At 50.7% G+C, this 45,371-nt stretch carries 42 protein-coding genes and 1 pseudogene (1 of these 43 only partly in view); 14 read left to right on the top strand and 29 right to left on the bottom strand.

The features are described 5' to 3' along the window. From NDI45_RS18105 to NDI45_RS18125, 5 genes are all read right to left on the bottom strand, one after another. Nucleotides 1–1,189, bottom strand: partial view of a glycosyltransferase gene (locus tag NDI45_RS18105; protein ID WP_348248175.1) — the 5' portion only. Its footprint begins 782 nt before the window's first position; only the first 1,189 of its 1,971 coding nucleotides appear in the window; its start codon is at nt 1,187–1,189; its stop codon lies beyond the left edge, outside the window. A gap of 201 nt (nt 1,190–1,390) precedes the next feature. Next, nucleotides 1,391–2,395, bottom strand: a complete 1,005-nt coding sequence (locus NDI45_RS18110) for a glycosyltransferase family 4 protein (protein ID WP_190793759.1) — start codon at nt 2,393–2,395, stop codon at nt 1,391–1,393. Nucleotides 2,396–2,444: 49 nt separating this feature from the next. Continuing rightward, on the bottom strand, nt 2,445–2,978 hold the full coding sequence (locus tag NDI45_RS18115) for a hypothetical protein (RefSeq protein WP_190793760.1): 534 nt from the start codon (nt 2,976–2,978) through the stop codon (nt 2,445–2,447). Next, nucleotides 2,968–4,032 carry a glycosyltransferase family 9 protein gene (locus tag NDI45_RS18120; protein ID WP_190793761.1) on the bottom strand — a complete coding sequence of 355 codons (1,065 nt, stop codon included), beginning with the start codon at nt 4,030–4,032 and terminating at the stop codon, nt 2,968–2,970. The genes NDI45_RS18115 and NDI45_RS18120 overlap by 11 nt, the downstream gene beginning before the upstream one ends. Before the next feature lie 894 nt (nt 4,033–4,926). After that, nucleotides 4,927–6,177, bottom strand: a complete 1,251-nt coding sequence (locus NDI45_RS18125) for a helix-turn-helix domain-containing protein (RefSeq protein WP_348248176.1) — start codon at nt 6,175–6,177, stop codon at nt 4,927–4,929. A 370-nt stretch (nt 6,178–6,547) separates the two neighbouring features. On the opposite strand from NDI45_RS18125, the gene NDI45_RS18130 reads away from it, so the two are divergent. The 8 genes from NDI45_RS18130 to NDI45_RS18165 all read left to right on the top strand — a co-directional run bounded on the left by NDI45_RS18130 (nt 6,548) and on the right by NDI45_RS18165 (nt 12,181). Beyond that, the gene (locus tag NDI45_RS18130) at nt 6,548–7,150 is read left to right on the top strand and encodes a hypothetical protein (RefSeq protein WP_190793763.1); all 603 of its coding nucleotides are present in this window, start codon (nt 6,548–6,550) and stop codon (nt 7,148–7,150) included. Nucleotides 7,151–7,439: 289 nt separating this feature from the next. Continuing rightward, entirely contained in the window at nt 7,440–7,769 is a 330-nt protein-coding gene (locus NDI45_RS18135; RefSeq protein WP_348248177.1) for a thioredoxin family protein, read from the top strand. A 96-nt stretch (nt 7,770–7,865) separates the two neighbouring features. Beyond that, nucleotides 7,866–8,111 carry a hypothetical protein gene (locus tag NDI45_RS18140; RefSeq protein ID WP_190793765.1) on the top strand — a complete coding sequence of 82 codons (246 nt, stop codon included), beginning with the start codon at nt 7,866–7,868 and terminating at the stop codon, nt 8,109–8,111. 85 nt (nt 8,112–8,196) lie between these two features. Further along, nucleotides 8,197–9,555 carry a hypothetical protein gene (locus tag NDI45_RS18145; protein WP_348248178.1) on the top strand — a complete coding sequence of 453 codons (1,359 nt, stop codon included), beginning with the start codon at nt 8,197–8,199 and terminating at the stop codon, nt 9,553–9,555. Continuing rightward, nucleotides 9,552–10,025 carry a tryptophan-rich sensory protein gene (locus NDI45_RS18150; protein ID WP_348248199.1) on the top strand — a complete coding sequence of 158 codons (474 nt, stop codon included), beginning with the start codon at nt 9,552–9,554 and terminating at the stop codon, nt 10,023–10,025. Before NDI45_RS18145 ends, NDI45_RS18150 begins: the two co-directional genes overlap by 4 nt. A gap of 120 nt (nt 10,026–10,145) precedes the next feature. Continuing rightward, a complete protein-coding gene (locus NDI45_RS18155; protein ID WP_348248179.1) occupies nt 10,146–10,727 on the top strand; it encodes a hypothetical protein in 582 nt (193 codons plus the stop codon). A 68-nt stretch (nt 10,728–10,795) separates the two neighbouring features. Further along, nucleotides 10,796–11,149: a hypothetical protein gene (locus NDI45_RS18160; protein ID WP_348248180.1), complete on the top strand. Its 354-nt coding sequence runs from the start codon at nt 10,796–10,798 to the stop codon at nt 11,147–11,149. Between the two features lie 276 nt (nt 11,150–11,425). After that, nucleotides 11,426–12,181 carry a PspA/IM30 family protein gene (locus NDI45_RS18165; RefSeq protein WP_348248181.1) on the top strand — a complete coding sequence of 252 codons (756 nt, stop codon included), beginning with the start codon at nt 11,426–11,428 and terminating at the stop codon, nt 12,179–12,181. Between the two features lie 241 nt (nt 12,182–12,422). On the opposite strand, the gene NDI45_RS18170 is transcribed toward NDI45_RS18165, so the two are convergent. After that, a complete protein-coding gene (locus tag NDI45_RS18170) occupies nt 12,423–13,487 on the bottom strand; it encodes an AI-2E family transporter (RefSeq protein ID WP_348248182.1) in 1,065 nt (354 codons plus the stop codon). On the opposite strand from NDI45_RS18170, the gene NDI45_RS18175 reads away from it, so the two are divergent. Both NDI45_RS18175 and NDI45_RS18180 read left to right on the top strand, forming a co-directional pair. Then, nucleotides 13,473–13,691 carry a hypothetical protein gene (locus tag NDI45_RS18175; protein WP_348248183.1) on the top strand — a complete coding sequence of 73 codons (219 nt, stop codon included), beginning with the start codon at nt 13,473–13,475 and terminating at the stop codon, nt 13,689–13,691. The genes NDI45_RS18170 and NDI45_RS18175 overlap by 15 nt on opposite strands. A gap of 314 nt (nt 13,692–14,005) precedes the next feature. After that, nucleotides 14,006–14,404, top strand: coding sequence for a BON domain-containing protein (locus tag NDI45_RS18180; protein WP_348248184.1), 399 nt, complete (start codon nt 14,006–14,008; stop codon nt 14,402–14,404). Here NDI45_RS18180 and NDI45_RS18185 read toward each other — a convergent pair. The 11 genes from NDI45_RS18185 to NDI45_RS18235 all read right to left on the bottom strand — a co-directional run bounded on the left by NDI45_RS18185 (nt 14,401) and on the right by NDI45_RS18235 (nt 27,424). Further along, on the bottom strand, nt 14,401–14,856 hold the full coding sequence (locus NDI45_RS18185) for a DUF2267 domain-containing protein (protein WP_348248185.1): 456 nt from the start codon (nt 14,854–14,856) through the stop codon (nt 14,401–14,403). The two genes, NDI45_RS18180 and NDI45_RS18185, sit on opposite strands and share 4 nt — an antisense overlap. Nucleotides 14,857–14,977: 121 nt before the next feature. After that, nucleotides 14,978–15,724, bottom strand: coding sequence for an SDR family oxidoreductase (locus NDI45_RS18190; RefSeq protein WP_190793772.1), 747 nt, complete (start codon nt 15,722–15,724; stop codon nt 14,978–14,980). Beyond that, nucleotides 15,724–16,836, bottom strand: coding sequence for a glycosyltransferase (locus NDI45_RS18195; protein WP_348248186.1), 1,113 nt, complete (start codon nt 16,834–16,836; stop codon nt 15,724–15,726). Before NDI45_RS18195 ends, NDI45_RS18190 begins: the two co-directional genes overlap by 1 nt. A gap of 494 nt (nt 16,837–17,330) precedes the next feature. Continuing rightward, nucleotides 17,331–19,097 (bottom strand): hypothetical protein, encoded by a 1,767-nt coding sequence (locus NDI45_RS18200; protein ID WP_199296752.1) that lies wholly within the window; start codon nt 19,095–19,097, stop codon nt 17,331–17,333. A 63-nt stretch (nt 19,098–19,160) separates the two neighbouring features. Then, on the bottom strand, nt 19,161–20,243 hold the full coding sequence (gene rfbB, locus NDI45_RS18205) for a dTDP-glucose 4,6-dehydratase (RefSeq protein WP_190793774.1): 1,083 nt from the start codon (nt 20,241–20,243) through the stop codon (nt 19,161–19,163). 198 nt (nt 20,244–20,441) lie between these two features. Further along, complete coding sequence (locus NDI45_RS18210; RefSeq protein ID WP_190793775.1) at nt 20,442–21,515, bottom strand: glucose-1-phosphate thymidylyltransferase; 1,074 nt, start codon at nt 21,513–21,515, stop codon at nt 20,442–20,444. Further along, nucleotides 21,487–22,428, bottom strand: a complete 942-nt coding sequence (rfbD, locus tag NDI45_RS18215) for a dTDP-4-dehydrorhamnose reductase (RefSeq protein WP_190793776.1) — start codon at nt 22,426–22,428, stop codon at nt 21,487–21,489. Before rfbD ends, NDI45_RS18210 begins: the two co-directional genes overlap by 29 nt. A 249-nt stretch (nt 22,429–22,677) precedes the next feature. After that, nucleotides 22,678–23,223: a dTDP-4-dehydrorhamnose 3,5-epimerase gene (rfbC, locus tag NDI45_RS18220; RefSeq protein ID WP_348248187.1), complete on the bottom strand. Its 546-nt coding sequence runs from the start codon at nt 23,221–23,223 to the stop codon at nt 22,678–22,680. 40 nt (nt 23,224–23,263) lie between these two features. Continuing rightward, on the bottom strand, nt 23,264–24,511 hold the full coding sequence (locus NDI45_RS18225; protein WP_190793791.1) for a glycosyltransferase: 1,248 nt from the start codon (nt 24,509–24,511) through the stop codon (nt 23,264–23,266). A 319-nt stretch (nt 24,512–24,830) separates the two neighbouring features. Further along, the gene (locus NDI45_RS18230; RefSeq protein ID WP_347277913.1) at nt 24,831–26,804 is read right to left on the bottom strand and encodes an FAD-dependent oxidoreductase; all 1,974 of its coding nucleotides are present in this window, start codon (nt 26,802–26,804) and stop codon (nt 24,831–24,833) included. A 245-nt stretch (nt 26,805–27,049) separates the two neighbouring features. After that, nucleotides 27,050–27,424, bottom strand: coding sequence for a hypothetical protein (locus NDI45_RS18235; protein WP_348248188.1), 375 nt, complete (start codon nt 27,422–27,424; stop codon nt 27,050–27,052). Between the two features lie 263 nt (nt 27,425–27,687). On the opposite strand from NDI45_RS18235, the gene NDI45_RS18240 reads away from it, so the two are divergent. Beyond that, nucleotides 27,688–28,377 carry a Uma2 family endonuclease gene (locus tag NDI45_RS18240; RefSeq protein WP_348248189.1) on the top strand — a complete coding sequence of 230 codons (690 nt, stop codon included), beginning with the start codon at nt 27,688–27,690 and terminating at the stop codon, nt 28,375–28,377. 217 nt (nt 28,378–28,594) lie between these two features. Here the strand turns inward: NDI45_RS18240 and NDI45_RS18245 are convergent. After that, nucleotides 28,595–28,958, bottom strand: a pseudogene (locus NDI45_RS18245) (DUF559 domain-containing protein). A gap of 69 nt (nt 28,959–29,027) precedes the next feature. Continuing rightward, nucleotides 29,028–29,339, bottom strand: a complete 312-nt coding sequence (locus NDI45_RS18250; protein WP_348248190.1) for a hypothetical protein — start codon at nt 29,337–29,339, stop codon at nt 29,028–29,030. Nucleotides 29,340–29,525: 186 nt separating this feature from the next. Between NDI45_RS18250 and NDI45_RS18255 the strand changes: the two genes are divergently transcribed. Beyond that, nucleotides 29,526–32,204, top strand: a complete 2,679-nt coding sequence (locus tag NDI45_RS18255) for a tetratricopeptide repeat protein (protein WP_348248191.1) — start codon at nt 29,526–29,528, stop codon at nt 32,202–32,204. A 102-nt stretch (nt 32,205–32,306) separates the two neighbouring features. Here NDI45_RS18255 and NDI45_RS18260 read toward each other — a convergent pair whose 3' ends face one another. Further along, complete coding sequence (locus NDI45_RS18260) at nt 32,307–32,927, bottom strand: hypothetical protein (protein ID WP_190793782.1); 621 nt, start codon at nt 32,925–32,927, stop codon at nt 32,307–32,309. A 690-nt stretch (nt 32,928–33,617) separates the two neighbouring features. Here NDI45_RS18260 and NDI45_RS18265 point away from each other — a divergent pair. Next, nucleotides 33,618–34,124 (top strand): dTDP-4-dehydrorhamnose 3,5-epimerase, encoded by a 507-nt coding sequence (locus tag NDI45_RS18265; protein ID WP_199296753.1) that lies wholly within the window; start codon nt 33,618–33,620, stop codon nt 34,122–34,124. Here NDI45_RS18265 and NDI45_RS18270 read toward each other — a convergent pair. Both NDI45_RS18270 and NDI45_RS18275 read right to left on the bottom strand, forming a co-directional pair. Then, nucleotides 34,082–36,286 (bottom strand): AAA family ATPase, encoded by a 2,205-nt coding sequence (locus NDI45_RS18270; protein ID WP_348248192.1) that lies wholly within the window; start codon nt 36,284–36,286, stop codon nt 34,082–34,084. The two genes, NDI45_RS18265 and NDI45_RS18270, sit on opposite strands and share 43 nt — an antisense overlap. Before the next feature lie 223 nt (nt 36,287–36,509). Continuing rightward, on the bottom strand, nt 36,510–37,031 hold the full coding sequence (locus NDI45_RS18275) for a hypothetical protein (protein ID WP_348248193.1): 522 nt from the start codon (nt 37,029–37,031) through the stop codon (nt 36,510–36,512). Nucleotides 37,032–37,087: 56 nt separating this feature from the next. On the opposite strand from NDI45_RS18275, the gene NDI45_RS18280 reads away from it, so the two are divergent. After that, entirely contained in the window at nt 37,088–37,915 is an 828-nt protein-coding gene (locus tag NDI45_RS18280; protein WP_348248194.1) for a PHP domain-containing protein, read from the top strand. Nucleotides 37,916–37,993: 78 nt separating this feature from the next. Here NDI45_RS18280 and NDI45_RS18285 read toward each other — a convergent pair whose 3' ends face one another. The 7 genes from NDI45_RS18285 to NDI45_RS18315 all read right to left on the bottom strand — a co-directional run bounded on the left by NDI45_RS18285 (nt 37,994) and on the right by NDI45_RS18315 (nt 44,855). Beyond that, nucleotides 37,994–38,650, bottom strand: a complete 657-nt coding sequence (locus tag NDI45_RS18285; RefSeq protein ID WP_190790373.1) for an acetoacetate decarboxylase family protein — start codon at nt 38,648–38,650, stop codon at nt 37,994–37,996. Nucleotides 38,651–38,912: 262 nt separating this feature from the next. Beyond that, the gene (locus NDI45_RS18290; protein WP_348248195.1) at nt 38,913–39,461 is read right to left on the bottom strand and encodes a hypothetical protein; all 549 of its coding nucleotides are present in this window, start codon (nt 39,459–39,461) and stop codon (nt 38,913–38,915) included. 272 nt (nt 39,462–39,733) lie between these two features. Further along, nucleotides 39,734–40,903 carry a zinc-dependent alcohol dehydrogenase gene (locus NDI45_RS18295; protein ID WP_190790375.1) on the bottom strand — a complete coding sequence of 390 codons (1,170 nt, stop codon included), beginning with the start codon at nt 40,901–40,903 and terminating at the stop codon, nt 39,734–39,736. 28 nt (nt 40,904–40,931) lie between these two features. Further along, a complete protein-coding gene (locus NDI45_RS18300) occupies nt 40,932–42,098 on the bottom strand; it encodes a zinc-dependent alcohol dehydrogenase (protein WP_190790376.1) in 1,167 nt (388 codons plus the stop codon). A 42-nt stretch (nt 42,099–42,140) separates the two neighbouring features. Next, nucleotides 42,141–42,860 carry an SRPBCC family protein gene (locus NDI45_RS18305; RefSeq protein WP_190790377.1) on the bottom strand — a complete coding sequence of 240 codons (720 nt, stop codon included), beginning with the start codon at nt 42,858–42,860 and terminating at the stop codon, nt 42,141–42,143. Between the two features lie 118 nt (nt 42,861–42,978). Next, entirely contained in the window at nt 42,979–44,010 is a 1,032-nt protein-coding gene (locus NDI45_RS18310) for an SDR family oxidoreductase (RefSeq protein ID WP_348248196.1), read from the bottom strand. Between the two features lie 470 nt (nt 44,011–44,480). Beyond that, nucleotides 44,481–44,855 carry a hypothetical protein gene (locus NDI45_RS18315; RefSeq protein ID WP_190790379.1) on the bottom strand — a complete coding sequence of 125 codons (375 nt, stop codon included), beginning with the start codon at nt 44,853–44,855 and terminating at the stop codon, nt 44,481–44,483. Nucleotides 44,856–45,371 lie beyond the last annotated feature (516 nt).

Raw genomic sequence — 45,371 nt, forward strand, 5'->3', positions numbered from 1 at the left:
TGCGGCGAATTGCTTGCCGTCCAAACAGGTTCCGAAGCTGCGGGTTGCCCAGAAGATGCTGAAGCCGATCGGCAAGGGCCTCAGGCTCATTGGGAGGAACGAGATAACCCGTTTCACCATCTTTCACCGTGAATTTAACGCCGCCCACATTTGCACCGATGACGGGTGTGCCGCAAGCCATTGCCTCGATCGGCGTAATGCCAAACGGCTCGTACCAGGGAGTAGTCACAAACACATCTGCTGCGCTGTAGTAATACTTCAGCACCTCCCGTCCCCGTCTGCCGACAAAGGAGATTCGCGTTGCCACACCCAATTCTTGAGCGATCGTGTTGAGTCGCCCAATCTCAGGTGTTAATTGCGGGTCAGGGGTTTCGGCTTCGCCGCCGACAATAATCAGTCGTGCTGCAACAGGCTGTTCCTGCTGCAATTGCGCTTTTTGCAACTGTTTCTTTTGTAGCTGTGCAAACGCCCGAATCACATTGTCCACGCCTTTTCGCGGAACCATTCGCCCCAACTGCAAAATCAATGCTTCATCCGGCGGCAGTCCCAGCGTTAACCGGGCGCGGGTTTTGTCGATCGCCCAAAATTCCAACGGGTCAAAGCCACAGGGAATAATGCCGATGCGGCTGGGGTGAGCGTGATAGAGATTGAGCAAATCTTCCCGATCCTGCGGACATTCGGCGATGATGTGATCTGCTTCCTGCACAACCCGATCTTCCACCGCAAAGCGATCGTCTGGAAACTGATCGGCATCACCCTGATACAGTCGCCGCACCCGTCCCAGCGCGTGAAACGTCACCACAAACGGAATCCCTAAAACCCGTTTCATGTCTGCCGCAACCAGCGCAGACATCCAAAAATTTGCGTGAACCAGATCGTAGGATGTCTGGGAGTGACACCAATCCACCATAAATGCGGTGAATTCGTTCATATACGGCAGCAGCTTTTCTTTAGGCATTGCCACCGCTGGACCTGCGGGAACATGAATGACACGCACGCCCTGTTGCCAATCCACGACTTCCGGCAAATGATCAGCATCACGACGCGTAAACACATCTACGTGATAGCCGATCGCCGCCAGATGCTTTGCCAACTGCCCCACATACACATTCTGTCCACCGCTATCAACACCGCCAAAGATGCCAAGTGGCGTTGCATGTTCGCTGATGAGTGCAATTCGTTTGGTCATAGGTGTCTTAAGAGAATAGGGTGAAGATTCAGAAACGGATTTCGGATTGATGACTGGGTTGAAATTGATGACTGGCTTAAATGATTGAGTGGAACCGAGCGATCGGGTGAAGCGGGTGAAGAAGTTTGAGAGATGCTTGAAGCGTGTGAGCGGTACGTTGCCTCCTAAATTTTCTAGTGCTGGGGAGCTTTGAAGCCCGGATTAGGCTCGGTTCCCCTCCAGAATCGACTTGCCAGAGCGGTGGCTCGAATTGAAACCTCCTTTCAAACTCATTGCCTGTTCAAACGCCGCATTCCAATTGCGGACAAATCGCTCGATCCCAAAGCGCGATCGTGCCTGTTCTTTGGCTCCCTGGCTCAGTCGATGGGCAGCTTCGGGGTTATCGATTAGCATTTGCATTCGATCGACTAAGGCATTCACGTTAGTATCCACAAATCCAGACACATCGTTTTCCACGACCGTTGCCAGTTCTGTTGTTGCCAGTCCCACGATCGGCATTCCCAGCATCATTGCTTCACAAACTGCTAATCCCAGGCTGGTATAGCGCACCGGATGAAAGAAAAAACGATATCGCGCTTCAAACGCAGGAAGCTGAAGATGCGTGACTTCACCAATGCCGCCCAGCGATTCTGCGTCCATGCCGACTAAATCGAGGGGGATCGATCGCTTCACCTGCTCAAAAATATCTGCGCCCAGCCGTCTACCGCGCTTCCGCAAACCGTTCGCTACCACGATCCCGCGCGGTAATTCTCCGGTGTAGGTAACCCGATCAGGAACAACGACACCATGCTCAACAACACAGGTTGGGGTGCGGTTGTTCTGCCACATCAGTTGATTGAAATGGGTGACGTGAACCAGCAGCGTTTCCGGGTCGTCTACCCAGTGGGCGGTATCGGTGGGCTGTTCGCGAGGTGGGTCATGTTCCAGATACAGGCGCGGCAAATCTCGCTGTGCTTCGGAAAGAATGTCGTACTGATCTTCCTGGTAATTGCGGCGCGACTGAAACAGAATACAGTCAAACTGCTGATGCTGCACTTCCTCGGCGGGAATATCATGCACATTCTCACCCCAGGGAAATCCGCCCAGCCGTCCGCCGTATCCTTCAGGTTTGCCCGGCTTGACAGGCAGATAGAAATCGTGGGGAGCCTGAGTCAGATAATACAAATAGCTGCCGTGAACGTGCCAGGTGAGAATTTTCAAACGCATAGTGAATCAATCGTGAATCAAATTTAACCAAAACCATCAGGAAAAACAGTTAAGCCATCGCTGTATCAGCCGGCTGCACCGGGAAAGAAGAAGACGAAATCAAATGAATCGTCTGAGCAGGAATCAAATTAACCGATCGCAGCAAATGAAGCTGATACTCCAGAGCATCAACCGGATCAAGCGGCGGCTTAACGCAGTGTGACAAAACCCCACCGCCAAACTCACAGGACTGGCCCACACGAATCGGAATGCCTGCAAGATAGCAACAGTATGCTATGAGATAAGGAGACTGTTGCGGCAGGGTGAATACGATCGCAGCATCAAACGATCGCGCTTTAAGACTCTGAATCAGACTGCTTGCGTGATCGGTCAGATCGAAAAAAGGAGAAGGAAAAGGAATCAGATCTAGCGTGGCAAGCTGTTGATCAAATAACGAATCTGGAAATGCGGCAAGAACAGAAATGCTAGTCTCCGGCAGGCTTTGCTGAAGCAGCGGCAAACTTTGAATCAATTCAGATTGACTGTCCTGATCCAAAAGACTCACCAAGAGAAGCCGCTTGACGCGCTGCCAATCAGGATGCATAAGACACCTCCTCGATGTGCAGCAAATTCAACGCTTCCCGCAAAACTTGCATCGGCGTTGCTGGCGGATACAGATGGGCATTTTCCAGCGACGGCATCACCACAATTTTGTGACGATCGCGATCGAGCGGTGCCCAGCGATGCGGTTCAGACTGCGAGAAAATTACCACACTTTTGACCTGAACTGCTGCCCCTAAATGCGAAACCCCAGTGTCGTTACAAATCAGCAAGCCTGCCTGCTGCAATAGCAACGCGAGTGCCCCCAAACTCGTTTTTCCTGCCAGGTCAATTGCTGGATACTGCATTGTCTCTGTCACTTTTTGAGTTAGCCCTTTTTCATCAGCCGTTCCCGTCAGCACAATCTGAAAATCCTGAGCCGCCAACGCATCCGCAACGACAGCAAAATGCTCGCAGTTCCAGCGGCGATCGGCGGTACTGGCTCCCGGATGGATGCAAATGTAGGACTTCGGGCGAAGCTGATAAGCTTTCAAAATAGTGTTGCACTCGTCGCGATCGGCAGCAGTGATAGGAAACTCCAGCGATTCTCCCTGCGTAGCAAGGCCCAAAAACTTCAGCAAATGGAGAGGTCGCTGCACTTCAGGCAAATGCTCTGGGTAGGGCAAAAACCAGTCGATATGGGGGCAGAACTGCCGCTGCGGAAAAAAGCCTGCCGTGCGTTTTGCACCCAGCAGCAGCGTAAAGCTATTCATTGCCGAACCGTTGCCGTGCATTTGTAGTGCCAGATCGAACGGCGCCTGCTGCACCTGCTGCATAAAAGCGATCGTCTGCTCTGCTACAAAAGGCACTTCGGGAATGCCAGGATAGCCGGGAAACTCCAGCCAGCGATCGAGATAGGCACTGAATCGCTGCACAAACGCCTTTGTCCAGGGCAGCCCAATCAACGTAATCTCTGCGGCAGGAAACACCGATCGCAAGGCACGAAAAGCAGGCACACTGCACAGCAAATCGCCTAATCCCGGCAGCGCACGTACGATCGCAATTCGCTGGGGGGCAGGGTCATCAAATTGAAGATGTCCACTGATCAAAGTCTCCATTGCCAGTCGGGGAAGGAATAAGTGAGAAATAAACTCAGTCCGCTTGTCCTTATTGGGCGCAACAAACGGCTGCGAAGAATTAACGCGGCATCAAAGAGCGGCATTAAAGATAAGCTTTCTACAATTCTGTGCAGTGACCTGAATTCACTGAATCTGCTTGTGTTGCTTAAGCCTGTGTTAGTGGGACATAAATTTGGCTTTGAAAGAATTGTCTTCGCTTCTCTAGAATCAATCTCAACTGAAGATTTTTACTAATCCAAAATTATGCCAGCAGCTTTGAGAAATCGTCTGGTAGGGGATAGGGTTATAGTAGTCAGTCGCAATTCTGGAAAGCATCAGGCGATTGCCCAAAGAACACCCGCACTTTTTTTAGGTAAGTTATGCAATTGCACAATTTTAGTTTAAGCTCACAAAAAAAAGATTACGAAAAGAAGTAATCCCGCTTAGACTTCATAGCCTTATTAGCCAAATTATACCTTTAGGTAGTAGATCAATTACTTCTCAAGCTGAATTTCTAGAGTGCTCTCTCTGCTGTCCTGAAAAGCTATCCTGAAAATACGGGCAAGTGAGCAGGCTTTAATCTCCCAATATTTGATTCCACTGTTGAATTACAGCGTTTTTCACTCCCGTAAGGTACGGGGGGTATGGGCTTTCTCGCCGTACAGGGCACACCCCTGCATCCCATTTTTTGTACTTCAATCGCCTGAACAAGGCTGTAATGAGAGAGGACGATCGTTTTTCGACCCTGCTAAACCTGCCCAACTCTCTATCAATCCTAAGAACAATCGATTCAAATCAAAATTTGAGAAGGAAGCAATGTTACCTCAACTGGCCCTCTCACCTCCCATCCACCAGGGATATCTCGCAGCAAAATAAACTGCTTTATCAACTGCTTTATCGGTAGCTATTTTGACTTTGAAGCGATCGAAGTAACAGACACAGCCGCATCTGCACCGCATCGTCAAACTTTCTTGGCTCCAATCCGGTTAGCGAAGCAATTTTATCAAGCCGATAGCTGAGTGTATTGCGGTGAATTGATAGCTGCTTTGCAGTTGTAGAAGGACAGCAGTTTTCAGCAAAGAAGGTGTTTAACGTAACCAATAATTCAGGCTCATGATCGAGCGGACTGAGTAGATATTTAGCGAGATCAATCTTCGTTTCTTCGTCTGCAACGCCCACAAAGGCAGCAATCCCCAACTCACCCAGGCAATGGACTTGATTATCGCCCTGCAATCGCTTTCCTAAAGACAGGGCGGCCCCTGCATCTTCATAAGAGCGTGCCAGTCCCCGCACGCCGGGATGATATCGACCAATGCCAACATTAATCGTCGCGCCCATGTCGTTTCTGAGCCGCAGCAACAGCGCATCCGCCGCCCGCTTGAGAGCCGCTAAATTTGCCCAGGAAGAACTCAATCCTTCAGCCACATCGTTACAGTCTGCCCACAGCCCCAGGTTTTTGCTGTTGCTGGCTTTTAAGACTGCTACTTCGCCTTCACCCAGATAAGCGCAAATCGTATCATTCGGCAGGTGAAAAAAGCTAACAATACTGCTAATCACGACCTGTGCCCGTCGCTGCTCAATCTCAACCGCTTCCATCCCCGAAGCATTCATTTGAGGCAAGATATAACAGGCAGCATCAATGAGAATCACAGCCCTGGGTGGAGACAAATCAATCCCCAATCGTTTTGCTCGATTCCAGATGATTGTTTCATCCTCAATGCGATCGTGTAGCAGATCGTCGATTAATTCATTCTTGAGTTCATGTTGACTTGGAAGATGATGCTGTGTGGATTGATTAATCACCAGTTCAACCAATGCTTGAGCAAGGCGAGGAGAAATCATTTCACGATCGGCAGGCTTGCCAACAATTACTTCTCCGGTTTCGGTGTCATGCTGTAGCGGAATTCTGAGGAAATGAGACAGTGCCTGTTTGCCGTCCCAGTTGCTTGCCTCGCAGTTTCCCAAAGGAGTAATCGATCGCCCAACTCGGTCAGGTTCGCTGCTCGTGACAACCACTCCTCGTTCATTCGTGACAAAAACAGGAGCATAAAGCAGTTCTGCAACGCGATCGGTGACAACGCTGGCAAGCTGCACAAAACGGCTAGAGGTTTGAATCATGAATGCGTTGTGGCTAGGAATTCCCATTGCAGAAAACAAAACGTGAATTAGATTTAGAAGTCGCTGATTACTCGGCAAGAAAACTGCTTGGCAGGGAGAATAGAGTACGCCGCAGAAATCAAAAACTAAATCTGAATCACGAAAAAATATTGAAGGAACCTTAGCAATTTCAAAAAAACAATACATCTTCCTCTAGAGACAGATCCGCTCCGCTTCGAATTCCCCTCTCAGGACAGATCCCAAAACTGCCATTCTACTAACTGCCTTCCTCTCCAAAACTAACCCTATGGAACAAATCTCCTCCTCTTTTACTCATGCTCCACAAGTACTCATGCTCTACCAGAGAAATCTAGCAATCACCTCTAGTAATCATCTCTAGCAATCACCCTCCCCACCCATGCCCCCCACCCTTCTCCAATGGCTCCTCCTCCACACCCTGGCAGGTCTAACGATCGGCGCACTCGAAGCGAGCCAATTCCAGTTCATGGCAACGCTGATTTTCTCAGGTCTATTGGTGGGTGTGGCTCAGTGGTTTGTGCTTCGGCACGTTCTTCGCAAGGCATTTCGCTGGATTTGGGTTAGCGCGATCGGCTGGCTGATAGGGGTGCAGCTCATGATCTGGCTCGGCGGCTGGCTTGATCTGATCGTGGCGCACCTGACTCAGCTTGGCGGCGGAGAAGTTTTCTGGCTGAATGTGGTCAAACAGCCGATCGCGCTCCTGGGAATGGGAACGGCTCAAAGTCTGCTACTGCCGTCGCTGTGGAGACGAACTGGCGAGAAAGCAAGATGCCGCTGGATTGTAGCAAGTGGGATCGCGGGGGCAATTCAAGGAGGAAGTAGTGCCCTGTTTTGTGCGACCTTTTGCCCTGCTTTTACAGGACAGCTTGGAACAATTTTAACTACGGCGATCGTTTATGGCGTGGGATGGTTTAGCTACAGTGCGATAGTTGCATTTCTGTTATATAAGTTACTCTTTTCGAGTGCTTCAGAACACTCATAGCAATACACGAAGCAACAAGTTCAACCATTAGATTGACGACGATTCTGAGACTTTGCTTTAAATTAATAATGTAAGGGTTATAGTGCTGTGGTATCAAAGGTTCAGCTTGAACCAAAAGCGTAAAGTGGAAAATTGAAACCGATCAATTGTGCGATTTCTTAATAACACGGATTGATTGCACAGTTTTAGTATTAATGCGCTTAACTATTAATGCGTTGAACTGCTTCTGACGATGAATTAATCTATCTCTTTTGCTTGATTCTCTTCATCTCAACCTCCATAACCCGATATGATAACTGCTCAATCTTTTAGCTTTAAAGATCTACTGGCAAGCTCGGACCTGCCGCTGCTCATCGTGTTTTTTAGCCCGCTCTGTGGACCGTCTCACTTGATGGACGCAGTTCTGCAAGAAGTGGCACAGCGCACGATCGATCGACTGCAAATCGTCAAAATTGACAGTGAAAGCTATCCTTCGCTGGCTTCTCAATACGAGATTCATGCCTTGCCCACACTGCTTTTGTTTCAGCATGGTGAACTGATTGCCCGTCTAGAGGATGAGCGCACCGAGAACCTAATGCCTGCCGATCGCCTGATGCACCTTCTCGAATTCCACCTTTAAGCTAGTTCTTAATCGGGTCATTAGCGGGAATCGACCTGCAATCGACCGCTTATTCGTAGACCCTCTAAAGAAAACAGAAAAAACGGAGTCATTCTCATGGCAGAGAACCCAACCGATCAGGGCAAAGAAATTATCGAAAACTTCGATCCGGCAGAGTCAGCGGGCGCAAAAGCAGCCCAAATCGCGGCTGATCCTACCGTTTCCTTAGAAGAAGCCAAAGCCGCAGCTGCCGGAGAAGCGGACAATGGCGCGGGCAGCGTTGCACCGAGTACCGTCGCCGAAAACACTGTCAGCCGTTCTGATCCTGAGGCAAGCGATATTCCCAGTTCGGACAATCACTAACGATCGCTCCCTGCAAATTTGCTTTCTATAAACATCGCTCCCTGCAAATCTGCTTTCTATAAACTTTCATTCCTTCCTTTCGCTTATGGACAGTAACTCGCAACCGACTCCTTCCAATTCTGCAAATAACTCTGCAAACCAGGGAACCGTTTCCGACAACCATTCGAGCTTTCCCTCGCTGCCTGTGCGTCCGCCGGAAATTCAACTGCCGAATTCAGAGCAGCTTTCCGGGCAAATTGCAGAGCAGGTTCACTTTGCGATGATGCTGGTTGAGCGATTGGGAGCCGGAATGACCGGCATCATCGAAGATACGGTTTATCGCATGGGGCAATCCACGATCGACACCGCTTCGGAAATGACCACAGAACTGGCAAAGACGATCGCCAGCTTCAGCACCAACGCGACCGAGATGGGCAAATCGACCTTTGATTGGGTAAATCAGGTCAGCGAAACGACGCTGCGACAGTCGCACAAAATGCTCGACCAAGCCTTACAGGGAACTGGACAGGCAGTGGATGCGGTGGCAAGATTGCCCCAGCTTCGCCAGTGGTTCAACTTCTTGAAGATTGACTGGCTGCTGAATTTGATCGATCGCGTCGATACTCAAAAGGCGACCGCAACGGTAAGAAAACTTCAGCAGCAGTATCCGGGAGAATCACCCAGCCAGATTGCACATCACCTCATGGTCGAAAAAGCAGTCTATGCAGGTGGGATGGGATTTGCCAGCAGTGTGGTTCCGGGCGAAGCGGCTGCGCTACTAGCGGTTGATCTGGCGGCGACGACCGCTCTCCAAACTGAAATGGTTTATCAGATTGCGGCGGCTTACGGTCTGGATCTGAATGCTCCGGCTCGAAAAGGAGAAGTGCTGGCAATTTTTGGTTTAGCGTTAGGCGGCAGTCAGGCAGTGCGGGCAGGACTCGGCTTGCTGCGAAACGTGCCGATGGCGGGCGCATTGATAGGGGCAAGTAGCAATGCCACGATGATGTATGCGCTGGGCTACGCTGCCTGCCGATTTTATGAAGCGAAACTCGACAGCGACAAATTGCCTACCGAAACGATCGATGCGCTGAAAGATCAAAGCGACCGCTACCTGACCAATATCGCGATCAATCAGCAGACCATTATGGATCAACTCCTGGTTCATATGATTGCTGCCAGCTACCCTAATCAGGACTGGGAAGCCATTCTGCCCAACCTGGCAGCCCTTCAGCTTAGTCCCGTATCTCTGGAAGCGATTGCTGCTCAGATTCATTCTCCCCAACCGCTGCAGGAACTGCTGGACCAGCTCAATCGGGATTTTGCAACGCCGCTGCTGGCACAGTGTTACCGGATTGCAATGGTGAATGGCAGCCAGTCTCCCGAAGAAGCACAGATTCTGAATGCGATCGCCTCGCGATTTAACCTGAACCTGGACGACGTGAAACGTATGGTGGAGAACGCATAATGCAACCCTGGATGATTATTGGCGGCGTGACATTTTTAGTGTCCTTTGGGGCTTTCCTAATTCGCCCCCGCGATATCAAGTGGGAAATGAAGCTTGATCGCCCAAGCTGGCTGGTGTTTGAACCTGCAATTCCCCTGATTTGGACAATTGTGTTTGTCACAGGAGCCGCTTCAGCTACGATCGTCTGGAACGCTGCCCCCGGAGCCTTTACCACTTGGCTGCTGATGGCAGTTTACCTGCTGCTTGAAATTGTCACCGTTGCTTACATTCCCGCGACGCTGAGATCCCATAGCCTTGCCGTTGGTACAACGCTGGGGGCGATCGGAGTTGCGCTCGGGATCGTGCTTGCCTTCTTTGTCTGGTTTATCTCGCCCTGGGCAACGCTGCTGCTGCTGCCTTACCTGGCATGGAGTCCGATTGGCACACTTACCACACGCCAGATGATCGACCTCAATCCCGAAGCGAAATAATTTCCTTACAAACCATCCTGTAAGATATTCGGCTCTGATCAAGAAAATTAAAAGCGATAAGCAAACCCTATCTAACTCTCAGGTAGGGTTTTCTGCTATTGAAAATTCTACGAACTGAGAATGCCTGCTACGTCTTGCTTTCAGCCACTATCCAAAACTCGATTGATCGGCTATTTCCCCACCAAAAACCTACCACCCCGCTCGCGCATCACGCTACAATGGGGAAGTAAGACAGATGTACTAGGTGCTGCCGTGAATCAAGCCGCATTACTCCAAATCTGGTGCCAGTCTCTTAACAGCCCTACTATAGATAGTAGCATTGATCGTAGCACGATCGTGGGCTGGTTCGATGGTTCGATCGATATCGCCAGTCGTATTGACAGTAGTACAGTTCAGTCCGCGCTTCAGCAAGCCGCAATCCAGCTTCAGACACACCTTGCTCATGAAGAAGGGAATCTCTATCGACTCGAAGATTTGCAGCAGGTCTTAGTCTGCTGGCTGGAGTCATCGATCGAGTGTCTGGTCGAAGACGCCTTGTTTCACACCCTTGAAGGCGATCGGGCGTTTGCCTTTAACCGTCGCGCCTTTGAGCGGCAGATGCAGCACCTTCAGCCTGTCCCTCCCGCAGAGGCGATTTCTGCTTCCCCCCATTCTGTTTCCCCGACCGTGGCTTCAACTGTAGCTCCGACGATCGCCGCCTAAAGCTTTCCTATCCTATGCATCTTCTTGATCCAAGCCATTCAAGCATTCCTTACCCTAAATCTGACGCTATGAAACTCATAGACTATCCTGCCGCGATTGCGGAAAAACAGCACCAGCTTCTTCGCGCTGAGCAGCACGTTCGCCGACAGCAAGAGATTCTGAACCGCCTCACCGCCGAGATCGACACGACGATCGCCTTTGATACGTCCCTCAAAAACGATGCCCAGCGTAAGGCACGACGAATCGAACTGATGGGATCTGCCAGCTATCGCACTGCCTATGCCAATCTGCAAATGGCACAAGACAAACGAGCTGAAATGGAGATCGACCTCAACCTGCTTCGCAACCAGTTCGGTGTCCTGAAGCTAGAGAAGCGCGAAACGATCGCCGCTCGCGAGATGCAGTTGCTTGATGCTGCCTAATAAGTTCACTGGAATATCTATAAATGGACAGATGTTTGCGTTCCAGTGCATTGTTACCTTAACAACTAAGCGACTCACAGCGAGTACAAACGTAGATGCACTCACTCCCCAGCTTCGGGTTCTTGGCTGGGGATTTTTATTATCCGATTTCCTACGATTTTCTATGATTTTTTCTATGAGTCTGGGCAGAGGGCAACAGGCAAGAATACGATAGGATTAAAATGCTTAATCGAATATTTAATGTATTTTAGCAATTGTCCTGCGGAGTGTGCGGATATGGGACTGCTCGGTCGCATTTGGAGATTGATTCGCGCCAATTTTAATAGCCTGGTGAATCAAGCCGAAGATCCAGAAAAGATTCTGGAACAGACGGTCATCGATATGCAAAATGACGTGATTCAGCTTCGGCAGGCGGTGGCGCAGGCGATCGCGACCCAGAAGCGCACCGAGCGTCAGGCAGCCCAGGCGCAGGCAAACGCAGATGAATGGTATCAGCGGGCACAGCTTGCCCTGCAGAAGGGTGAAGAAGGGCTGGCAAGAGAGGCCCTAACTCGGCGCAAATCGTTTCAAGATACCGCCAATGCCCTGACCGGGCAGCTCGACCAGCAAAGCGCGATCGTCAGTAAGCTCAAGCAAAATATGGTGGCACTTGAAGGCAAACTGTCAGAAGCCCGTACCAAAAAAGATATGTACATCGCCCGCGCGCGATCGGCACAAGCTTCGCAGCAGCTTAACGATATGCTGGGGCGCATGAATCCGAATGGAGCAATGGCAGCATTTGAACGTATGGAAGAACGAGTGCAGCAGATTGAGGCACAGGCAGAAGCCGTTGCAGAACTAAACGAAGGTGATGACATCGATCGGCGTTTCCGGGCACTCGAAAACGGTGGTGACGTAGACAGTGAACTGGCAGCCATGAAATCTCAACTGCTGCGCGGTGGCTCTACTGCCCCTCAGCTCCAGTCAAAGTCTGTTGATCCTGAAGTCGAGGCAGATCTAAAACAGTTGCGATCGCAGCTCGAAGAAATCTAGAAAGCTTCTGGTAAAGCTTTGGGCTTGGCTAAATCCAAGGATGAATCCATTGGGTTTACCTTAGTTGCGCCGCCTCCTAAATAAATAGGGTAAATGGGGCAATTCTGGGGGAGTTCTGAGTTAATTCTCCGGTTCAAAGTTCCTCCAATTTAAATTTAAAAAAGTTCCCCAAACTTAAAAGTGAGGGGATTTAAGAGACAATTCGGGTAGCAACCCTTACTTCTCAAATCTGCTTTAATGACTATCTTCGATCGCTTGTTACAACTGGAACCCGATCGGCTTGGCGCGGATGTTCTTCCCAGGGGTTGAGAATATCTTTGACCAGAATTTCTTGAATCCAGATTTGCGCCACAATCACGAGCGGAATTGCCAGAAATAGCCCCAAAAACCCGAAGAAGATCGCAAATATAACCTGAGCGATCAGCGTTACCGCAGGTAAAACTGATACCTGCTGCTGCATCACATAAGGCACGAGCAAATACTGTTCAAGCTGCTGAATGAGCAGGTACAGCACAATGACGGCAACTGCTTTCCACGGGGCATCGAGCAGGGCAACCGCAACCGGAGGAATCAGGCTGAGCGTGGGTCCAACATTGGGAACCGCTTCAAGCAGTCCGGCAATCGAGGCATTGGCAAACACCAGTGGCACTCCCAAAATTGATAAACCGATCGCAGAAACAATGGCGACCACAACCATGTTGATCAAAATACCGCGTGCCCATCCTCCTAGCGACACCTGGCATCGGGTCAGAATTTCATCGATTCTGCGCCGATAAAAGGCAGGAAACAGCGAGATGAATCCCTGTCGATACGGTTTGGGATTGATCAGCAGCATAATTGTCAGCACAAACACCAGCAAAATGCTGAGAACGATCGACAGCACATTGGAAAAGAGCGAAAAGAAATTGTTAAACGCCCATCTTGCAAACGGCTGAGCCTGCCGCGTCAGCACGTCAATATCCGGCAAAAGTGGCTGCCCTGGAAACCGTTCTTTCAGGCTATCTAACCAGTTGGAAAGCTGCCCAAACCCGATCGGCACAAGCTCGGCAAGCTGCTTAAACTGGCTGATAAAGGGCGGCACAATAATCACGGCAAAAAATAGCAGAATGCCTAACAGCACCACCACAGACATGATCGCTCCAAAGCCTCTGCCCACGCCCGATCGCCGCCATCGAATCACCATCCCGTTGAGAGCAGTTGAGAAAATTACGGCAGTAAAAATAAGCAGAACAACCTGCCTGATTTCCCAAAGAATATACAGCGAAATGAGTAAGGCAATTAAGCCAATCCATTGACCCAGCTTCACGTTTTTACCCAGGCGTATATTAACGATGAGCGCATCTTAAACAGCCAGTCATCGTTCCACATCCCTACAGTGGTGGATATCCCTGCTGCCAGCCTTGCAGGTACAGCAACGTTTTATCCCCTTTTCTGGGTTGTATTCCAGGTTGAATCGATCGACGACAGCGATCAATTTTGCTGGGAAAAATCGAGTGGAGTTGGCTATTGAATTAGAAGTTGAATTCAGTTTTAGAAGAACCCCTCTCAGGAAAGAAGACTCTTTTGTGAACTAGGAATATGATACTTACTCTCTTGAAGACCTACAGCTTTACTTCTGTTGCGATCGATAAACTCGTTTTCTTTTTTAGAAGCAACCCTTGAGTGAATGCTCAGGAACCAGAAAAAAATTGTCAAAGCGATTAGCCGTTCGGAATACCGCGAAACAAACGACTGCGAAACCTGAAAATTAGCTAAAAAATCAACCTGAGCAGCTTAAAAGGGTGTTGGTTAAAACCGTTGAAAATTGAATTCAGGAGCAGAACAATGAGTTGGTCTGAACGATTGTTTGGAATCTGCGATTTGCCTGTTGGCGATCGAAAAGTAAGAGCCAGTACAGCGGCAGGAGCAATGAGTCCGGGACTTACGGGAAATTACGACTGGGGACTGCGGGAAAAGGCGGGAGAGCATCAGCCGCCCCCACCGCCAGAATGTATGGGAATTGAAGGCGAATACGATCAGCAGGGACTTGCGAAACGGGTTGCGATTGCCTTCGATCGCGTTGCTGAACTCGCTGACATTGACACAGTGACGATCGTTCAAGACGGCAGTACGATTATCCTGGTTGGAACTGTGCTAGACCGTGCCGTGATCGATCGGCTCCATCAGGTTGCCAGCCAAGTGGATGGCACTAAGCAAGTCGATGTCACTCAGGTCAGCTATTAAGCTCGCACTGCCTCTGGAAACAGCTCTTTTACTTCCGCAGGCATCATGTGGGTGATATCCTGCATTTCTCCCGCTGGAATTCGATCGCTCATTACGCGGAAGACAGCGCGGGCAAGCTGCTCGATCTCAAAGCCCGGCTCGGCGTTTTGAATATACTGATGCAAGTGGGCCTTCAGCGTCTCTAGAAAAGCGGTTTTGGTGCGCTCTTTGGTTGGGGTCGATTCGGGCTTCCAGCCTTCGTAATAAAAGCCTGCAAGCAGGGTGGGCAGTTCTGCGCCCAGGTGAGCCGCTTCGCCCATTGGCATCCGGTTACGAACCGCGTGTAGCGTTGCCCGCAAACCCTGAAATGCTTTGTGCTTGTCTTCGATATTCAGTTCTTTTGCAACGTCGCTGACCCACTGCTCGGTAATTTGAACAGTCTTATCAAACACACTTAATCCGTTCATTGCCATATTGATTCCTCAGCCATCAGTTAGGGACTCAGTTCATGATTGCCTGTAATTCTTGAGGCACTGATTATGCTAACGATCGCCTTTCGGGTAAAAGGTCTGTCAAATTATGGAGATTTGTAAACTATCGCCCTCCGGTGACATCAACGATCGCCCCTGTACAGTAAGACGCTTCTTCAGACAATAGCCACAAAATTGCATTCGCGACTTCGATCGCCGTTCCACCCCGCTGCATTGGAATGGTAGACCTCACACGCTCCAATCGATTCGGCTCACCCATGGCGGCATGAATTTCGGTATGGGTAAATCCGGGTCGTACTGCATTCACGCGAATTCCGGCATCTGCCACTTCTTTGGCTAAGCCGATCGTCATGGTATCGATCGCCCCTTTTGAAGCCGCGTAATCCACATATTCATTCGGTGATCCGAGCCTTGCCGCGCCAGAAGAAACATTTACAATCGCTCCGCCGGGTCCGCCGCGCTCGATCGACATCCGCCGGATGGCTTCACGGGCACAGAGAAAGCTCCCAATCACGTTCGTGGCAAAGATCTGCTGAAGTCGATCTACATCGATCGCTTCAACTCGTCGGGCGGGGGCAGAAATTCCGGCATTATTCACCAGCGCATTCAGCGTTCCAGAGGTTTGATCGATTGCTTCAAACAGCCGGATCACATCGAGTTCGGAGCAAACGTCTGCTTGAACTGCGATTGCCCTTCCGCCTAAAGATTGGATTTGCTCGATGACGCGATCGGCGGCTACCTGGTTTCGTCGATAGCTGATGCAAACGGCATACCCTTTTTGGGCTGCCAAAATTGCGGTGGCTGCACCAATCCCGCGACTGCCTCCTGTGACGAGAATTGTTTTGTTCATCAGGCAGACATCTGAACACTAGCAAGCATTCCATACGCTGTGCAGCGCAACTGCTTGATCTGGTCTTCCAACTTCTCCGGCGTTTCCAGCCCCACCCTGTTCAACATTTCCCGAATCCGATACCGCCAGTCGTGCTGAAGCAAAGCTTCGCGGTAGTTGCGTTCTGCGTTTCGCTGAAGTGTGGCTTCGTCTGCCAGCACGTCTTCAATAAAAGGAATCCATTCTGTGGGGGCGTCGGGTAGCTCGATCGCGCTATTTTCCCACTGCATTAACTCTGCAACTCCGCGACCCGTGGGCTTTTTACCGACAACCGTACAGCCTGCCGCCCATGCCTCGAACCAGCGATACAAAATCGGCGAATAGCCCATAAACCGCGACTTGTCGCTTGCCTCAAAGCACAAGCTCACTTTTGCCCGATTCAGCAGATTTTTAAGCAGCGTGGCGTGTTCCTCCAGGTTGTACACATCCGGTTCGGAGAAGGTGGAATGGTAATAGAACCGATCGCTGCCTGGCTGGTTAAAGTGGGCATATAGCCGCTGATGAGCTTCGGGATTGCGTCGCCCGTAGCTGAGGAGATCGATCGATCGATGCTGCAAATTTAGCTCTGGCTCCAAGACGTTGGTTGCCAGCGGCAAAAAACTGGCGGAAACGCCCCGAAGCCGCTCTACATCCTCTGCCAGCTCACTTCCAATCACAAATAAGTGATCAAATTTGTCTGCTAGGGTGAAATCAAAATGCTGAGGATTGAAGCCATCCAGAATATAGCCCAGGCACAGGTCAAACTGTTTGAGTAAAGAACCCAGCGCATGAACGGACAGCATGAAGCGGGGACTCATACCCACCACTATCAAGACATTTACCCCGGGCGGCAGAGGGGGTAACTCTCCCACCTTGTACCAAGACTTGAATAAGCGATGCCGCCATCGCCACAGAAGATGACCGCTGCTGTCTGGCACTTTGGAGTGGTCGAACAAACGAACGCAGGTATTAAAAAAAGGATAGATAAACGTCGGATCGCAGACACTCCTCAGAGTGGATTCCAGGCTGTGAGCTACTGACCAGCCTACATGCTTACAAGCAGGATTGAGTTCTGAGAGAACAAACAGGTTCATAGGGGATTCAACCCTGGGACAACGAGAAGGTTCATCAAGAACTGAACTCTGAGAAGACTAAAAAGCTTTATCGGTTGAAGCTTATCTGCTGAATCAGACGGATGCAGTCCAACGGATCGCAAGGAAATAGCCACGATCGCAAATTAACGCTTGGCTTGAGCCTTCTTCCTAGAATAATTACCTGGAATAACTACCTAGAGTGGCTATCTAGAGTAACTAGCTGGAACAAGCACTGACGCAGCATGGCCAAGACGCAGCATGGCCAAGCTGAAGAATGAAACCTTAGTAAGGGCAATGGAAAATCCTAATTTTGAGCATACTTACTCTATTCTGACAAGCCAAAAATTCAAGATTCTTGAGGCAGACCTTCAAAATAGCCTGATTTTATAATAGTAGGCAAAAAAGAAAATCCTGGTATGCTCAGCTACAGACACTTGTACAAGCCCTTCGCGCAGGTTCAAACTCCTTGTCCAGGACAGGGGCAGCAAAACTTTTTACCGCAGCTGATTGCGATCGATAAAGTTCATCAGCGCGTCATACTTAGGCGATCGAGTCTCCGTGACCGATTCCAGCGCGCCCCACGCGCCCCATTTGCTCGGCTGCACAATGTCGGAAAAGTGCATAAACAGGGTTCCGCCTGCTCCCTTCCACTGATTTAGCAAGTCGGTATAGCATTCGCCCATCCTGGGATCACGGTTGAGCGCGGTGAAGAAATTGACCATCGCTTCGTTGTTTTCAACTCCACCTCGTCCGGTGATGTGCTGACCACCTTCGTAGGCAACGAGCATCAGCCCGTGGCGTTTGGCAACCTCTGCCTGATAGCGAAACCCGTTTGCCGTGTCTGCCACGCTGTCGCCCTGAGTGCCGTTCATGCCAAGCTGCTCAAAGGCTTTCGCCATGCCACCATCCTGCTCTCGCATCCAGGACTGCACCGTGCTCTGGCTTTCTGGACTGCCCAAATTGCCGCTAAAGTAGCCCGTAATCGCGTAGGTGGTGAAGCCGTGCTGATAGCAGGGACGGTTGCCCTCGGCTACCCAGTAGGAACACTTCAGGATGCTTTCTTCTAAGCCCTTCCATGCAGTTTGTGTCGCAATCACCGAAATCAGGCGGTCGTTCTGGTCGCCAAACTCTCGCTTCCAGAGGTCAGACATTTGCGCTGCCCGCATTCCATACCACTGAGCAAACGCATCGCCCTTATCTTGTCCCCAGCGCGCTTTTCCCTGCTCTAGGGCGTAGTGTGCCTGCTGAAACTGCCAGTTCCACACTTCGTTAGAAAATTCCACATACACGCGGAGGTTGGGATCAAGCCGCTCCTTAACTGTGCGAGCAAAGTTGGTCATGTACTCGTCGGTTGCCTGATGCGGCATATTAAACCAGGGGTTTGCCTTGAGTCGATTTGCCAGCTCGACCATGATTTCGATCGGTACCCCCTTAACCGCGTACGAGGCATCGTCCACCTGGGGACGGTTCGACCATTCTTTCTGACCAGAATTATTGGTTCCCATCCAGTCCATAAACCGGAGAGCACTAAATTTGCGGGTGCGCTCTAGAAAGTCTGGATTAAAAATCTGCTGCTGAAAGGTTTGTTCGTAGGCGATCGGTACGACGTGAATATTGCGAAGGTAATTGCCTGTGCGATTCGGATCGGTTGCCTTAATAACCAAAAGCAAACCCGACATGGAAGGCGTAACATTGATTACATCACGTCCGGGTCGAGAAGCTGCCTCATCCTTTTTGCCGTCAAACTGATAGTCGATCGTGCCTTCGCCGTCGTACAGCACCACATACTGCCCACCCGGATATTGTTTCAGATCGCGAAACAGCAACGTAGCAACCTGTGTGTACTTTGGTGGATCTGCGGGGGTGGGCAGTGATTTAACCCAGCCATGCTCGTCGAGAGCCAGCTTGTCAAATTCCTCAGTATCCCAGGTCGAATTGCAATCCGGCTGATCATCGCACTGGGTAATCCATCTTCTGGAAAACTTAAACGCATCGAGAAAAGGAATCTGGCTTGACCAGTCCGCAATTCCCGCCAGGTTGGTCCCCAGGGCAAGCTGACCCACCGTATTATCTGCCGAAGCCGCCCTCGCCGGGTGAACCGCATCCTGAGATGCCGTAAAATTCGACAGCGAGGTACAGCCCAAAACCAGAGAGAGGGCGATCGCAAACAGTCCTGCCAACCGCCCAACCCGGTAGCTAGGGCGAGCCAACCATTTTCGGAATAGGGTACTCCATCGATCGCCACTGATATTGCGAGTCATGGATGATTCCTCCTGAATTTGTGAACTGGCTATTGCTTGGCGACCCCGATGCCTACCCTGCCCCTATGCATACACTTTGCGATAGTACGCCTGATACTCGTCTGATAAGAGCGGCTGCCACCACTCCGAATGGTCAAGATACCACTGCACAGTGCGTCGTAGGCCTTCTTCGACCGTTACCGAAGGCGTCCAGCCCAGCTCGGTTTTGATTTTGGTGGCATCAATGGCATAGCGGCGATCGTGTCCCGGTCGGTCTTTGACAAAGGTAATCAGGTCTTGCGCCGGACGCACGGGCAGCTCAGGTGCGAGTTCGTTCATCAGGTCGCAGAGCATTTGCACCAGATCGAGGTTCTTCACTTCATTGTTGCCGCCAACGTTGTAGGTTTCGCCCGGTTTGCTGGACTGGATCACCGTATCGATCGCGCTGCAATGGTCTTCCACATACAGCCAGTCCCGAATGTTTTGTCCATCGCCATACACGGGCAGCGGCTTACCCAGCAAAATATTAATGCACATCAGCGGGATCAGCTTTTCCGGGAAGTGATAGGGACCGTAGTTGTTGGAACAGTTGGTCATCAGCGTCGGCAGACCATAGGTGTGGTAGTAGGCGCGTACCAGATGATCGCTGCCTGCCTTGGATGCCGAGTAGGGACTGTTGGGTGCGTAGGGTGTCGTTTCTGCAAAGGCGGGATCATCCGCTTCCAGGCTGCCGTACACCTCATCGGTCGAAACGTGGTGGAAGCGATAATGCTCTGGTTTGCCCTGCGCCTGCCAGTGCTGCCGGAATGCCTCTAGCAAAGTGAACGTGCCGACCACATTGGTTTGCACGAACGCGCCCGGACCCAAAATCGATCGATCCACATGGGACTCTGCCGCAAAATGAACCAGCGTATCGATGCCTTCTTCGCGCAGTAAATCGTCAATCAACGCCCGATCGCAGATATCACCTTTCACAAAGCGCAGATTAGCGTGTCCTTCCAGCCCAGCCAGGTTTGCCCGATTTCCGGCATAGGTGAGCGCATCCAGCACAACGACGCGATCGCCCGGATAGTGCTGACACCAGTAATGGACAAAGTTGGAGCCAATAAAGCCTGCGCCTCCGGTAATGATCAGCTTGCGCGGCAGGCGGGTCTGGTCGAGAGACATACTTTCTATTTCCTGTCTTGAAGATATTTGTTGCTGAATCGGGTTTTAGGGTGGTTGAGGAGTTGCAGAGGTTCTATATTGCCCCCTAAATCCCCTATTTGTTACTTGCTGCTCTAAAAGAGCGAGGAGGAACGTTGAAAGCCAGCATGATTGGCTCGGTTCCTTGCAAAATTAGGGACTAGGGGGATGGTTCGAGGCTTAGTTCAGTTCGATCTGGCAATCGTCGCCGATCATAAATCGCAGAGCCTTTGGGCGGCAGTCGGCTTCGCGAAGATGGGCACGTTGTCCGATAACGCTGTCCACAATGCGGTGATGAATGGTTTCGAGCTTCGCGCCCTGCAAAATGACGCTGTGTTCTAGATCGATTTCTAGCAGTTTGGCTTCGCTGGCGATGCTGCTGTAGGGACCGATAAAACAGTTCTCCAGATGGCAGTTTTCGCCAATCGTCACCGGACCCCGAATTGTGCTGTTGATAATCTTTGTGCCTTTGCCGACGTGAACCCGTCCGATAATACGGCTGCGATCGTCTACTTCGCCTTCAACGTTGCAATCCAGGCAGCTATCGAGAATCACCCGGTTGGCTTCCAGCAGGTCGTCTTTTTTCCCGGTGTCTAGCCACCAGCCGCGAATTTGCCGTGCCTCCACTGGGTTTTGCCAGTCGATCAAAGTCTGGATTGCATCGGTGATTTCGAGTTCGCCCCTGGCTGAAGGCTGAATTGAATCGATCGCCTTGTGAATTGTGTTGGTAAAGATATAAATTCCTACCAGTGCCAGGTTCGAGGGCGGATTTTTAGGCTTTTCAACCAGCTGAAGCAGTCGTCCGTTTTCATCGACTTTTGCCACCCCAAAGGCACTCGGATTTGGAACCGGACAAAGCAGCGTCAGCGCGTCAAGACTGTTGGCATGGAAGTGTTCTAGAAACAGATCCAGGTTGCTCTGTACCAGGTTGTCACCCAGATACATCACAAACGGCGAATCGCCTAAAAACGGCCGGGCAATCTTGACGGCGTGTGCCAGTCCTGCAGGCTTGTCCTGCAAGATGTATTCAATCTTTGCGCCAAATCGATCGCCGTTGCCCGTTTTTGCTTTCACCTCTTCACCCGTTTCGGGGCTGATGATGATGCCAATCTCGGTGATCCCTGCAGCGACGATCGACTCGATGCCGTACCAGAGGATCGGTTTATTGGCAACAGGCACAAGCTGTTTAGCTCCCGTATAGGTCAACGGGCGCAGACGAGTTCCCTTACCGCCGGACAGAATAATTGCTTTCATGGGCGTGGATGTATTCAGTGAGCATCTGACGAAGTGCCTGTCGCCATTGGGACGGCGGAGCAGGAAGCAGTTTACCAACCTTCTGGCAGGCTAAAACTGAGTAAGCAGGACGCTGGGCAGGGGTTGGATATTCCGGCGTGGTAATCGGAATAACCTGCTTGACCTTCAGAGGCAGGTTTAACGCCTGCGCCTCCTCAAAGATGGCAACCGCAAAGTCATACCAGCTTGCAGCTCCGCTATTCGTAAAGTGATAAATGCCGCTTAGCGACACCGGATCGCGACCATTGGCTTTGGCGAGAAACTGACCAGAGAGAACGGTAATCGCACGGGCAATGTCCGCTGACCAGGTCGGTGTGCCAATCTGATCGGCAACGACCCGGACTTCCTCGCGCTCTTTACCCAACCGCAGCATAGTTTTGACGAAATTGCCCTTGCCATAGGTTCCATAGACCCAGGCTGTTCGTAGAATTGTGTAGGGCGCAGAAGAATCTTCACAAACCTGCTGAATCCCGACTTCGCCTGCCCGCTTCGACTGACCGTAAACGCCGATCGGGTTGGTAGGGTCAGTTTCGGTGTAAGGCGTACTCTGAGAACCATCAAACACGTAGTCTGTGGAAATGTGAATCAGCGGAATTTTGAGCGATCGGGCTTCTTCCGCCATCACGGTGGGCGCAGTGCCATTGATTGCCTGTGCCAGATCTGCTTCGGTTTCGGCTTTGTCTACGGCGGTGTAGGCAGCCGCATTCACGATCAGATCGGGCTGAGCTTCGCGAATGGTCTGACGAATCTGCTCGAGTTCGGTCAGGTCGAGTTCGTCTCGCGCCACGCCGATGACCTTGCCTAAGGAACTGAGGGTCTGTTGCAGTTCGTGCCCGACCTGTCCTGCCTTGCCAATTAAAAGAATGCGCGTCATGAATTTCTCAATTGCTCTCTGGTTGCATCAGGAGGTTACGCTGAAACCTTGACTTCACTCGTTAGGGAATTTCACTCGCTAGGGCTATTCTGCCCTGAATTTCCGTAGAAACTGCTATCTCACCCAATCATCCCTCATGGGGAAGCGAGATTTTTCTGATCTTTGGGCGACATTACGAAATCTTTAGCGATCGATGAAGCCTCGATTACTGATGCCCAGAACCGCAGGCAGAAAGGGCAAATCAGGGTGCTAGTCAAATAAATCTGCCTGTTTGAGCGGAATGCCCGCCTGATCCTTTGCAGAAACGATCGGCTCTCCTAACAGGTTCCAGTGAATGCCCAGGTCTGGATCGTTCCACAAAATCGATCGTTCATGGGCGGGCGCGTAATAGTCAGTCGTTTTGTACAGCACTTCGGTTCCGTTTTCCAGTGCCACAAAGCCGTGGGCAAAGCCAGGGGGAATCCAGAGCTGCTGTTTGTTCGCCGCGCTTAGCTCGTAGCCAACCCACTGCCCAAACGTCGGCGAACCTTTGCGAATGTCTACTGCCACATCAAAGATTGCCCCTGCTACCACTCGCACCAGTTTCCCCTGCGCCTGCTGAATCTGGTAGTGCAATCCTCGCAGCACATTTTTTGCCGATCGCGAGTGATTGTCCTGCACAAACCGTAGACTGAGTCCAGTCTTATCCTGAAACACCTGCTCATTAAAGCTTTCAAAGAAAAACCCGCGATCGTCCCCGAATACGCGAGGTTCAATCAGCAGGACATCGGGAATTTCTGTTTGAGTAATGTTCATGCCTTTCCTGGAGATTGTGAGTCACTTCACAGCCAGGATCTTACACGACATCTCGTTCGGTTCTAACCCATGTTTTCTCACGATTTACCAAAAATGCACAATAGAGCGGGATCTTCCACAGTACATAAAGCGGAACCGTCAACAGCGTCGTCAGCGGCAGATCCGCTTTGCCGAATCCTGCCCAGGCAAGCCCGATCGCCAGCAGCAGCATGGCTCCACCCGCGCTGAATAGAATGGCAGGCAACACCGAGCCGCCCAGCCCCAACAAGACGATCGACAGGGTTAGCCCGCCCAGCCAGAGCATCACCAGCAGCGACAGGGGCGGAATGGCGAGATCGAGTGCCATTATCAGCAGATCAAACCGCTTTTGATGCAGCGATGCTTTCAGCAGGCGGGGAACCTGGGTCAGTAAGGTTTGCAGATGTCCGTGTTCCCAGCGAGTCCGTTGCTTTTTCGCAGCTTGCTCTTGTTGCGGTAAACGACCCATCACCAGCGTCTCTGGGCAGAGAGCGGGCGGATGTCCCTTGATCGCCAGATCGACCCCCAACTGCATATCTTCCACAATATTGCTGCTTGCCAGCTTTGCCGATTGAATCACTGCCCAGGGAAACGCCATGCCCGTTCCGGTAAGGGGACTCGGCAAACCCAGTCGCTCTAAGCCGCGCGGACGCACTAAATTTTTCACCAAAAAAGCCAGAGCAGACACTGCATCCTTGGGCTGGGGCTGAGCAGGTCGCTCCAGCAAATAGACTGCCTGCACCGGACGATGGGTAGCTAAAGCTTTGCGGCTGATTCGATCGATCGCCCCATCGGTCACTTCACAGTCTGCATCGACCATCACCACCACATCGGGCGGATTATTTGCAAGATAGCGCATGCCATAATCAAGGGCAAAGCCTTTGCCGCGGCGATCGGCATCCTGGCGTTCCAGTACCGTAGCACCCATCGATCGGGCAATATCTGCCGTGTCGTCGGTGCAGTTATCCGCAATGACAACTAATTGATGTGCTCCTTGATGCGTTCCATCGGTCGACAGAGCCGAGGATTTGAGCTGCGCGATTAAAATTTCCAGTACCGGGCGAATTCCCGCAGCCTCGTTGTGTGCCGGAACCAGGACTGCGATTTTTGCCTGCTTACCTGCCGGATAGGACGATTGCCCAATTCCTTTTCTAACGGGCAACAGAGCCGAAACACACTCAATCAGCAGCACGCCAATCGGGAGCAGGAGTATGAGGGCGATCGTGAGCAGCCCCCCATTGAAGACAAAAAACAGTGCAGACACGGAGATTCACCTCAGACTTGGATTTATGGCAGGATGTCTGACGGCTGTAATGTAGGAGACCTACACACCCGGAGATACCCCTGACTTCTTACCTAAAATGTACCATCGTCTTAATGCTCTTCTGTTAATCCAATGGAAGAAAATTAAGGGCAGAGAAAGCTCAAAAAATAAATAATTGTGTTGATTGCTTCGCCCCAGAAAGCCTGTTGCCAGTGCGATCGGTCTACAAAACTGGGCTTGCCTGCTTCAGCCCACCCGGCTGCTCAATGTTTTGGGACTTGTCGTGTCTTCCTTGCATTGGGAAGCGTTCGCCCATCTCAAAAACTTACCAATCCAGCGTAAACCCTCGATCGCGCAGTTTCTTTTGCAGCTCATCGACATAGTTCTTGCGAATCATCTCCGGCGGCAGCAGCCCAGACTGATTTTGTCGCTGATTGTAATTCACCAGCCATCCTGCCGTTGCGCCTGCGGCTCCGCCAATCACCCATTCGCCGTAGTGCAGCCGAGTTGAAGCATTCACAATATGGGTTGCAGCGATCGACTTGCCCCCAATCAGCAGATTATCCACTTTCTGCGGCACGATTGCTTCCAGCGGGATATAGATGGGCTTGATCATGCTTTCGTCTTGCAGGGGGGCACTGCTGGCTTCCCAGGTTTCTCGCGAGTTGCGGTAGCGGCAGCCGTGCATGTCGATCGCATAGTGGGTGAGGGCGATCGTCGTGGGGCGAAAATCTCTGCCGCCGCGCATATCGGTGCGAATGTCTGCCTCGCGCATCATAAACTCCACCTGTCCGTAGCCGTTGCGTCCGAGGATTCGCCGTCCTTCGCGGATATAGGGCATCATGCTCAGACCCGATGCCGTGCCCATTGGCATCTCAATCCCGTAGAGGTAAGTCATCGGCAGTTCGGGCGTCGAATGCTTTTCGATCAGCCACTCGGCAAACAGCAGGGCGTGTTCTTCAGCATGGCGTAGGGCACTAATCGAAACGCCTCCCATCCAGTTTTCGTGCTGTCCTGATTCGGTGATTTTCTTTTCGTTTAAGATCAGCGGCGGGTCCATATAAGTCCAGTCGTTGCCGCGATTCCAGTTGATCATCGAGATGTCGCCGGGATCTGGATCATCGCTGCGTGAGTCGTTTTGGCTAGTGCTGAGAATCCGGCGATAGTTAAACACGCTGGCACTACCAAACATCGGAAACCCTTCCAGGTCGAAGTACTGCCGATGTTCTGCTTTGGAATAGCCCGGTTTCACCTCAGACAGCAGCTTTTGACTGGCACGACCGTCATCCAGAATCGCTAAGCCAAATGGAAAGGTAAATGCCTGGGTGCAGTCTGGGTTGTCTTGCCGCGAGGCAAAATATTCGCTAGTCGTCGATCGCCCCTCAGAACCCAGGCGATAGGGAATGCCTGCCCAGCCCACCAGTTCGCCCGTGTCGGTGGCATCAATCACGATCATTTGTTTGCCGCTTGGGGGCTGAAGACGCATCGGCACTTTATTAAACTGATCATCTGACGACCACGAGTACCAGGCGGGCAACTCCTTGGAAGGGCGACCCAGCGGTACATAAGCCGGATTTTTAGGAATGCGCCGCACTGCATAAACGGCTGTGATTAAGCGTCCGGTTGGGTCAAACTCTGTGCCCTTAAAGGCAGTTGATGTCACCCAACGACTTTCCGGTGATTGAGCCGATGCCTGCTTGAGCCACTGTTCTGATGCCTGCATTCCCGCTCTGGGCAGAAAACAGAGGGTGGCAACCCAGCAGCTATTTAAATCTGAGGTTGACTGGGGCGAAGCCAGGTTGGTCCAGGGCGGTACTTCCACCTGCTGCTTTTTCACCAGACGCTTGAAGTCGAGCCAGTCGGACGACAGGTTATCCCTTTCATTCATCGTGACGGATTCATCTAGCGCAGAGACTCCCTGAGAGCTGATTTGTCCGCCCAACCAGGGAGACAGCTCGATCAGACAAGTCTTTGCGCCCGATCGCATGGACTGTGCCGCCGCTGAAACACCCCCCATCGAGCCGCCAACCACCACCACTTCGCACTCCCAAACTTCCTTCGGTTCGGGCAAGGGAGAGAGGGTGGGTCTGCCGTTCATTCGGTTCACCAGGCGATCGATGCCCTGAGAACCCATACTTTGAGCACTGGTATCGGGTGCAGAAGCCGCCGAAGAAAGGGGAGTGACGGCTCCGCCCCAGGAATAATACTGCAGTAGCCCCAGCAGTCCGGCTGAGCCAATGGGAATCAGAACGGCGAGAAGCGCGAGTTGACCGATTTGACGAAGGGGAGATTGGGTCACAGGAAGGCACTCTGAACTGCGAAAGCAAAAGCCGGGTTAACTGTAGATGGCGTATCTCCTCTAAGTAAAAAGACTTTGCCGCTACATCCAGCGTTATACCGTAGATATATAGCGTAATTCTACGCCGATCGCCAAAGTTTGTGGAAAGGCAGCAAAAAAAAGCCAGGAGAGATGACCCATCCTGGCTCTGATATTACACCCGACTTTAGCAAAACGCAGTTATCAAGGTTGAAGGTTCGCGAAGCTTAGCGATTGTTGCCCGGAAACTTCTCGGTGATTTTGCTCAGTGCGCGCTCAACCTGCGTTTCAGCATCTGTTGCTTGCTGGGAGTTCTCAGGACGATACATATCGTTTTTATCTGCTGCGCCCTGCACTTCGTTGATGCCCTTATTCGCTTCGTCCTTCACCTTCATAGTGAGGGTATCGTCGGACTTCAGTGCATCTTCTGATTTTTCAAAAATATCTTGCAGTCCGGGTTCTCCCTTTGCCGGATCAGTCGGCGGGCTGCTGATTGCCAGGGCAGGTGCAGCATTCATGAAAAGCACCAATGCACAGGTCACTGTCACGAGAAAGGTGCGAATCGGGCGTAATACTGCCGCCATCCGATGCCGAAAATTCATACTAAGTGCCTCCAAAAAATGTTTAAGTCGTTCTTGTTTCTTGAATCGGTTTCTTTCAATCCTTCTGCTCTCTTTTACCTGGAATCTGAAGGCGATCGAATCGTTCTAGGGGCTGAACTCTTGTCTAATTTTATTCAGAAAAAAATCTGTCACTCGGCAGAGAAATATTGAATTAATTGGGCATCAGGCAGGGTTAAGTCGTGGGGAGGCGATCGATATTCTGGATAGAATCAAGACAACGGAACCCCATCGCTGTCCATGCAATGACGATTTCTCTCCCCCGCTCTGCTGCCGAAAAAACAACCCCGCCCCTCTGGCATGCTGCAACCTGGCAGGATTATATCGCGTTGCGTGATGCCCTTCGTGATGATGCGAGCCAGGGACGAATGAGGCTGGACTTCGATCAGAATCGAATGAGGGTGAGTATGGGTGGTGAAGGCATTAATCACGCAAAATACAGCGATCTGTTTACAATGATGTTTGCATTTTGGGCAGCACAGCAGCAAGATCAGGTCTTTGATTCCATTGGACGCTGCCTGATCGAGCAGCCAGAAACCCAGGCTTGTGCCCCTGATTTGGTTTTGTATGTGGGAGCAGACTCGCCGCAATGGAAAGAGGGCGAACCCCGCAAGATTGATTTGGCTCGTTGTCGCGTTCCTGATCTGGTCGGCGAAATTTCAGATACAACGCTAGCAAGTGATTTAGATGAGCAAAAGCATTTGTACGAGGCGTTAGGTATTCCTGAATATTGGGTGGTTGATACGCAGGGAAAGCGAGTATTTGCGTTTCAATTGCAGGATGGAAAATATCATTTGATTGAGCAGTCTAATGTGCTAGCCGGACTGCCAATTTCGCTGTTGAATGAGGCGATCGATCGCATGGTCAAAGGAACAAATACGAGTGCGGCAGCGTGGTTTGCTGGAGCAATTCAGGAACTTTCAAATCCTTCATAACGATGCGAATGCATTGGAGATTCCGATCGAACAATTGCCGGATGAGTTTGGCTCAGTTCAAGTTTCGGATTAGGATGTTGATTCATTGAGAGGAGTTTGAGGTGCTGTATTACCCCCTAAATCCCCCATTCATGGGGGACTTCTGTGTTGCCCCCTAAATTCCCCAATTGTTTCTTGCCGCTCTTTTAGAGCGAGGGGAGACTTTGAAACGATGAGGCTAGCTTTCGATCGCATTGACGATCTGCTGGAGGACATGACTTAAGTTTGTCATTACTGCTTGATTGCGAAAGCGAATGACTTGATAACCAGACTGATTCAGTCTTTCAGTGCGGGCAGCATCATACTCCACCTGCTGGTTTTGAATGCTGCCATCGAGTTCGATAATCAATCGATGCTGAGGACAGTAGAAATCGACAATAAAAGACTCGACTGGATGCTGACAGCGAAACTTCAATTCGTTCAGTTGGCGATTTTTGAGAGCTTGCCACAAAGTTTTTTCCGCAGGAGTCTGATTTTGTCGAAGCTGTCGGGCAGCAGAAATAATCTCAGGCTGTTGTTCCCCGAATGCGTCGAGAAGTTATAAAGCTCAGGGAAAGTGACTTCTACAAGTTGCCCATTCTCGCCGGTTGACAATCTCTGCTCAAAGTCCCTCAAAATGGGGAATTTAGGAGGCTGCGAGATTTAGAGGCAACCCCCAGCAAGATTTCACAATTTGCATTCAAATTATCGAGCTTTGAGGAAAAACGATCGCCTTCTGCACTTGATACTTGATGATTTGCATAGAAGCGATCGTCATTAGCACTCGGTACATTGCCTTTGTAAGTCGATACATTGCTTCTTGCGCCTAAAACATTACTTCTGCGACGCAATACATTACCATTTGCACACGATACATTCACTGTGCTGCTCAAAACATTGCCTTTTGCACCTGGCACTATAGGAAATAATTCAGAAATAGACAATTTCCATGCCCGAGAATTCAATTGGTTGGGATGAGGATGTGCCCACTACCCAAATTGAGTTTGGCAAGAGGGAAAGACGAGGGAAACTAGGCGATATTACAGCCTGCTCTAGGGGGAGAGACTAGAATCTGTAGTAACCATCTGTCTCTGATGGCTTTCGCTGCCCCTCACACTCCTTCTATCGCAATGGCCGTTCCGTATATCTTGCGTCCTCAAGCTGAAGCGTTTTTGCAAGCTTTCGCCAATGCAGTCCAGCAACCTCAGCAATCCCCTGTTGTGTTTCATATCTGGGGAGTTGGAGGGGTTGGGAAAACGACATTAACCCGAAAATTGAAAGAGGCACACCGAGAAAAAGCTTTCACAGCAGAGGTGTCATTCGGACTGACGGAAGGAATTGACGATCCCATTGGACTGATGACCAGGTTATATGAGCAAATCGCGTCGCAGGATAGTTGGCATGATCCGTTTTGGGAGAAACATGAGCTTTATCAGGAAACGTTGCATCAGCTAAAGACGGAATCCCCTGACGGTAAGGGGAAGGTCGGAGAGGAACAAATTAAGTACATCAAGCAACTGACGAATTTGGGAGTTGATGTTGCCGGAGAACTGTTTCTGGGAGAGTCTGCGAAGAAGACTGCTAGCACGATCGCTGATAGAGGAATTGATGCAGCAGTTGCCGCTCTGTCACTGAAAGATGATCTGGTGCAGTTTCTCAAGCAGCATCGAGCAACCAAGCGTGACAAACAGCTTCAGGAACTCATGCTGGAGCCGCTGCCCAAACTAACAAAGGCATTTGCAGAAGGATTGAGCCAGAAAGCAAAGCAACAACCTGTCATCCTGGTACTGGACACCTACGAGAAAGTTCCTTCCCCGATCGATCTCTGGCTCTGGCGATCGTTAATTGGCAATACAGACATATCTCAACATCGGGTTCGACTGATTGTGTCTGGACGCCACTGCATTCTAAAAGGCGAAGGTTGGAGAAAGCTGTCACAGGATCGGTTTGCGGTGCAGCAGCAGGAGATCAAGCGGTTTACGACAGAGCAAACTCAAACCTACTTGGAGCAAATTGGCGTTGAAGATTTTGAGCAGATTCAGAATATTCATCGCGTAACGAAGGGACTGCCTTACTATCTGAACTGGATTCGAGAGCAGTATCTTAAGGGGCAGAAACTAGATTTTGCTCAGGGCAATCAAGAAATTGTGCGCTTGCTGCTTCAGGGATTAAACAATACACAAAAGCAAGTGGTTCAGATTGCAGCTTGTTGTCTATCGTTCGATCGCAAGTTAATCCAATACCTGATACAGCAGCAAAACCTGGATTTTGAAACGGCAGTAGATTCGCAACAAAACTGCTTTGAGTGGCTTGTCCAGAACACATTTGTTGTGCCAGTTCAACATGAGTTTCGGTTAGATGACGTTGCGCGGGATGTATTTCGTCTGTCACTCTGGCAGGAAGACCGCGATCGATTTGAATCAGTCCATAATGCATTGGCGCAGTATTTTGAGGCTTCTTCAGATCGCGAAGTTTCTCCAACCGCTCCGCCACCCGACAAATATGAGAATGCTGATTGGCTGATACCGAGATTTCAATTTCTTTACTATCTACTATTTACCCGTCGTCAGGACGTGCAGCCTCAATTGATTACTCATTTGCTAGAAGCTCGGTATTTCAACATAGACCGTTTTTTAGTACAAGCACCAGTTAACTTGACTGAGGCTGAGTATAAGCTCTCGGAGCATCCGTTGCTAAACCATGCCACCCGACAATTTCTGACTCGGATTCGACCCGCCATTAATTATGGCTGGGCAGTTTTGGAAGAATATCCAATCGACTACCCCTACAACCTCGAGAAATACGGACTATCTAAAGTAGATACAGACCGAGCAATTGAGCAATGTTTGACACAAGTAGATAGACTGGCAGGGCTAGCCAAATTCATGGCTTTATTCTGCAAATCGAGACGATGCCCCGCTTCTGAGTCATATGGCTGGCTAATGCAGGCTAAAGAAGAGGCTGAGCATGTGGTAACGCCAACACACGGGGAATTCAGCAGCAACTTATTCCTTTGGAAAATTGCTAACGCCTTGTTCGAGCTAGAACGCTACGAGGAAGCGATCGACTGCTACGAGAAAGCAATTGAATACAAACCGGACAAACACGCAGCTTGGAACAACCGAGGCATTGCCCTGGCGAATCTAGAACGCTACGAGGAAGCAATTGTCTCCTGGAACAAAGCCCTCGAACACAAACCGGATGCTCACCAAGCCTGGAACAACCGAGGCATTGCCCTGGCGAATCTAGGACAGTACAAGGAAGCAATTGTCTCCTGGGACAAAGCGATCGAATACAAACCGGATAAACACGCAGCCTGGAACAACCGAGGTTTTGCCCTGGCGAATCTAGGACAGTACAAGGAAGCGATCGGCTCCTGGGACAAAGCACTCGAACTCAAACCGGACGATGACGCAGCCTGGAACAACCGAGGTCTTGCCCTGGTGAATCTAGGACACTATGAGGAAGCAATTGGTTCCTACGAGAAAGCCCTCGAATACAAACCGGATGATTACGCAGCCTGGTACAACAAAGGCAATGCTTTGTTTAATCTAGAACGCTATGAGGAAGCAATTGATTCCTACGAGAAAGCCCTCGAATACAAACCGGACGATGACGAATCCTGGTACAACAAAGCCTATTGTTATTCCTTGTGGAATCACGTGGATGAAGCGATCGAGTCTTTACAACGAGCGATCGAACTCAACCCCGGATATCGAGAAAAGGCTAAAACAGACTCCGATCTTGACAATATTCGATCGGACGATCGATTCAAAGCATTAATTGAAGAAGATTCTGATTCAGCATGAGGCGATCGAATTTATGCAGGAGGGCTGGTAAAAAGAAGAAGGGGCCTGGAACACAGCTCCAGGCAAAAAGCACTACCCCTTCATCTCAAAACCATCTAAAAATTACACAAAAACAAAGTTACGAGCAGACAAATTCACAGACGTTGCGTTGACTCCTTCCAGGACAGCAATCAACTCGCTGCTTTGTGCGCCTGTGGTTGGATCAACCTTGCTCATATAAATGCCTGCCCCTGTTGCTGTTGCCCCAACCGTGTAGCTCGTAGGCAGTCCTGATAGCTGAATGCGATCGGCTTGCTTGAAGTCTTTGATCACAGCATAGTCTGCGTCTGCTGCTGACGTATAAAATGCCATTCCTGCCTGACCCAAAACGAAGGTGTCTTTGCCATTGCCGCCAATCAAAATATCCACTTCAGGCGCAGGCGTAGGGACAGTTGGGGTTGTTCCTGCTGGAGAAGGTGCAGCCGGAATTGCAGTCATGCCAACCAGAATGTCATTACCATTTCCACCCGTTAACTCATCATTACCCGCTTCACCGTAGAGCGTATCTTTGCCATTGCGACCGCTAATTTTGTCATTCCCCAACCCACCCTTGATCACTTCAGACTTATTGCCACCCAGCAAAATGTCATCTGCATCGGTTGGAATCAACATATCTTTAGATTTGCCGTTCTTTCCCTTGATGTTTTTGTGTTTGCCGTTTTCTTTCTTGTTTTGATTCTTCATCGAAACGTTCTCCTCAAATCTCTATCACGTTTGTTGTTGGCTAGGGCAAATCTAGCCTACTTGATTGTTGATAAGCTTCAATAAAGACACAGAACTATTATTTTTTGTTTTTATGAACTTGACAGGATTACTTTCAGTAGAACCACAGAGATTTATCTATTAAATTTATAGAATATCGGGAACTTTGTTCTACGGTTAGAATAATTACGAGTTACTTTATTTAGATTTCATGTAGAACTTTTAGATTTTATGTAGAACTTGTAAAAGCTCGAAGCAGGATAGTGAAAATCCTGCAAAACCTATTTACATTAATCTTGTCCTTTAGAGGTTGTTTTTCGCTCGATCGCACGACTGATGCGTTTCAATTCCTGCCGTTCTTTATTGGTGAGCGCACGCAACAGTTCCTTCTGTCGGCGAGTCATCGCACTCAACAATGGGAAAGTTTTCTATCCTGGCAGACCAACCAAAAATCGCAGTATTCATGCCAGGTGAGCCAGGTCGATCTGTTATTGCAGTTACTTGAAGTAGCTACCTTTTTGTTGGAGAACGATCTTACTACATTGTCCTCAATTGCTCGATCTCCTCCTGAAGAGCTATACACACTAACAAGGCGATTTTGTCATATTGGTAACAAATTTTCAATATCACACCCCTTAGGCTAAGGGTATCGTATAAATACGGAGGTCGATCATGAGCCTAGTGCGTCAGGTTAAGGTTCGCCGATTAGATGCGATGAAGAGTGGCATGGTCGAGTTTTATACACTACAATCCAGCCACGAAACGATGCTGGCGCAAATTCCAGGCAGAACTGTGGATGATTTGTTTGTGCATCATTTTCACACCGATCAGCTTTTGGTGGTGCGGGGTGAAATCGTGTTGGTGATTCTGAGCGGTCGACAGTACCATTACTTCCCCCTGAGCGAAGCTGTGCCGCAGGTGGTGACGATTCCGCCCGGAGTGCCCCACGGTTCGATTAACTTTAGCGATCAGCCCTGTATGTTTGTGAATGCGGTGCTGCGCCACGGTAAACCCCACGAGCGCGATTATCGTCCGCTCCGCAAACCCTTTCCCTATGATGTGGAACGGGCAAAAGCAGCGCTGGAGACGATTCGCCCGAAAGCAATTCACGGGGAGGTGATTCACGGGGAGGCGATTCAGAATGACGCCTGCACAAAAACGATCGCGCTTCGCCATTGAACGGTTTGATTTTTCAGCGTTTGCGTCAGGAGCTGCTGAATTAGGAATTGTTCTTGAGACGACAGCGATCGGGCAAGGCGATCGACGTAGCTGGGGCGAGTTTGACCAGGACGAAACCAGCGATCGAGCAAATCAGCGGTAACGTGCAAATCGGTTTGGCTCACTTCGCGCTGAAGCGTTGGCTGGAGTCCGGCGGCGGCAAACCAGGCAAGCAAATCGGCTTCGCGCCAGTTGACCATTGGGTCAGTCCCATCTTGATAAATCGCTTCTTCGGCTTCGATCCAGCGCTGCCACAAATCGGACTTAACCTGGCTGCGATTCCCCTGCGGAAACTGCCTGGCATCAACTAATTCATACAATCGCTGAGTTTCATAAGACAGGGTTTCTGCCAGCACAATTCGCCCATTCGATCGCAGCAATTTTGCCAGTTTCTGAATCAGAGCGGCTTTATCAGGCTCGTGCAGCAAGACATTTCTGCCGAGGATGCGATCGAACTGAATCTCCGGTTCCACCATTAAATCGTGGGCATCCACCCGGACGATCGGGCGATTGATTTCTGGCAGCATTTCCGCCTGTTCTGCAATTGCCTGCCCGTCTGCTGCCTTTCTGACCCAGGCATACACGCCGCCTTCGGGGACTTGCCGCACCGCTTCCCAAACCAGCAAACCGCTTGCAGCAAGGGCATCCAGAATGACATGATGACGATCAGGCTGGGCCAGCGTGAAAATGCGATCGCGAATCTGTCCGAGCTGCGTTCCCGTCTGGCTAAGCGTGCGCTGGAGCCAACGATCGAGGGTGCGGTTGGGTGGGGTGAAGGTGAGCACTTCGGGTAAAGCGGCTCCAATTCCTTCAACCAGTGCCGCAAGCTGCGACTCTCGCTGGCGGGCGACCTGCTGCTGAACTTTCGCTTCTTCGCCCTGATTGGACGGCTGATAAAACATTTGTCCCTGAAGGCTACTGGGCAAATATTGCTGAGCTACCCAGTGATCGCGATAAGCGTGAGGATAGAGATAATTTGCGCCATGTCCAAAGGAGTGACGATCGCGATTGGCATCGCGCAAATGGTTTGGTACTTCGGTTTCGCGCTGCTGTTCAATCGCAGCCAGGGCATCAAAAAAGCCCATGACACTGTTTGATTTAGGAGCAGTTGCCAGATACAGCGTTGCTTGCGCCAGAGGGTAACGTCCTTCTGGCAGTCCCACCCGATCGAACGCCATTGCACAGGCATTGACGATCGCTACCGCATTGGGGTCAGCCAATCCCACATCTTCACTTGCCAAAATCAAGAGCCGCCGAAAGATAAACCGGGGATCTTCACCCGCATACACCATTCGTGCCAGCCAATATAGGGCAGCATCCGGGTCAGACCCGCGTACGCTCTTGATAAACGCGCTAATCGTGTCAAAGTGAACGTCGCCTTCTTTGTCGTACAGCACTGCTCGCTGCTGAATTGATTCTTCGGCAACCGCTAATGTGACGTAGATTTCGCCCGCTGCCGCTGGGGTGGTTTCAACCGCCAATTCCAGCGCATTCAGCAACGCCCGCGCGTCTCCGTTTGCGACGTTCACCAAATGATCCAGCGCGTCCGGGTCAATTCTCACAGTTCGATCGCCATAGCCTCGATCGCGATCCTGCAACGCTTGCTCTACCACCCGGTACAGGTCTTGGAGCAACAGCGGCTTGAGCTGAAAAATCCGCGATCGGCTGACGAGGGCCTTGTTCACTTCAAAATAAGGATTCTCGGTCGTTGCCCCGATCAGAATTACCGTGCCGTTTTCCACCCAAGGCAACAGCGCGTCCTGCTGCGCCTTATTGAAGCGATGCACCTCATCCACAAACAGAATCGTTTTTTGTCCCTGCTTGCGCTGTATTTGTGCAGTGTCGATCGCCGCCCGAATTTCCTTTACGCCTGCCAGCACCGCATTCAGCGAAATAAAGTGTGCCTGCGTTGTGTTGGCAATAATCCGCGCCAGCGTCGTTTTTCCCGTTCCCGGTGGACCGTAAAAAATAATCGACGAAAGCTGATCCGCCTGAATTGCCCGACGCAACAGCCGCCCCGCTCCCAAGATGTGATCCTGCCCGATAAACTCATCCAGCGATCGGGGTCGCATTCGAGCTGCTAGCGGCGCATCTACATCAGATTTTGCATTCGATACAGGCATGGATCAGGCAAAGGATACTTTGCAGCAAACAAACCAAGCCGATGATCTAACAAATTTAGAGCAGCGTCTACCCAATTTTTTGGGACTCCAGCTTACCTAGAATCTTCCTTGCCTACAGCCTTCAAACTCCCCCGTTGATAGGAGATTTAGAAGGCTCAAAGTCCCCCAGAATTGGGGGATTTAGGGGGGCAGTGTAGCACTTCTGCCACTGTTCAAATATCTCTTAGTCTGCGTCTTCCATCGGGCTGTCTTCGGGCAACTGCTGCAAAATGTCATCCAGCAAAGACTGCTCGGCATGGCCCGCCTGATCGACCAAACTCGATCGCAGCAGCGTCACTTGATAGGAATCGAGATCGATCGCCACAGGCTTTGCCGAATTTGCATCGCTGTCCCACTGAGAAATCTCAGACTGAAGCTGATCGTCGATCGCCGTCAGCCGACCCAGAGCTTCATCTAGATCGTCTGTGCCGTAAGTATTCAGGTTTTGTTCCTGCTGATTGCTGAACTGAGACGGGTTTTGCTGCTGAAGCTGATCGATCGCCTGATTCAAGCCATTGTGCATCAGTTCAAGCTGCTGTTTGTTCAAAACGAGAGGTAAAGCATCCATCGCGCCTTCTTCCGGGGTTTCGCTAATTTTGTCTAACGACAGCTTACCGATTGCTGCATCGTTCGTCCTCTTTCGATCGACAGGATTTCGCAGCGCGGCGCAATGGCTGGATACACAGCTCAATACAAGATGGCTCAATGCGCCCAGTCAATACGCTAGGGTAGAATGGTTGACCTGCTGCCACGCCTTTCGCCATGCTCGAACTTCACTGCCACACCACCTGTTCAGACGGAACCCTGACCCCGACCCAGCTTGTTTGGAGAGCGCATCAGGCAGGTGTTCGTGCCCTGGCAATTACTGACCACGATACCCTTCAAGGCTGGGATGAAGCGTTTGCAGCGGCGGCAAATCTCCCGATCGAAATTGTGCCCGGTCTAGAACTCAGCACCGTGTATAACGATCGCTCGATGCACATTCTCGGTTTTTATCCCGATCGTCAAAAGCTGCAAGCTCCCTTAAGTGAACGATTGAACGGACGCAAACGCCGCGCCCAACTGATGCTCGCAAAACTGGCAGAGCTGGGCTATCCGATCGCTTTACCAGAACGGGGAGAAGGCATGGCTCCGGGCAGACCCCATATCGCTTCGGCAATGGTGCGGGCAGGCTATGTTACCTCGTCAGAAGAAGCATTCGATCGCTTTTTGGGCAGCGACAAACCTGCTTATGTGGAATACGAGAAATTTAGCGCGATCGAGGGAATTCAGCTTTTGCGCTCCTGCGGTGGCGTTCCGGTGTGGGCACATCCCTATCTGTTTCGGGGTGGGACGGTGGAGACGGTGTTGCCTGTCCTGGTGGAAGCCGGGTTGATGGGCATTGAAGTTTATCATCCCAGCCATTCTTCGTCCGAGGTGCGGCGGCTAGAGGAATCCTGTGCCTACTATGGCTTACTGAAAACAGGCGGCAGTGACTACCACGGACCCAGCCCTACTTCGGGCAAAGACACTCATGGGATGCTGAACAGCGAACAGGTTTCGTTCTCGCTGCTCGCCCCGCTTAAGCAGGCTGCCCAGAAGATTGCTTAACCCCTGCCCTGGAGGACGTTTGCAGCGTGAAGAGGGCGACCTCAACTGCCCCGCAATCCCTGCCCAGTCTCTCGATCGTCACGAGTAGCTAAACGATTGCGGACGTTCCTGCACGATCTGGGGCGCGTTCACCTTCAGATAAAGCGGTTCAATATAAACACCCAACCACGGCTGACTAATATTTAACCAGGCAAAGGGGCTGCTGTCGGGAACCTGCAAATCCACGCCTGCCAGGTGTAGGCTGCTATTTGTTTGTCCTTCAAACAGCAGAAGCTTAGTATCCTTAACGCTAAATACAGGTGCGCTGAGTGCCAACTGCAAGCCAGGGAGTTTCCAGGTGCAGCGACAGCGACACAGCACATCGTCTCCCTGCCTGACTTCGACGCTAGGATGCTCACCCTGCTGCCACTTAAACTCGGCGTATTCCTTGGGCAGTCCCCAGATTTCGCGTCCGCCTGCGATCGAGTCAGGGTTATCCACATAAATATGCGATACCCAGCCGCCAATTTTTCCGCCGTGATAAATTAAACCCATGACGACAATCAGCTCGTTATACAGCAGCACTGAACCGCTTTGATAAGCAGAGAGATACACACCGCCGATCGTCTTACCGGGAAAGACAGGGATAATTTCTAGCTCAGAGGGAACCAGCGGGCGAACGCGATCGATATCCATCAGATTCAGGGTTTGCAGGGCGTAGCCTTGAAGCTGCCAGGGTGTAGAAGGATAAGTCATGGTTCACCTTTCCTGATAAAGAAGGACAAACGGAGCCGTTTTAGATTTAAATCCCCTCGCCCAAATCGGGAAAGGGGTTGTTTAGAAGCGTCATGGGTCGTTCGTGATCGGTCAATTCAGCGGTGGGCAGCTAAAGTCCTGGATTGATCTCCAGTGAGCCAACTTTACAAATCCAGAAAAGCTGCACATCGCCTACATTTCAAACGATTAATCCCAATAACCAATGACCCATGGCTAATGACCAATGACCAATTCAGCGGGCTTACTTATAGCTACGCTGACCACCCGTAAGATTATCCGCACCGCCTGTCAGCGTATCCTCTACTGCATCAACAGAATCTTCAACTGTTTCTTTCACATCGCTGATGAATTCTTTTGTGCCGGGATAGAGCGGCTGATCCAGGTTTAGCTTCTCGCGCACATTATCTACAATGTCCTTCAATCCGCCCTCGGTTTGATCCGTCGTTTCCTCTAGATTCTTCTTCGCATTGCGGATGTTAACGTTATCTTTCTCATCCAGATCAATGTAGGATTTGCTCTGCTTTGGCAGGGAAGTGCGATCGGGTCTGGGGAGCGAATTTGAATTGTCTGAGAGCGCATCCGTTAAATTAAAACTGTTGTCCTTAGAAAATGCCTTATCGGTCGAGAGCTTATCGCCCGGATTAGGTTTGTTATCGCTTAACGTCGGCAATTTATCCCAGCTTTCCGCGCTGAAGTTGCCTGCTAGAGCCGCAGAACTGCCCACCAGCACACCAACAAACAGCAGAACGCTGGCGACGATCACCGTAAAAACTTTGCGAAGTTGAGTCATTATGTATCTCCTCTTTGGATCTTAAATTTGCAAATGGTTTTGGCTTTGTAAGCTTCGCAGGATGGATTGGCGCAGCGTAGCGCATCACTGGCAGAAATCGATGCTGTAGAACTCACGGTAACGATCGGCTGTAAAACAGAATGCGCTACTTAACGAATTCTACTTTTCAAGAATTGATGCATTATGGCTTCGCCTGACCATCCTACGGATCTAATGCACTGGGACTTTAGAGTCCCTCACCAATGGGGAATTTAGAGGGCAACGTAGAACTTCTAAGGCTTGATGAACACCTTGATGCAGCCATCCTGCTTGTGCTTGAACATTTCATAGCCCCGCTTCGTTTCCTCTAGCGAGAGCGTATGGGTAAACACGCGCGACGGATCGACTTCTCCGTTTGCCACCCGATCGACCAGCATCGGCATATACTTTTGCCCAAACATCTGACCCATTTTTAGCGTCAGACCCTTGTTGAAAGCAGCCCCCATCGGCACCTTGTCGATAAAGCCGCTATACACGCCCATAATCGACACCGTTCCCCCCTTGCGGCAAGAGACGATCATCTGGCGAATCACGTTGGGGCGATCGGTTTCCAGACGAACGAGCTGCTTTGCCCGATCATACAGTCCTTCTACGCCCATGCCGTGCGCCTCTAGACCGACCGCATCAATACAGCAATCGGGTCCGCGTCCCCCAGTCATCTCCTTCAAGGCTTCGCCAGCATCAATTTCTTCATAGTTGATGATTTCTGCGTTAGCGAAGGTTTTTGCCAGTTCCAGTCGTTCTGGGATGCGATCGATCGCGATCACCCGCTCTGCGCCCAGCATATAGGCACTGATCATGGCAAACTGACCGACCGGACCCGCGCCCCAAACTGCCACAATATCACCGGGCTGAATGTCGCACAAATCCGCGCCCATGTATCCGGTTGGGAAGGCATCGGACAGGGGCAGAATTTTTTCGTCGGCAATGCCTTCGGGAACGATTGTGCAGCCCATGTCGGCAAAGGGAACGCGAATATATTCTGCCTGAGATCCGGCATAGCCACCAAACAGGTGCGAGTAGCCGAAAATTCCAGAGGTTCCGAAGCCAAACAGCGGCTCCTGCATCCAGCCGTTTTTGTTGGAGTTATCGCAGAGCGACCACTTTTGCTGCTGACAGAAGAAGCAACCGCCGCAGCCAATAATCGAAGACACAACGACACGATCGCCGACCTTCAGCTTTCGCACAGCCGCACCGACTTCCACGACTTCGCCCATAAATTCGTGACCAATAATGTCACCGGGGAGCATCGAGGGAATATATCCGTCGTAGATGTGCAGATCAGAACCGCAAATCGTCGTTGCCGTGACTTTTAGAATCGCATCACGCGGATTGAGAATTTTTGGATCGGGCACGGTCTCCACGCGCACGTCCATTGGACCATGCCAGCAAGCAGCTTTCATATTTCACTTTCTCCCTGGGGCGGATTAATTACGGCTTTAGAACGACCTTGGTGCAGTTCTCGCGCTTGTGCTTGAAGATCTCATAGCCGCGCGGAGCGTCATCGAGGGGCAAATGGTGAGAAATGACAAAGGTGGGGTCAATGTCTCCGTTTTCGATGTGCGCTAGCAGTCGATCGAGATATTTGTGAACGTGAGTTTGACCCATCTTGAAGGTCAATCCTTTGTTCATTGCGGCTCCCATCGGGATTTTATCCACAAAACCGCCATACACACCCGGTAACGACACCGTGCCCCCTTTACGACAAGCGACGATCGCCTGACGCAGCACATAGGGACGATCGGTTTCCATCCGAACCGCCTGCTTCACTTTGTCATACACGCCTTCGGGTCCCATGCCGTGGGCTTCCAGACCAACCGCATCCATACAGGAGTCGGGTCCGCGACCGCCGGTCATTTCTTTCAGGGCTTCACCCGGATCGATCTCTTCGTAGTTGATTACTTCTGCGCCCCACTGTTTTGCCAGTTCCAGCCGTTCGGGGACACGATCGATCGCAATCACTCTTTCTGCGCCCAGCAAGAAGGCACTCTTGATACCAAACATCCCTACCGGGCCACAGCCCCATACTGCGACCGTATCACCGGGCTGAATATTGCAATTTTCTGCGCCCATGTATCCGGTCGGCAGGATGTCCGTCAGGAATAGCACCTGGTCATCGGTCAGGTGATCGGGCACTTTGTACGGACCCACATCCGCAAAGGGAACCCGCGCATATTCTGCCTGTCCTCCAGCATAGCCGCCAAAGAAGTGAGAATAGCCAAACAGTGCCGCAGGAGATGTACCGTAGAGCGGTTCGATTAAATGCGCTTGATGGTTCGAGTTATCGCAGAGCGACCACAAATCTTTACGGCAGAAGAAACAGTTGCCGCAGGAAATTGGGAAGGGAATGATGACGCGATCGCCAATCTTCAGGTTCTTTACGGCAGGACCAACTTCGACGATTTCTCCCATAAATTCATGCCCCACAATATCGCCAGGCATCATCGAGGGAATAAATCCGTCGTAAAAATGAAGATCCGAGCCGCAAATCGCCGTAGATGTAATTTTGACGATCGCATCACGCGGATTGAGAATTTTAGGATCAGGAACGTTGTCAACCCGAATATCTAAGGGGCCGTGCCAGCAGACAGCTTTCATTATTGATTCCTCTAATTATTTGTAACCAGAAGACTAACCTTCTTATTTGCGACCAGAAGGCTGACCTTCCGTTGTGGCAATTTCTCCGGTTTCCATCAGCATTTTGAAGCGGCGAAGTTCATCACCAATTTGCTGTTCTGCTTCTTCTCCAAACAGTTTGGCGATCGCAGCACCCACCACACCACCGGGCGGATTGTATTCCATTACGACTTTTACTTCGGTTCCGCGTCCGGGAGGTCCGGGCTGGAAGCGCACAAAGCCAGAGTTATCCACCTGCGACCCTTCGATCGATGCCCAGCCAATCAGCTTGTTGGGCTGGTCTGCCACGATTTCAGCGTCCCATGCCACTTCTGTGCCAAACGGTGCGCTCGTAACCCAGTGCGATCGCGTCGGGCTGGTGACTGTTACCGACTTCAGGTGCTTCATGAAGCTGGGCAGATTCTCGAAGTTGTGCCAGAACTCATACAGTTCTTCCGGCGTTTTGTTGATGATCGTCACCGTGCGTTCAACTTTGATGCCCTTGCCCAAGCCTGCTGCGTCTGCCACTTTATCGGTCAAGCTCTTATCTGCGGTTGCGCCGTGGTATGCCATCGCGCCGCCTGCCATTGCCATCAGTGCGCCACGCAGCGATCGCTGGCTCAATCCCATCAGCACCATTGCACCACCTGTAATCAGCGAACCCCATTTCTCGGCTTCGCTCACGTTGCCCTGCTGATTTTGATTCGGCTGATTTTCCTGGTTTCCACCCGACACGGTTTCCATCTTTCTTTCTCCTTGTCTGTACTGCGGTCAAATTTGTTTTGTGAATGGGGATGGGTTGGAATATGTTCTACATTCACCCATCCACCTATCCACTCATCTACTCATTTCCACCGATTTACTAGATGTTTTCCCGTCCTCCTAGCAAACCAGTCGCCAATAGCATCAGCGCACCGATTCCTGCTACCGTTCCCCATTTGGCGATCGGGTGAAAGTCTAAAACTTCCAGGAAACTGGGGATCGTCAAGCCGCCAAAGTCCCCTTCGATCCGGTCATAGCCTGATCCCGAAATGGGCTCATACAGGTTGTTCGGGTCATCTTCGTATTTAGTCGTGGGAGTATGCTGTCCTTCCACAGCAACCATTTGCACCAGGAAGTCACCCAATGCTGGAGAGAGTCGCTGAATAAAGTCCAGCACACGACCAGAATCGCCTACGATCAAATCGCGAGTTTGATGCTCGGCAGCATACAGAATTGCATCTGCAACCTGATCGGGATGATAGAAAGGAGGAACGCCCTGCGGCTTCACACCCAGCTTAGTCTTACCCTTGTTGTAGAACGGCGTGTTGATGGTCGAGGGCATGATTTCGGTGACGCTAACGGGAACGCCATCGTGCTTGAGCTCTACCCGCATGGCATCCAGGAAGCCCTGCAAACCGTGCTTCGACGACGAATAAGGGCTTTGCAACGGCAGCGATCGTCTTGCTTCTACCGAAGACACGGAAATGAATGCGCCCTGTCCGATTTGTTTCAGGTGTGGCAAAGCCACCATTGCGCCATACACCTGACCGAGCAAGTTGACTTCGATCACGCGCTTGAATTCTTCGGGCTGAATTTGCTCAAAGCGGGCAAAGAGTCCAGTTGCGGCAGCATGAACCCAGGTATCGATGCGCCCGTACTGCTGCACTGCTTTTTCAGCGATCGATCGCACCTGAGCAAAATCTGCTACGTCTGCAACCACGGCAATGGCATCACCCCCTGCTGCCCGAATTTCATCGACCAGAGAGTCTAGCCCGGGCTGGCTTCGGGATGCCACTACGACCTTTGCACCGCGACCTGCAAACTTGAGCGCAGTCGATCGTCCGATGCCGCTTGATGCACCGACCACAGCAACGACCTGTTGATTAATGGGCTTGAGTTGAAATGTAGTCATTAGCCTGTATTAATTAGCCTGTATTGAGAAGACAATTTACGGAAGCTGATCGCCCGCTTCGATCGCATGTCCACTGGCATTCGTAATCAGTGTAAAAACTACACCGTAAAACTGCATTTCAGAACATGACATTAAAACGATCGTCCTAAAGGAGCAAAGCTCTAATTTCAATCTGAAATCAGCAAATTATCCAGCCGAACTTGCTTAGGAACGGAGGTGGTCAGCGTTAACTCAGAACTGCCCAATGCTGCTGTGAATAGGCTTACTTGTGATTTAAGCAACTCTTTTTCAATTTGCAGTCTACCGTTTAGAGGATTTTTTCCCTTTACGGATTGTTTTAGGATTGGCGAACGGAATAAACGCCGTGGAGATTTGCTGTGTCTCGATCAGTCACTTGTCAAAACACAAAATCCCCAGCCTGTTGAGGAAGCTGAGGATAAATTCTTTTGAAATCCTCTTTAAAGGGAGTTTCAAAGGCTATCAGAAACATCTGCCTGCAAGTTGTCAGGATGCACATACACATAGAGATTCGGGATTGTTACCCCTTTACGCTCAATGTTTACAATCTCTGTTTTATCGATCGCATATCGCTGATCCAGCTCATCCAGCGAACTGTATAGCACTTCTTCTAAATTGGGCGGATCAATATTTTCATTCATGTAGCCTTCCATATTGGGTTCAACTACATAGAGATGATTGATCTCAACAGGTTTAATAAAATAACTTGCCGAGTTTGAATCAAACATACTGCTGGTGGGCTGATTTAAATTTAAAATAGCCACTACAAGCAGCGTCAAACCGATCCCGATCGAGATCAGGGGCGCAAGAAAGCGTTGATTTTTCATATCAATTTACCAGAGCATTTTTATGTCGTTTGAAGTCGGCGCATTCCAGCAGCAATGAGCATTACTGATCGGTGTAATCTTTTTTCAGCAAAAAGCGGGTCAACCAAAAGAGTGAAATCAAGCCAGTTCCCAGCAAAACTGATGCGATTGCCGTGGTTTGACTTGTTTAGTGCAATTTAGGGCGCAATTTAAGGCGTAATTTAGGGCGCAGTTCAAAAAGAGCAGCCCCACCAAAACGCCCGAAGGAATTTAGATGAGGCTGGAGACGCAGTTAGGAGGTATCTTGCTTTCCAAAGTAACTGGAAAACCCTTCCCTTTCTTGTAGCTTAATAACTTCTTAAGCTCGCTCTAGCGGATCGATCAGGTTTCGCCGTAATCGCTACAGAAGTTAACACGTTCTGATTAGAGTTGTCGGGAAATAAGAACAGAGCTAGCCAATGCGACCTTTCAAGTTCTTCCTATGCCGCAGTCAGGTAGAAGTTCCATAATCCTGCTGCGGTTAGCATAAGGTGATCA

It is taken from the genome of Leptolyngbya sp. GB1-A1 (genome assembly GCF_039962475.1).
Lineage (GTDB): Bacteria > Cyanobacteriota > Cyanobacteriia > Elainellales > Elainellaceae > Leptolyngbya_A.

Excerpts from the sequence above, each read along its gene's own strand:
- NDI45_RS18310 (WP_348248196.1), bottom strand. The coding sequence starts at position 44,010 with ATGACTACATTTCAACTCAAGCCCATTAATCAACAGGTCGTTGCTGTG.
- NDI45_RS18135 (WP_348248177.1), top strand. The coding sequence starts at position 7,440 with ATGATAACTGCTCAATCTTTTAGCTTTAAAGATCTACTGGCAAGCTCG.
- NDI45_RS18315 (WP_190790379.1), bottom strand. The coding sequence starts at position 44,855 with ATGAAAAATCAACGCTTTCTTGCGCCCCTGATCTCGATCGGGATCGGT.
- NDI45_RS18180 (WP_348248184.1), top strand. The coding sequence starts at position 14,006 with ATGAGTTGGTCTGAACGATTGTTTGGAATCTGCGATTTGCCTGTTGGC.
- NDI45_RS18155 (WP_348248179.1), top strand. The coding sequence starts at position 10,146 with ATGCCTGCTACGTCTTGCTTTCAGCCACTATCCAAAACTCGATTGATC.
- NDI45_RS18255 (WP_348248191.1), top strand. The coding sequence starts at position 29,526 with ATGGCCGTTCCGTATATCTTGCGTCCTCAAGCTGAAGCGTTTTTGCAA.
- NDI45_RS18260 (WP_190793782.1), bottom strand. The coding sequence starts at position 32,927 with ATGAAGAATCAAAACAAGAAAGAAAACGGCAAACACAAAAACATCAAG.
- NDI45_RS18165 (WP_348248181.1), top strand. The coding sequence starts at position 11,426 with ATGGGACTGCTCGGTCGCATTTGGAGATTGATTCGCGCCAATTTTAAT.
- NDI45_RS18110 (WP_190793759.1), bottom strand. The coding sequence starts at position 2,395 with ATGCGTTTGAAAATTCTCACCTGGCACGTTCACGGCAGCTATTTGTAT.
- NDI45_RS18125 (WP_348248176.1), bottom strand. The coding sequence starts at position 6,177 with ATGGGAATTCCTAGCCACAACGCATTCATGATTCAAACCTCTAGCCGT.
- NDI45_RS18115 (WP_190793760.1), bottom strand. The coding sequence starts at position 2,978 with ATGCATCCTGATTGGCAGCGCGTCAAGCGGCTTCTCTTGGTGAGTCTT.
- rfbB (WP_190793774.1), bottom strand. The coding sequence starts at position 20,243 with ATGTCTCTCGACCAGACCCGCCTGCCGCGCAAGCTGATCATTACCGGA.
- NDI45_RS18195 (WP_348248186.1), bottom strand. The coding sequence starts at position 16,836 with ATGAACCTGTTTGTTCTCTCAGAACTCAATCCTGCTTGTAAGCATGTA.
- NDI45_RS18235 (WP_348248188.1), bottom strand. The coding sequence starts at position 27,424 with ATGAATTTTCGGCATCGGATGGCGGCAGTATTACGCCCGATTCGCACC.
- NDI45_RS18210 (WP_190793775.1), bottom strand. The coding sequence starts at position 21,515 with ATGAAAGCAATTATTCTGTCCGGCGGTAAGGGAACTCGTCTGCGCCCG.
- NDI45_RS18145 (WP_348248178.1), top strand. The coding sequence starts at position 8,197 with ATGGACAGTAACTCGCAACCGACTCCTTCCAATTCTGCAAATAACTCT.
- NDI45_RS18160 (WP_348248180.1), top strand. The coding sequence starts at position 10,796 with ATGAAACTCATAGACTATCCTGCCGCGATTGCGGAAAAACAGCACCAG.
- NDI45_RS18285 (WP_190790373.1), bottom strand. The coding sequence starts at position 38,650 with ATGACTTATCCTTCTACACCCTGGCAGCTTCAAGGCTACGCCCTGCAA.
- NDI45_RS18240 (WP_348248189.1), top strand. The coding sequence starts at position 27,688 with ATGACGATTTCTCTCCCCCGCTCTGCTGCCGAAAAAACAACCCCGCCC.
- NDI45_RS18290 (WP_348248195.1), bottom strand. The coding sequence starts at position 39,461 with ATGACTCAACTTCGCAAAGTTTTTACGGTGATCGTCGCCAGCGTTCTG.
- rfbD (WP_190793776.1), bottom strand. The coding sequence starts at position 22,428 with ATGACGCGCATTCTTTTAATTGGCAAGGCAGGACAGGTCGGGCACGAA.
- NDI45_RS18200 (WP_199296752.1), bottom strand. The coding sequence starts at position 19,097 with ATGACTCGCAATATCAGTGGCGATCGATGGAGTACCCTATTCCGAAAA.
- NDI45_RS18140 (WP_190793765.1), top strand. The coding sequence starts at position 7,866 with ATGGCAGAGAACCCAACCGATCAGGGCAAAGAAATTATCGAAAACTTC.
- NDI45_RS18305 (WP_190790377.1), bottom strand. The coding sequence starts at position 42,860 with ATGGAAACCGTGTCGGGTGGAAACCAGGAAAATCAGCCGAATCAAAAT.
- NDI45_RS18130 (WP_190793763.1), top strand. The coding sequence starts at position 6,548 with ATGCCCCCCACCCTTCTCCAATGGCTCCTCCTCCACACCCTGGCAGGT.
- NDI45_RS18280 (WP_348248194.1), top strand. The coding sequence starts at position 37,088 with ATGCTCGAACTTCACTGCCACACCACCTGTTCAGACGGAACCCTGACC.
- NDI45_RS18265 (WP_199296753.1), top strand. The coding sequence starts at position 33,618 with ATGAGCCTAGTGCGTCAGGTTAAGGTTCGCCGATTAGATGCGATGAAG.
- NDI45_RS18270 (WP_348248192.1), bottom strand. The coding sequence starts at position 36,286 with ATGCCTGTATCGAATGCAAAATCTGATGTAGATGCGCCGCTAGCAGCT.
- NDI45_RS18190 (WP_190793772.1), bottom strand. The coding sequence starts at position 15,724 with ATGAACAAAACAATTCTCGTCACAGGAGGCAGTCGCGGGATTGGTGCA.
- rfbC (WP_348248187.1), bottom strand. The coding sequence starts at position 23,223 with ATGAACATTACTCAAACAGAAATTCCCGATGTCCTGCTGATTGAACCT.
- NDI45_RS18295 (WP_190790375.1), bottom strand. The coding sequence starts at position 40,903 with ATGAAAGCTGCTTGCTGGCATGGTCCAATGGACGTGCGCGTGGAGACC.
- NDI45_RS18185 (WP_348248185.1), bottom strand. The coding sequence starts at position 14,856 with ATGGCAATGAACGGATTAAGTGTGTTTGATAAGACTGTTCAAATTACC.
- NDI45_RS18300 (WP_190790376.1), bottom strand. The coding sequence starts at position 42,098 with ATGAAAGCTGTCTGCTGGCACGGCCCCTTAGATATTCGGGTTGACAAC.
- NDI45_RS18120 (WP_190793761.1), bottom strand. The coding sequence starts at position 4,032 with ATGGAGACTTTGATCAGTGGACATCTTCAATTTGATGACCCTGCCCCC.